Origin of the sequence: Mycobacterium sp. E3247 (assembly GCF_001667785.1) — a bacterium.
Classification (GTDB): Bacteria; Actinomycetota; Actinomycetes; order Mycobacteriales; family Mycobacteriaceae; genus Mycobacterium.
In genome coordinates this window covers 1-49,101 of sequence record NZ_LZJG01000324.1, presented here as the reverse complement: position 1 = coordinate 49,101, position 49,101 = coordinate 1, and the positions used below count along the sequence as shown (strand labels likewise).

The 49,101-nt window shown below is 68.4% G+C and carries 43 protein-coding genes and 2 pseudogenes; 18 read left to right on the top strand and 27 right to left on the bottom strand.

Annotation, left to right across the window (positions count from 1 at the left end; all coding sequences use genetic code 11):
• On the bottom strand, positions 1-311 hold a 311-nt coding region (gene nadA, locus A9X04_RS18145), incomplete at its 3' end, for a quinolinate synthase NadA (RefSeq protein ID WP_197509213.1).
• A gap of 46 nt (positions 312-357) precedes the next feature.
• Here nadA and A9X04_RS18140 point away from each other — a divergent pair.
• Together A9X04_RS18140 and A9X04_RS18135 are read left to right on the top strand one after the other, a co-directional pair.
• Positions 358-1,077, top strand: coding sequence for an NUDIX domain-containing protein (locus A9X04_RS18140; protein ID WP_067923340.1), 720 nt, complete (start codon positions 358-360; stop codon positions 1,075-1,077).
• Between the two features lie 182 nt (positions 1,078-1,259).
• Complete coding sequence (locus tag A9X04_RS18135) at positions 1,260-2,600, top strand: lipase family protein (protein WP_067923337.1); 1,341 nt, start codon at positions 1,260-1,262, stop codon at positions 2,598-2,600.
• Here A9X04_RS18135 and A9X04_RS18130 read toward each other — a convergent pair.
• The 3 genes from A9X04_RS18130 to bioB are packed head-to-tail and all read right to left on the bottom strand — an operon-like array spanning position 2,595 to position 4,524.
• A complete protein-coding gene (locus A9X04_RS18130) occupies positions 2,595-3,251 on the bottom strand; it encodes a DUF2567 domain-containing protein (protein WP_067923334.1) in 657 nt (218 codons plus the stop codon). The two genes, A9X04_RS18135 and A9X04_RS18130, sit on opposite strands and share 6 nt — an antisense overlap.
• Positions 3,248-3,475: a hypothetical protein gene (locus A9X04_RS18125; RefSeq protein WP_067923353.1), complete on the bottom strand. Its 228-nt coding sequence runs from the start codon at positions 3,473-3,475 to the stop codon at positions 3,248-3,250. Before A9X04_RS18125 ends, A9X04_RS18130 begins: the two co-directional genes overlap by 4 nt.
• Before the next feature lie 14 nt (positions 3,476-3,489).
• A complete protein-coding gene (bioB, locus tag A9X04_RS18120; RefSeq protein WP_067923331.1) occupies positions 3,490-4,524 on the bottom strand; it encodes a biotin synthase BioB in 1,035 nt (344 codons plus the stop codon).
• 129 nt (positions 4,525-4,653) lie between these two features.
• Here bioB and A9X04_RS18115 point away from each other — a divergent pair, with 129 nt between their 5' ends.
• The 4 genes and pseudogenes from A9X04_RS18115 to A9X04_RS18095 all read left to right on the top strand — a co-directional run bounded on the left by A9X04_RS18115 (position 4,654) and on the right by A9X04_RS18095 (position 8,540).
• Positions 4,654-4,842 (top strand): hypothetical protein, encoded by a 189-nt coding sequence (locus A9X04_RS18115; RefSeq protein WP_067923329.1) that lies wholly within the window; start codon positions 4,654-4,656, stop codon positions 4,840-4,842.
• 124 nt (positions 4,843-4,966) lie between these two features.
• Positions 4,967-6,810: pseudogene (locus A9X04_RS18110) on the top strand (hypothetical protein).
• A 3-nt stretch (positions 6,811-6,813) separates the two neighbouring features.
• Positions 6,814-7,179 (top strand): hypothetical protein, encoded by a 366-nt coding sequence (locus A9X04_RS18100; RefSeq protein ID WP_067923324.1) that lies wholly within the window; start codon positions 6,814-6,816, stop codon positions 7,177-7,179.
• Positions 7,176-8,540, top strand: coding sequence for a hypothetical protein (locus A9X04_RS18095; RefSeq protein WP_067923321.1), 1,365 nt, complete (start codon positions 7,176-7,178; stop codon positions 8,538-8,540). The genes A9X04_RS18100 and A9X04_RS18095 overlap by 4 nt, the downstream gene beginning before the upstream one ends.
• On the opposite strand, the gene A9X04_RS18090 is transcribed toward A9X04_RS18095, so the two are convergent.
• From A9X04_RS18090 to A9X04_RS18075, 4 genes are all read right to left on the bottom strand, one after another.
• Positions 8,537-9,046: a 2'-5' RNA ligase family protein gene (locus tag A9X04_RS18090; protein ID WP_067923318.1), complete on the bottom strand. Its 510-nt coding sequence runs from the start codon at positions 9,044-9,046 to the stop codon at positions 8,537-8,539. The genes A9X04_RS18095 and A9X04_RS18090 overlap by 4 nt on opposite strands.
• Complete coding sequence (bioD, locus tag A9X04_RS18085) at positions 9,046-9,726, bottom strand: dethiobiotin synthase (protein ID WP_067923315.1); 681 nt, start codon at positions 9,724-9,726, stop codon at positions 9,046-9,048. Before bioD ends, A9X04_RS18090 begins: the two co-directional genes overlap by 1 nt.
• Complete coding sequence (locus A9X04_RS18080; protein WP_067923312.1) at positions 9,723-10,871, bottom strand: 8-amino-7-oxononanoate synthase; 1,149 nt, start codon at positions 10,869-10,871, stop codon at positions 9,723-9,725. Before A9X04_RS18080 ends, bioD begins: the two co-directional genes overlap by 4 nt.
• A gap of 61 nt (positions 10,872-10,932) precedes the next feature.
• Complete coding sequence (locus A9X04_RS18075; protein ID WP_067923309.1) at positions 10,933-12,237, bottom strand: adenosylmethionine--8-amino-7-oxononanoate transaminase; 1,305 nt, start codon at positions 12,235-12,237, stop codon at positions 10,933-10,935.
• Between the two features lie 62 nt (positions 12,238-12,299).
• On the opposite strand from A9X04_RS18075, the gene A9X04_RS18070 reads away from it, so the two are divergent.
• From A9X04_RS18070 to A9X04_RS30515, 7 genes and pseudogenes are all read left to right on the top strand, one after another.
• The gene (locus A9X04_RS18070) at positions 12,300-12,752 is read left to right on the top strand and encodes a hypothetical protein (RefSeq protein ID WP_067923306.1); all 453 of its coding nucleotides are present in this window, start codon (positions 12,300-12,302) and stop codon (positions 12,750-12,752) included.
• A 329-nt stretch (positions 12,753-13,081) separates the two neighbouring features.
• A pseudogene (gene ripD, locus A9X04_RS18065) lies at positions 13,082-13,753 on the top strand (NlpC/P60 family peptidoglycan-binding protein RipD); the annotation flags it as partial.
• Between the two features lie 343 nt (positions 13,754-14,096).
• Positions 14,097-16,253, top strand: a complete 2,157-nt coding sequence (locus A9X04_RS18060; RefSeq protein WP_067923300.1) for an acyltransferase family protein — start codon at positions 14,097-14,099, stop codon at positions 16,251-16,253.
• A gap of 38 nt (positions 16,254-16,291) precedes the next feature.
• Positions 16,292-18,490 carry a glycogen debranching protein GlgX gene (glgX, locus tag A9X04_RS18055; protein WP_067923351.1) on the top strand — a complete coding sequence of 733 codons (2,199 nt, stop codon included), beginning with the start codon at positions 16,292-16,294 and terminating at the stop codon, positions 18,488-18,490.
• Between the two features lie 3 nt (positions 18,491-18,493).
• Positions 18,494-20,794 (top strand): malto-oligosyltrehalose synthase, encoded by a 2,301-nt coding sequence (gene treY / locus A9X04_RS18050; protein WP_067923297.1) that lies wholly within the window; start codon positions 18,494-18,496, stop codon positions 20,792-20,794.
• Positions 20,787-22,529, top strand: coding sequence for a malto-oligosyltrehalose trehalohydrolase (gene treZ, locus A9X04_RS18045; RefSeq protein WP_067923294.1), 1,743 nt, complete (start codon positions 20,787-20,789; stop codon positions 22,527-22,529). The genes treY and treZ overlap by 8 nt, the downstream gene beginning before the upstream one ends.
• 58 nt (positions 22,530-22,587) lie before the next feature.
• On the top strand, positions 22,588-22,737 hold the full coding sequence (locus tag A9X04_RS30515) for a hypothetical protein (RefSeq protein ID WP_156764405.1): 150 nt from the start codon (positions 22,588-22,590) through the stop codon (positions 22,735-22,737).
• 5 nt (positions 22,738-22,742) lie between these two features.
• Here the strand turns inward: A9X04_RS30515 and A9X04_RS18040 are convergent, their stop codons facing one another.
• On the bottom strand, positions 22,743-24,071 hold the full coding sequence (locus A9X04_RS18040; RefSeq protein ID WP_067923292.1) for an aminotransferase class I/II-fold pyridoxal phosphate-dependent enzyme: 1,329 nt from the start codon (positions 24,069-24,071) through the stop codon (positions 22,743-22,745).
• Positions 24,072-24,106: 35 nt separating this feature from the next.
• Between A9X04_RS18040 and A9X04_RS18035 the strand changes: the two genes are divergently transcribed.
• Positions 24,107-24,796 carry a pyridoxamine 5'-phosphate oxidase family protein gene (locus A9X04_RS18035; RefSeq protein ID WP_067923289.1) on the top strand — a complete coding sequence of 230 codons (690 nt, stop codon included), beginning with the start codon at positions 24,107-24,109 and terminating at the stop codon, positions 24,794-24,796.
• 29 nt (positions 24,797-24,825) lie between these two features.
• Here the strand turns inward: A9X04_RS18035 and ilvA are convergent, their stop codons facing one another.
• Genes ilvA through A9X04_RS18020 form a run of 3 tightly spaced genes read right to left on the bottom strand, consistent with a single transcriptional unit; the run spans position 24,826 to position 27,168 of the window.
• Positions 24,826-26,109: a threonine ammonia-lyase gene (gene ilvA, locus A9X04_RS18030; protein WP_067923287.1), complete on the bottom strand. Its 1,284-nt coding sequence runs from the start codon at positions 26,107-26,109 to the stop codon at positions 24,826-24,828.
• A gap of 38 nt (positions 26,110-26,147) precedes the next feature.
• Entirely contained in the window at positions 26,148-26,585 is a 438-nt protein-coding gene (locus A9X04_RS18025) for a nitroreductase family deazaflavin-dependent oxidoreductase (protein WP_067923284.1), read from the bottom strand.
• Between the two features lie 10 nt (positions 26,586-26,595).
• A complete protein-coding gene (locus A9X04_RS18020; protein ID WP_067923281.1) occupies positions 26,596-27,168 on the bottom strand; it encodes a TetR/AcrR family transcriptional regulator in 573 nt (190 codons plus the stop codon).
• 95 nt (positions 27,169-27,263) lie between these two features.
• Here A9X04_RS18020 and A9X04_RS18015 point away from each other — a divergent pair, with 95 nt between their 5' ends.
• Both A9X04_RS18015 and A9X04_RS18010 read left to right on the top strand, forming a co-directional pair.
• Positions 27,264-27,671 (top strand): hypothetical protein, encoded by a 408-nt coding sequence (locus A9X04_RS18015; protein WP_067923279.1) that lies wholly within the window; start codon positions 27,264-27,266, stop codon positions 27,669-27,671.
• Positions 27,668-29,113, top strand: coding sequence for an FAD-dependent oxidoreductase (locus A9X04_RS18010; protein ID WP_067923274.1), 1,446 nt, complete (start codon positions 27,668-27,670; stop codon positions 29,111-29,113). The genes A9X04_RS18015 and A9X04_RS18010 overlap by 4 nt, the downstream gene beginning before the upstream one ends.
• A gap of 3 nt (positions 29,114-29,116) precedes the next feature.
• On the opposite strand, the gene A9X04_RS18005 is transcribed toward A9X04_RS18010, so the two are convergent.
• The 8 genes from A9X04_RS18005 to A9X04_RS17970 all read right to left on the bottom strand — a co-directional run bounded on the left by A9X04_RS18005 (position 29,117) and on the right by A9X04_RS17970 (position 36,808).
• Complete coding sequence (locus A9X04_RS18005) at positions 29,117-29,902, bottom strand: DUF6065 family protein (RefSeq protein ID WP_067923271.1); 786 nt, start codon at positions 29,900-29,902, stop codon at positions 29,117-29,119.
• Between the two features lie 255 nt (positions 29,903-30,157).
• The gene (locus A9X04_RS18000) at positions 30,158-30,721 is read right to left on the bottom strand and encodes an arsinothricin resistance N-acetyltransferase ArsN1 family B (RefSeq protein ID WP_067923348.1); all 564 of its coding nucleotides are present in this window, start codon (positions 30,719-30,721) and stop codon (positions 30,158-30,160) included.
• A gap of 79 nt (positions 30,722-30,800) precedes the next feature.
• Positions 30,801-31,319 (bottom strand): phenolic acid decarboxylase, encoded by a 519-nt coding sequence (locus A9X04_RS17995; protein ID WP_067923345.1) that lies wholly within the window; start codon positions 31,317-31,319, stop codon positions 30,801-30,803.
• A gap of 49 nt (positions 31,320-31,368) precedes the next feature.
• Entirely contained in the window at positions 31,369-32,112 is a 744-nt protein-coding gene (locus A9X04_RS17990) for an MBL fold metallo-hydrolase (RefSeq protein ID WP_067923268.1), read from the bottom strand.
• Between the two features lie 65 nt (positions 32,113-32,177).
• Positions 32,178-34,070 carry a lysophospholipid acyltransferase gene (locus A9X04_RS17985; RefSeq protein ID WP_067923265.1) on the bottom strand — a complete coding sequence of 631 codons (1,893 nt, stop codon included), beginning with the start codon at positions 34,068-34,070 and terminating at the stop codon, positions 32,178-32,180.
• On the bottom strand, positions 34,067-35,893 hold the full coding sequence (gene fadD11, locus A9X04_RS17980; RefSeq protein ID WP_067923262.1) for a fatty acid--CoA ligase FadD11: 1,827 nt from the start codon (positions 35,891-35,893) through the stop codon (positions 34,067-34,069). The genes A9X04_RS17985 and fadD11 overlap by 4 nt, the downstream gene beginning before the upstream one ends.
• Before the next feature lie 40 nt (positions 35,894-35,933).
• Positions 35,934-36,413, bottom strand: a complete 480-nt coding sequence (locus A9X04_RS17975) for a VOC family protein (RefSeq protein ID WP_067923259.1) — start codon at positions 36,411-36,413, stop codon at positions 35,934-35,936.
• A gap of 14 nt (positions 36,414-36,427) precedes the next feature.
• Complete coding sequence (locus tag A9X04_RS17970; RefSeq protein WP_067923256.1) at positions 36,428-36,808, bottom strand: helix-turn-helix domain-containing protein; 381 nt, start codon at positions 36,806-36,808, stop codon at positions 36,428-36,430.
• Positions 36,809-36,862: 54 nt separating this feature from the next.
• Between A9X04_RS17970 and A9X04_RS17965 the strand changes: the two genes are divergently transcribed.
• Positions 36,863-37,309 (top strand): PPOX class F420-dependent oxidoreductase, encoded by a 447-nt coding sequence (locus A9X04_RS17965; RefSeq protein ID WP_067923253.1) that lies wholly within the window; start codon positions 36,863-36,865, stop codon positions 37,307-37,309.
• Positions 37,310-37,855: 546 nt separating this feature from the next.
• On the opposite strand, the gene A9X04_RS17960 is transcribed toward A9X04_RS17965, so the two are convergent.
• From A9X04_RS17960 to A9X04_RS17945, 4 genes are all read right to left on the bottom strand, one after another.
• Positions 37,856-39,631: an ABC transporter ATP-binding protein gene (locus tag A9X04_RS17960; protein WP_082975079.1), complete on the bottom strand. Its 1,776-nt coding sequence runs from the start codon at positions 39,629-39,631 to the stop codon at positions 37,856-37,858.
• Positions 39,632-39,761: 130 nt separating this feature from the next.
• Complete coding sequence (locus tag A9X04_RS17955) at positions 39,762-40,943, bottom strand: DUF418 domain-containing protein (protein WP_156764404.1); 1,182 nt, start codon at positions 40,941-40,943, stop codon at positions 39,762-39,764.
• A gap of 75 nt (positions 40,944-41,018) precedes the next feature.
• A complete protein-coding gene (locus A9X04_RS17950) occupies positions 41,019-42,134 on the bottom strand; it encodes a sensor histidine kinase (RefSeq protein WP_067923342.1) in 1,116 nt (371 codons plus the stop codon).
• Complete coding sequence (locus A9X04_RS17945) at positions 42,134-42,805, bottom strand: response regulator transcription factor (protein WP_067923244.1); 672 nt, start codon at positions 42,803-42,805, stop codon at positions 42,134-42,136. The genes A9X04_RS17950 and A9X04_RS17945 overlap by 1 nt, the downstream gene beginning before the upstream one ends.
• A 531-nt stretch (positions 42,806-43,336) precedes the next feature.
• On the opposite strand from A9X04_RS17945, the gene A9X04_RS17940 reads away from it, so the two are divergent.
• Positions 43,337-43,549: a hypothetical protein gene (locus A9X04_RS17940; RefSeq protein WP_067923241.1), complete on the top strand. Its 213-nt coding sequence runs from the start codon at positions 43,337-43,339 to the stop codon at positions 43,547-43,549.
• Between the two features lie 38 nt (positions 43,550-43,587).
• Here A9X04_RS17940 and A9X04_RS17935 read toward each other — a convergent pair whose 3' ends face one another.
• The 3 genes from A9X04_RS17935 to A9X04_RS17925 all read right to left on the bottom strand — a co-directional run bounded on the left by A9X04_RS17935 (position 43,588) and on the right by A9X04_RS17925 (position 49,005).
• Positions 43,588-44,721, bottom strand: coding sequence for a sensor histidine kinase (locus A9X04_RS17935; protein WP_067923238.1), 1,134 nt, complete (start codon positions 44,719-44,721; stop codon positions 43,588-43,590).
• 250 nt (positions 44,722-44,971) lie between these two features.
• Positions 44,972-48,505, bottom strand: a complete 3,534-nt coding sequence (gene dnaE / locus A9X04_RS17930) for a DNA polymerase III subunit alpha (RefSeq protein WP_067923235.1) — start codon at positions 48,503-48,505, stop codon at positions 44,972-44,974.
• Positions 48,506-48,573: 68 nt separating this feature from the next.
• On the bottom strand, positions 48,574-49,005 hold the full coding sequence (locus tag A9X04_RS17925; protein WP_067917932.1) for an SRPBCC family protein: 432 nt from the start codon (positions 49,003-49,005) through the stop codon (positions 48,574-48,576).
• Positions 49,006-49,101: the final 96 nt, after the last annotated feature.

Here is a 49,101-nt window from a genome sequence, read left to right as displayed (position 1 = left end):
GTCTTGTCGGGGCTGAGGATCTTGGCGGTCTCGGCCATGAAGTGCACCCCGCAGAACACGATGGTGTCCTCGGGCGCCTCCGCGGCGATCCGCGACAGGGCCAGCGAATCCCCCACGTGGTCGGCGACGTCTTGAATCGCGGGCAGCTGGTAGTTGTGCGCCAGCACGGTGGCGCCGCGCAGCTTCGCCAGGCGGCGGATCTCCGCGGCCCACTGCGCGTCGCCCTCCACACCGGTGTAACCGGTGGGCGTGTTGGTGACGTCGGCCATCATGTCTTCGGCGAGCGTGTCCATGCGATTCATAACCGTCACGGCGGCTCCTTTCAGCCCAGGAGGTTTTCGACTTATAATCGAAAACATGGCCCATACTAGCACTGAACACGAGGTGCTTGCGGTGGTGTTTCAGGTTCGCCAGGTAACGGGCGGCCCGCGAATACAGAAACCGCAGCTTAACGTGCTGTTATGGCAGCGCGCCAGGGACCCGCAGCGCGGTGCCTGGTCGCTGCCGGGTGGACGGCTGCGCAACGACGAGGACATGACCAGCTCGGTCCGCCGGCAGCTGGCCGAGAAGGTGGACCTCAAGGAGCTGGCGCACCTGGAACAGCTGGCGGTGTTCTCCGATCCGAACCGGGTGCCGGGCGCCCGGGTGATCGCCTCGACCTTCCTGGGCTTGGTGCCCTCCCCCGCCACCCCCGAGCTGCCGCCGGACACGCGGTGGCACCCGGTGAGCTGCCTGCCCGAGATGGCGTTCGACCACGGCCCGATGGTCACCCACGCCCACGCCCGGCTGGTCGCCAAGCTGTCCTACACCAACCTCGGGTTTGCTTTGGCGCCAAAGGAATTCGCGTTGTCCACGCTGCGCGACATCTACGGCGCCGCGCTGGGCTACCAGGTCGACGCGACGAACCTGCAGCGCGTGCTGGTCCGCCGCGGCGTGATCAGCCAGACCGGCACCATCGCGCAGTCCGGTCGCAGCGGAGGCCGGCCGGCGGCCCTGTACCACTTCACCGACTCCCGGCTGCGGGTCACCGACGAATTCGCCGCGCTGCGGCCCCCCGGGCAGCCGGGCCAGGTCTGACGGCCCGCGGCGCCCGACCCGGCAAGTTTGCGGAAAGCCCGGTCGGGGGACACAGGTGAATCGGCAACCGTGGCGCGCCTGACTGCCTTTCCCGGCGAGAAGTCGCCCACGATGCGGCGATTGCGTTTTGGTTACCTGCCGTTCATGGGCGAGAATGCCGGGTGGCCTAGAAGGGAGCCTCAATGGCTGAGCTCGGCAATCTGGCAGGCACACGCGGGGCGGAGTGGATCGCCCGGCCCCCACACGAGGAATTGCAGCGCAAAGTACGCCCGCTGCTGCCCTCGGACGACCCGTTCTACCAGCCGCCACTGGGGTTCCAACACGCCGAGCCCGGGACGGTGCTGCGCTCGCGCGACGTGGAGCTGGCGTTTTTGGGCCTGATTCCACAGCCGGTCAAGGCGGTGCAGCTGCTCTACCGGACGATGGACATGAACGGCGAGCCCGAGGCGACCGTGACGACGGTGATCGTCCCGGCCGAGCTCGCCCCGGAACGGCCCTGCCCGCTGCTGTCCTACCAGTGCGCGATCGACGCCGTGTCGTCGCGCTGCTTCCCGTCCTACGCGCTGCGGCGCAGGGCGAAGGCCCTGGGGGCCATCGGTCAGTTCGAGTACTTCCTGATCGCCGCCGCCGTCGCCGAGGGCTGGGCCGTCTCGGTGCCCGACCACGAGGGCCTGCACGGCCTCTGGGGTGCGCCGTACGAGCCCGGCTATCGCGTGTTGGACGGCATCCGGGCGGCGCTGGGTTCGGACCGCCTCGGGTTGTCCCCGTCGGCGCCGATCGGGTTGTGGGGTTACTCCGGCGGCGGCCTGGCCAGTGCCTGGGCCGCCGAAGTGTGCGCCGAGTACGCGCCCGAGCTCGACGTCGTCGGGGCAGTGCTGGGATCACCAGTCGGCGACCTGGGCAACACCTTCCGCAGGCTCAACGGCAGCTTCCTGTCGGGCCTGCCCGCGCTGGTGGTGGCCGCGCTCGCCCACATCTACCCCGAGCTGGACCGGGTGATCAAAGAGCACAGCAACGAGGAGGGGCGCGCCCTGCTCGAATCGCTCGAGAAGATGACCACCGTGGAGGCGGTCATCCGGATGGCCGGCAAGAACATGGGTGACTACCTCGACGAGCCGCTCGATGCCATCCTCTCGACGCCCGAGGTCACCCACGTGTTCGAGAACATCAAGCTGGGTGCGGCCGTCCCGACGCCGCCCGTGCTGATCGTGCAGGCGGTCCACGACTACCTCATCGACGTCAAGGACATCGACGTGCTCGCCGACGCCTATTCGGCAGGCGGCGCCCAGGTCACCTACCATCGCGACGCGTTCAACGAGCACATGCTGTTACACCCGCTGTCGGCTCCGATGACGCTGCGCTGGCTCACGGACCGGTTCGACCGCCGGCCGCTGACCGAGCATCTGATCCGGACCACCTGGCCGACGATGTTCCACCCGATGACCTACGTCGGGATGGCGCGCCTGGCCAAGATCGCCGCCAAGGTCATCTTCGGCCGGAGGATTCACCGCCGTCCGCTATGACAGGGGCGTGTCCGGTGCGCCCCCGGCTCCCACCGGCAGCGCGTCGCCAGACCGGCCGCCCGGAGGATAGGCGCCCAGGTCGTCGCGGGCGTCGGCGGCCGCAAACACCGCATAGAGCAGCGCGGCGATAGCGGCCGGCCACAGCAGGGTCAGCGCCACCCGCAGCGGATGGCCCGCGAAGAACACCGGCGGCGCCTGGATGACATACGCCACCGACGGGGCTTTCGACAGCGGCACCGCGTCGAAGTCCAGTGCGCCGTAGCGGAGCCGCACCAACGCCGCCCCGGTCGCCGTCGCGGCCGCGGCGACGGTCACCATGCCGATCGCGAGTGCGACCACCATTCCCGGTCCGCGCCGAACACGCCACTGCCACGCCAGCACCGGGGCCACCACGGCGAGCACGGTCAGCAGACCGAGCATCAGGCACGGCGCGTCGAAGAAGTGCTCCGACTCGGTGCCCAGATAGTCGTGGACCCGTTCACCCGCGCGGGTGAGCGCCACCACGGCGTGGATGGGCGGCGCGATCCACGCCCACAGCCCGCCGATCAGCACACCGAGCGCCAGGGAGCCCAGAGCGGCGACGGCGATCGCGCGAGTCCGGGACGTGGCCGGGGCGGTCGCGGGGGGCGCGGTTTCCGCGGGCTGGGTCACCGGTGGGCCTCCAGGTCGACGGAGTCGACCTGACCGTGCCGCGAGCACCGCGCCCGCCAGCCGTCGGGGCGAACCTGCACGACCATCCGGCGCCCGCATTCCGCGCAGAACCGGGGCGGCTCCAGGCCCAACTGCGCCGCTGTCGGCACTGCGGTGCCCCCCAATTCCCCGGTGTAGACGTTGTAGACGCCGGCACTGACCGGAGCACCAAGATCCCCAACCACAGTCGCCACGTCTCTTACAGGGTGGCGTTGAGCGCCTTGATGGGCATCTGCAGGTCGTCCAGCAGTTCCAGATCGGCTTCGGCCGGACGACCGAGCGTGGTCAGGTAGTTGCCGACGATCACCGCGTTGATGCCGCCCAGGATGCCCTTCTTGGCGCCCAGGTCACCCAGGGTGATTTCGCGGCCCCCGGCGAACCGCAGCATCGCGCGCGGCAACGCCAGGCGGAAAGCGGCCACCGACTTCAGCGCCTCGGCCACCGGCAGCACCTCGAGGTCGCCGAACGGCGTGCCGGGCCGCGGGTTGAGGAAGTTCAACGGCACCTCGTCGGGCCCCAGCTCGGCCAGTTCGGCGGCGAACTCCGCGCGCTGCTCGAGCGTCTCGCCCATGCCCAGGATGCCGCCGCAGCACACCTCCATCCCGGCGTCGCGCACCATCGACAGGGTCTGCCAGCGCTCTTCCCAGGTGTGGGTGGTCACGACGTTGGTGAAGAACGAGCGGGCCGTCTCCAGGTTGTGGTTGTACCGGTGCACGCCCATCGCCGAGAGCTGCTCGACCTGCTCGGCGGTCAGCATTCCCAGTGAGCAGGCGATGTTGATCTCGACCTCGTTGCGGATCGCCTCGATGCCGGCCGCGACCTGGGTCATCAGCCGCTCGTCGGGGCCGCGCACGGCGGCCACGATGCAGAACTCGGTGGCACCCGACTTGGCGGTCTGCTTGGCGGCCTCGACCAGGCTGGGAATGTCCAGCCGGGCGCTGCGCACCGGGGAGGCGAACAACCCCGACTGCGAGCAGAAATGACAGTCCTCCGGGCAGCCGCCCGTCTTCAGGCTGATGATGCCCTCGACCTCGACCTCGGGGCCGCACCAGCGCATGCGCACCTCATGGGCCAGCGCCAGCAGGTCGTCGAGCCGGTCGTCGGGCAGCTGCAGCACCTGCAGCACCTGCTCCCGGCTCAGTCCCTCACCGCGCTCGAGCACCTGGTCGCGGGCAACCGCCAGGATGTCTGCGCCGTGGGCGCCGGTCGCCGGTCGAGTGGCCGCTTGAGTCACCAGTACTCCCCTGCATCGTCGTTGGCCGAGCATGCGGCCACCCCTGCCATGTGGTGGCAGCGCGAATAAAAGTGTTCAAAGTAGGGTAACGGCCGCAGACGACAGCGTCCGCCGGGGTATCTCACCACCATGACCGATCCGCACGCCGTGTACGTCGCCCACCACATGCTCCTGCTGGCGATTCCGGCATTCCTGCCGGCGGTGGTGGTCGTGGCCGTGATCTTGTATGTCGCCTTGAAGGACCGTCGCGCCGGCGACGGCGACGCAGCGCCGGACGGCTCCGAAGCCCGCCACGGCGCCGACGAAAAACGTGATTGACGACACGCCCGCTGGGGCATTCCGCGAACAGACACTGGATCGCTAACTTACTCCGAAGTAAGTTAGCGATCGGCTGGACCGGACGCGAGTGTGGGAGGGCACAACGATGACGTCGACGGGGCTGATGCTGCTCGCCGAGCCACCGGCGCGGGGCGCGGGACTGAATCAGGTGATCGGCCTGTCGGTCGCGGCGGCGGTGATCGCCGCGGTCATGCTGTGGGTCGGTCATGCCCACCGCACCCATCGGATCGAGTGGTTGACCCGGGTCGCCGACAAGCTGGGCGAGAAGTTCCACCGGCCCAATTGGGTGGCACTTCCGGTCCTCATCTTCACGACGTTCATCATCTGTGCCCTGTTCGGGTTCATCTGGGACGTCAGCTGGCACATCGGCAACGGGCGCGACCCCGGCCCCTTGGCCAACCCCGCGCACTACTTCATCATCATCGGCCTGTTCGGAATCTTCGTCGCCGGCATGGTCTCGGTCGTGCTGCCGTTCGACAAGCCGGGCCCCGCGGCGGTGCGCATCACGCGCAACTGGTACGCGCCCGTCGGCGGCCTTCTGATGGCGGGCTGCGGGATGTACGCGATGATCGGGTTCCCCCTCGACGACATCTGGCACCGGATCTTCGGACAAGACGTAACTCTCTGGGGCCCAACGCATTTGATGATGATCGGCGGGGCGTGTTTCTCGCTCTTCTCGGTGCTGATGCTGGAGCGTGAAGGCGAGGCCCACGAAGCCGATGAGGTAACCCACGGCGCCTTCATCACCTTCTTGCGCTATCTGTCCTTCGGCGGGCTGTTCATCGGCCTGTCCGTCTACCAGATCGAGTTCGACTTCGGGGTCCCGCAGTTCCGGCTGGTGTTTCAGCCGATGCTTATCGCCGCGGCGTCCGCGCTGGCGGCCGTCGCCGCCCGCATGACGATGGGACGCGGCGCCGCGATCATCGCGGCGGTGTTCGCCATCGCGCTGCGGGGCGCGGTTGCGGTGCTGGTCGGCCCCATCCTGGGCGCCCCGATCAACTGGTTCCCGCTGTACTTGGGTCCCGCCCTCGTCGTCGAGCTGGTGGCGCTGACCCCGTTGATCAAGCGTCCGGTGGCCTTCGGCGCGGTCTGCGGCCTCGCGGTCGCCACGGTGGGGCTGTGGCTGGAGTCGCTATGGATCGGGGCTGTGTACCACTACCCGTGGCCGACGAGCATGTGGGGCGAGGCGCTGGCGATGTCGGTGCCCGTCGCGGCGTTGACCGGGGTATGCGGCGCGCTATTCGGCTTGGTCCTCACCGGCCGGCGCCTGCCGAGCCGCGGGGTCGGCATCTCGGTGGTGGCCGCGGCGGTGTTGGTGATCGGCGTCGCGGTGGCCAACGGCTTGCACATCCTCGTGCCGGGCACGGTGTGCTTCTCCTCCTCGGGCCGCCTGGGCAGGTTTTCGTAGTTGTTGATCCGGCCGGCGCCCCAGGTGAGGGCGCTGATCACCATCAGGGTCAGGAACAGCACGACGATCCCACCGGCGGTGAACAACCAGGCCGGCGCGCTCTGGTCGCGTTCGCGCTGCAGGATAGTGGCCTCATGATCGACAAGCTCGCCAAGGTCGGGCCGGGGCACTATCGGTCCACCCAGCCGGTCCCGGTGTGGGGAGACTGGAAGACGCTGTTGCGGGTGCAGGACGGCCGCACGATGACGGCCGTCCCGATCTACGAGCCGGCCGACGACGCGATCCCGGCGCCCGAGGTCCCGGCGCTGGCGTCCAGCACCCGGCCCTTCGTGCTGGAGGCCACTATCCTGCAGCGCGAACGCGACCAGAGCGCGCCGGCCTGGTTGTTCACCGCCGGTGGGATCGTCGTGCTGTTCCTGACCCTGATGGTGATCAGCGCCCTCACCTGGGGCGCCGGCCGGATCAACAACTACGAAAACCTGCCCAGGCGGCCCGAGGAGGAGAAGCACACCGTGCCCGGCACCCCCCAGGCGGCGTGATCGATGGCGATTCGTAGCGCCCTCACGGCGGCGTGGGCGGCGGCACTGGTGTGGGCCTTGGTCGCCTGCGGCGCAAAAGGGCCGGCCCAGCCGCCGCCGGCCGGCCTGGACGTCTACATCACCATCGCCAACAGCCAGGTGACCCCGACCAACGCCGCCCTGCAGGCCAGGGTCAAACAGCCGATCACCCTGCACGTCACCAGCGACGCCGCAGACGAGCTGCACGTGCACTCGACGCCCGACCACAAGTTCCCGGTGGCGGTCGCGGCCAACCAGACGTTCCAGTTCAGCGTCGACGTGCCCGGCAACGTCGAGGTGGAACTGCACCATCTGAACCGCACGATCGCGACCATCCAAGTCCAGCCGTGAGCTCCCGTGGCGCGACGGTGGTGCTCGCGCACGGTCTCGGCGGATCCGGCGACCTGCCGGTGCCGTACCTGTACGCGATGGTCGGCGCGGCGTGGGCGCTGACGTTCACCTTCGCGCTCGTGGCGTTCGCCTGGCGGCGGCCGCGGTTCGACCCGGGCAAGCCGGGCCGCCCGCTGCCGGCGGTGGTGACCGCCGTGGTCGACGCGCGGGCGACGCGGTGGACGGCGGCCGCGCTGGGGCTGATCTTCGGGGCGTGGGCGGTGGCGGCCGGGGTGTGGGGCCCGCGGTCGGAGACCAACGCCCTGCTCGGGGTGTTCTACGTGCTGCTGTGGGTCGGGCTGGTGGCGCTGTCGCTGCTGTTCGGCCCGGTCTGGCGGGTCCTTTCGCCGATGCGGACCGTGTACCTGTTGCTGCGGCGCGCCACGTCCGAGCGCCTGCACCGTGCGCGGTGGTCCTACCCCGAACGCTGGGGCTACCGCCCGGCCGCGCTCGGCCTGTTCGCGTTCGTCTGGATGGAACTCGCCAGCCCCGACCCGGCGTCGCTGCCGGCGGTGCGGGCGTGGCTGGGCGCCTATGCCGCGGCCATGCTGGTGGGCGCCTGGCTGTGCGGCCAGCGCTGGCTCGCCCGGGCCGACCCGTTCGGCGTGTACAGCATGGCGGTGTCCCGCCTGTCACCGTTTCGCCGCAACCCGCGAAGCGGGAAAATCGTCGTCGGCAACCCGCTCGATCATCTGCCGTCGTTGCGCGTGCGGCCCGGCGTGGTCGTGCTGCTCGCGGTGCTGCTCGGGTCGACGGCGTTCGACAGTTTCTCGTCGTCGCCGACGTGGCGCGGCTTCGCCGACGGCCTTTCTCGCGGCATGGGCCTGACCCCGACGCTGTCGTCGTCGGTGCTCCGAACCGCCGGGCTGATCGTCTTCATTTCCGTTGTGGCGGTGACGTTTTCGCTCGCCGCTCGCGCGACGGGCGGCGTGGACTCGCAGCAACGCCGTGCGCTGCCGGGCCAGATGGCGCATTCCCTGATCCCGATCGTGGTGGGTTACATCTTCGCCCACTACCTGACCTATCTGGTCGAGCGCGGGCAGCAGGCCGTGTTCGCGCTGGCCGACCCGTTCGGCCGCGGCTGGAATGTGCTCGGGCTGGCGCACCAGCAGGTGGCCTACGTGCTGTCCACCCACCCGCCGGTGCTGGCCGTGATCAAGGTGGCCTGCGTGGTGACCGGCCACATCGTCGCGGTGATCGCGGCGCACGACAAGGCGCTGCGGCTGCTGCCGAGCGGCCACCAGCTCACCGGCCAGCTGACGATGATGCTGGTCATGGTCGGCTACACCTTCACCGGCCTGTATCTACTGTTCGGCGGCTAGCCGATCAGGTAGTCCACCTTCTTCTCGCCGTTCCAGTGCCGCAGGCCGGCGAAGCTGCCCTCGACCAGCGGCGGGCGCCCCGCGATGCGTAGCGCCCGGCCCAGCGCCGGTCCCCCGACGTGGCGGGCCAGCGTGACGTGGGGCGTCCACTGGCCCGGCAGGCTGGTGGGCGCCGGCGCGGGTGCCAGGTGCTCGCCGCACAACCGGTGCACGTCCGCGTGGAACGCCAGCAACTCGACCGTGGGCACGATGAGCCGGGCCAGGATCGCGTTGGACCGCCCGAGCAGCAGTGACGCGCCGACCGCGCAGCCCAGCGGCAGCCGCTGGGTGATCGGCCGCAGGGCGGCGTCGGCCTCCCCGGCGATGCGGTCGGCCACCGCGAGCGTGACGTGCGGCCGCCCGGCGGGCGCCTGGCTCGGAATCCCGGCGCCGGACAGCGCCTCCCAGAGCCCACGGATCGTCGCCTCGGTCTCGCCGTCGAAGAGCAGCTCGATGGAATGGACCATCAGCGGACCAGCGCGGTGACCCAGTCGCGGTCGAACGCCGCCGCGCTCATGTCCGCGAACGCCGCGGCGTCCATCGCTCCCGCCCCTGCGGGCAGCGCCGCCCGCACCGGCGCCAGCCGGTCCAGGGCCGAGCGATTCGAGGTCTCCGCCGGTCCGGGCCTTGCCGGCCAGCTGCCGATCACCAGGCCGGCGCACGAAACATGTTGCGCGGCAAGCGCTTCCAAAGTGAGGGCGGTGTGGTTGAGAGTCCCCAGTTCCGCGGTGACCGCGACCAGCGCCGCGGCGGCCAGCTCGACCGCCAGATCGCGCAGGGTGACGCCCGCGTCGGCGAGTTCGACCAGCAACCCGCCCGCTCCCTCGACCAGGGTCAGCCGGCCGGGGCGGTCCAGGCCGGCGATCAGCCGCAGCAGCTGACGGCCGGTGGGCAGCGTCGCGCCGGCCTGCTCGGCCGCGGCGGCCGGCGCCAGGGGTTGCGGGTAGCGGGCCAGGCCGGCGACCTCCGTCACGCCGGACAGCCGGACGACCTCGGCGAGGTCGTCGTCCCCGGCGTCGGTGCCGGTCTGGACCGGCTTGCACACCGCCACGTCCATGCCCGCCTGGCGCGCGTGGCAGGCCAGCGCCGCGGTGACGACGGTCTTGCCGACGCCGGTGCCCGTGCCGGTGACGACCAGGACGGTCAAGGGCGCGTCACGGCGAGCACCTCGGTGAGCACCCGCCGGGCGAGGTCGAGTTCGGCCGCGTCCAGCGACGCGCGCGCGGTCAGCCGCAGCCGGGAGGTCCCGGCGGGCACGGTCGGGGGCCGGAAGCAGCCCACCTTCACGCCGGCGTCCAGGCAGGCGGTCGCGGCGGCCAGGGCCACCTCCGGGTCGCCGAGGATCACCGACACCACCGCCGACTGCGGGACACCGGGGACGTCGCAGGCCCCGGCCAGGATGCGGGCGTGCCGCAACACCGCCCCGGACCGCCAGGGTTCGGCCCGCAGCACGCTCAGCGCGGCCCGTGCGGCGCCCACCGCCGCCGGCGCCAGGCCGGTGTCGAAGATGAACGTCCGCGCCGCGTCGATCAGGTGCGCGCGCACCGCCGCGGGGCCGAGCACCACGCCGCCCTGACTGCCCAGCGCCTTGGACAGGGTCGTGGTCATCACCACGTCGGGGGCGCCCGCGAGCCCGAGCTCGTGCAGCAGCCCGCGCCCGTCACCGCGCACGCCCAGGCCGTGGGCCTCGTCGACGATCAGCAGCGCGCGGTGGCGACGACAGACCTCGTGCAGCTCCCGCAGCGGCGCCAGCGCGCCGTCGGCACTGAACACCGACTCGGTGATGACGACGGCGCGTTCCTCCGCGCGCGAGGCGAGGGCCTCCTCCACTGCGGCGACGTCGCGGTGCGGGGTCACGGTCACGCGGGCCCGCGACAGCCGGCAGGCGTCGACCAGGGAGGCGTGCGACAGGGCGTCGGACACCAACAGGGCGCCCCGGCCGGACAGGCCGACGACGGCACCCAGGTTGGCGGCGTATCCCGACGAGAACAGCAGGCCCGCCGATGCGCCGACGTATTCGGCCAGTTCGGACTCGAATTGCTGGTGCAGTTCGGTGTCGCCGGTGACCAGCCGCGAGCCGGTTGCCCCGGCGCCCCACATGCGCAGCGCTGCGACGCCGCCCTCGATCACGTCGGGATGCTGTGACAGTCCGAGGTAGTCGTTGGAGGCCAGATCGAGCTCGGTGGCGACGGCCGGGCGGGGCCGCAACGAGCGACGCAGCCCGGCCTCGCGGCGTTGCTTCTCCACGGCCTCCAGCCACGACAGCGGTGACGTCTCGATCGGTGCCTTCATCGGGGATCAGCCTAGTGGCGACCGCGAGCGCGGCGATGCCGGGCGCTGCGGGTCGACACTGCTAGCGGACGAGCTGGGCGACCTGCACCATCGCCGAGGTGATCTGGGCGATCTCGTCGGGCGTGCAAATGTAGGGCGGCATCGCGTAGATCAGGTTGCGGAAGGGGCGCAGCCAGACGCCGTTGTCCAGCGCCGCCGGGGTGGCGACGGCCAGGTCGACCGGGCGGGCGCACTCGATGACGCCGATCGCGCCGCACACCCGCACGTCGGTCACGCCGGTCAGCGCGCGGGCGGGTTCGAGGCCGGCCGCCAGCCCGGCGGACAGGCCGGCGACCCGCCCACGCCAGTCCTGGCCGAGCAGCAGCTCGACGCTGGCCACTGAGACCGCACAGGCCAGCGGGTTGGCCATGAAGGTCGGGCCGTGCATCAGCGCGCCGGCCTCGCCGGCGCTGATGGTGCGCGCGATCTCGGTGCTGCACAGCGTGGCCGCCAGGGTGACATATCCACCGGTCAACGCCTTGCCGACGCACATGATGTCCGGGCTCACCCCGGCGTGGTCGGCCGCGAAGAGCGCTCCGGTGCGGCCGAAGCCGGTCGCGATCTCGTCGAAGATCAACAGCACGCCGTGCCGTCGGCACAGCTCACGCAGGTCGCGCAGATAGCGGGGATCGTGGAAACGCATCCCGCCCGCGCCCTGCACCACGGGCTCGACGATGACCGCCGCCAGTTCGCCGGCATGCCGCGCGAGTTGCTGCTCGAACGCCGCGCTGTAGGCCGGGTCGTAGTCGCGCGGCACCTGCGGGGCGAACACCTGGCGGGCCAGGATGTCGGTCCACAGCGAGTGCATCCCGCCGTCGGGGTCGCAGACGCTCATGGGCGTGAAGGTGTCCCCGTGGTAGCCGCCCCGCCAGGTCATCAGCCGGTACTTGCCGGGCCGGCCGCGGGCGCGCCAGTACTGCAGCGCCATCTTGACCGCGACCTCGACCGACACCGATCCGGAGTCGCTGAAGAAGACGGTGTCCAGCCCCGGCGGGGTGATCTCCACCAGCAATTGCGCCAGCCGCGCGGCCGGCTCGTGGGTGAGCCCGCCGAACATGACGTGGTTCATCACGCCCAGCTGCGCGGTCAGCGCGGCGTCCAGCTCGGGGTGGCCGTGCCCGTGGATCGCAGTCCACCAGGAGCTCATCGCGTCCAGCGCCTCGATCGGCCTGCCGTCACGGATCAGGGTCAGCCAGGCGCCCCGGGCGGCGACCGCCACCACCGGCGCGACGGCTTCGCTGCCGATGGTGCTGTACGGGTGCCACACGTGCGCAGCGTCGATCGCGCTGATCTGCTCGGGCGTCAGCCCGGCCCTCGCCGCAGGCATAGTGATCGAGGGTAAAGCAGCCGAGTCGCACAAACTCCGCCCATCGTGGAGCATGGGACCCGATGGCTACGCCGCACCCGCCCGGTAAACCCGCCACGGGCCCCTATCCGACCAAGGACCCCAATTCCCCCCTGGTCGACTACGACGACGAAGCGCCACGGGTCATCCGGCTGCGGCTGGCCGCATGGGATGTGACCTGCACCGTCGTGTTGCTGGCCGTGCTCATCCTGCTGGCCACCGCGACGACGTGGCCGACCCGCCTGTTCGGCTTCCTCGAGCACGTGTGCGCCGACGAGACCTGCGGACCGGTGCCCTTCGGGATCGACTACTACATCCGCCCGGTGGTGTGGGGCGGAATCGGTGCGGCGATCGCCGCCGCCGTAGTCGGCCCTCTGGTGTCCATGCTGAAGGGCTGGTACATGTCCTTCTGGCCCGTGCTGGCCCTCACCCTGATCATGGTCAGCTCCGTCGCCGGCTCCCTGCTGACCATGTTCAGCGAACGCTACTGGGTGTAGGCGCCCCGCCGCCGCGGTTCGGCCGTCGGGCGCTCCGGGCGCCACGCTGAGACCCAAATCACAACTGTGCATACGGGATTCGCCCGCCCAGTCACCTTCCGGTCACGGTACGACAAAAAATCCCGCCGGAGGCTGGCGGCTAACAAGCGTTGTTGTCAGAGTGGTTGCAGTGACTGGTGTGAAAACAGGGGCTTCCCCCGCTGTTCACATCCGCAAAGGTCATGCAGCGGCGTCGGCCCCAATGTGGAGGCTCTCGCCCAAGTCATGCAACGGCGGCGGACGCGTGAAGTCACCGCGCTGAGGCCAGCGAGCCCTGAGAGGCCAAGGACATGAAACGCATCTACGCCTTCGCGATCGGTCTGGCGATCGTCGCGGCCCCGGTGGCCGCCGCCCCCGTCGTCGCGTCCGCCGACCCGGGCGCCCGGTCGATGGACTACCAGCAGGCCACCGACGTGGTGATCGCGCGCGGGCTGTCGCAGCGCGGCGTGCCGTTCTCGTGGGCCGGTGGTGGCATCAACGGCCCCACCCGCGGCACCGGGACGGGCATCAACACCGTCGGATTCGACGCCTCGGGCCTGATGCAGTACGCCTACGCCGGCGCCGGCATCAAGCTGCCGCGTTCGTCCGGGGCGATGTACAAGGTCGGCCAGAAGGTGCTGCCGCAGCAGGCGCACAAGGGCGACCTGATCTTCTACGGCCCCGAGGGCACCCAGAGCGTGGCGATGTACCTGGGCAACAACCAGATGCTCGAGGTGGGCGACGTCGTGCAGGTTTCGCCGGTGCGCGCCAACGGCATGGCCCCGTACCTGGTCCGGGTCCTGGGTGTCCCGTCGACGCCGGCCCAGCAACTGCCGCAGCAGCTGCCCGCGCAGCAAGCGCCGACGCAGCAGACCCCGTTGCAGCAGCCACCGGTCCAGCAACTGCCGACACAGCAGGCCCCGGTGCAGCAGGCGCCGACCCAGCAACTGCCGGCCCAGCAGGCCCCGCTGCAGCAGCCGCCGGTCCAGCAACTGCCGACCCAGCAGGCGCCGGTGCAGCAGGCGCCGCTGCAGCAACAGTCCGCGCAGGCCCCGCTGCAGCCGGCCCCGATGCAGCAACACCCGGTGCCACAGGCACCGGCGCAGCAGGCACCGCTGCAGCAGACCCCGATGCAGCAACTGCCGACCCAGCAAGCGTCGCCGCAACAGGCCCCGGTGCAGCTGCTGCCGCCCCAGCAATCTCCGTTCCTGCCCCCGGCGGCCGGCACCACCCGGTAATTCCCCGCGCTTCCCGGGGCGTTTTCAACACCGCCACCTGCTCCTGACCGGGAGCGGGTGGCGGTTTTCGGTAAATTGGCGGTCGATCATGTCGACCCTGTCCCTGCCTCCCCGACCGGTCGCGACCGCGAAACCGGTCACTTCGGGAGCGCGTAAGACGGGGTTCTATCGCTACGACCTCGACGGGTTGCGCGGCATCGCGATCGCGCTGGTCGCCGTGTTCCACGTCTGGTTCGGCCGGGTCTCCGGCGGCGTCGACGTGTTCCTGGCGCTGTCGGGATTCTTCTTCGGCGGCAAGATCATTCGCGCGGCGCTGAACCCGGCCGCCACCCTGTCGCCGGTGGCGGAGGTGATCCGGCTTGTGCGCCGCCTGGTCCCGGCTCTCGTCGTGGTGCTGGCCGGGTGCGCGGTGCTGACCATTCTGGTGCAGCCGGAAACCCGCTGGGAGACCTTCGCCGACCAGAGCCTCGCCAGCCTCGGCTACTACCAGAATTGGGAGCTGGCCAGCACCGCGTCGGACTACCTGCGCGCGGGCGAAGCCGTCAGCCCCCTGCAACACGTCTGGTCCATGTCGGTGCAGGGCCAGTTCTACGTCGCCTTCCTGCTGTTGGTCGCCGGGTGCGCGTACCTCTTCCGCCGTCGGCTGGGCGCCCGCCTGCGCACCCTGTTCCTGGTGCTGCTGACGGCGCTGACGGTCGCGTCGTTCGTCTACGCGATCGTCGCGCACCAGAGCGACCAGGCCGCCGCCTACTACAACAGCTTCGCGCGCGCCTGGGAGCTGTTGGTGGGGGCGCTCGTCGGTGCGCTGGTGCCGTCCATCCGCTGGCCGATGTGGTTGCGCACGCTGTTGGCCACCGCCGCGCTGGCCGCGATCGCGTCGTGCGGGGCCCTGATCGACGGCGTGCAGGAATTCCCCGGCCCGTGGGCGCTGGTGCCCGTCGGGGCCACCACGCTGATGATCCTCGCGGGGGCCGGCCTGCAGGGCGATCCCGCAGCCAAGGACCGGCTGCCGCTGCCGAACCGGCTGCTGGCCACCGGGCCGCTGGTCGCATTGGGCGCGATAGCGTATTCGCTCTATCTGTGGCACTGGCCGCTGCTGATCTTCTGGCTGTCCTTCACCGGGCACCGGCACGCCAACTTCGTCGAAGGCACGGCGGTGCTGCTGGTCTCGGGGCTGCTGGCATACCTGACCACCCGGCTCGTCGAGGATCCGCTGCGCTACCGCACCGCCGGGAGGGCACCGGCGCCCGCGCCCGCCTGGCTGGCCCACCTGCCCAGGCCCACGATGGCGCTGGGAACGGCGATCGTGCTGCTGGGCGTCACGCTGACGGCGACGTCGTTCACGTGGCGCCAGCACGTCACCGTCCTGCGGGCCGCGGGCAAGGAGCTCAGCGTGCTCAACCCGCAGGACTATCCGGGGGCCCGCGCCCTGACCGAGCACGTGCGGGTACCGGCGTTGCCGATGCGGCCCAGCGTGCTGGAGGTCAAGGACGACCTGCCGGCCTCCACCCGCGACGGTTGCATCAGCGACTTCGTCAACCCCGCGGTGGTGGTGTGCACCTACGGCGACGCGACCGCGGACCGCACGATCGCGCTGGCGGGTGGGTCCCACGCCGAGCACTGGCTGCCCGCGCTGAGCCTGCTCGGCCGGATGCACCACTTCAAGGTGACGACATATCTCAAGATGGGCTGCCCGCTGTCCACCGAGGAAGTCCCGTTGATCATGGGCAACAACCTCGCCTACCCGCAGTGCCGGGAGTGGGTGGAACAGGCGATGGACAAGGTGATCGCCGATCGCCCCGACTACGTGTTCACCACGACCACCAGGCCGTGGAACATCAAGCCCGGTGACGTGATGCCGGCGACGTACATCGGAATCTGGCAGCGGTTCTCCGACAACAACATTCCGATCCTCGGCATGCGCGACACCCCCTGGTTGGTCAAAAACGGCCAGCCGTTCGATCCGGCGGATTGCCTGGCCAAGAAGGGCGGCAACCCCCAGTCGTGCGCGATCAAGCGATCCGACGTGTTGTCCGACCGCAACCAGACCCTCGACTTCGTCACACAGTTCCCCCTGCTGAAGGTGCTCGACATGTCCGACGCCATCTGCCGCGCCGACGTGTGCCGCCCGGTCGAGGGCAACGTGCTGATCTACCACGGCGCGCACCACCTCACCCCCACCTACGTGCGGACCATGGCGGGTGAATTGGGCCGCCAGATCGCCGCCAACACCGGTTGGTGGTGAACGCGCCCGGCGCCGCTGACCGCGACTAAGGTCGAGTGGTGCCGACCGACAATCACGCTTCAGCAGCAGGCGTATCTGGTAATCAGCAGCCGAAACTGGCCACCGTATGGCCGGGGAACCCCTATCCGCTCGGCGCCTCGTATGACGGGGCGGGGACCAACTTCTCGGTGTTCTCCGAGATCGCCGAGAGGGTCGAGTTGTGCCTGATCGACGACGCCGGGGTGGAGTCGCGCATCCCGCTCGACGAGGTCGACGGCTTTGTCTGGCATGCCTATCTGCCGAACATCACCCCGGGCCAGCGCTACGGCTTCCGGGTGTACGGGTCCTTCGATCCGGCCGCCGGCCACCGCTGCGACCCGAGCAAGCTTCTGCTCGACCCGTACGGCAAGGCGTTCCACGGCGAGTTCACCTTCGGCCAGGCGCTGTTCTCCTACGACATGAAGGCCGTCCACCCCGACGGCGATGACGCCGACCCCGGGACTCCCCCGATGGTCGACTCGCTGGGCCACACCATGACCAGCGTGGTGAGCAACCCCTTCTTCGACTGGGGCTCGGATCGTTCGCCGCTCACCCCCTACCACGAAACGGTGATCTACGAGGCCCACGTGAAGGGCATGACCCAGACCCACCCGGGCATCCCCGCCGAACTTCGCGGCACCTTTGCCGGCATGGCTCACCCGGTGGTCATCGACTACCTCAAGTCGCTGAACGTCACCGCGCTGGAGCTGATGCCGGTGCACCAGTTCATGCACGACTCGCGGCTGCTGGACCTCGGCTTGCGAAACTACTGGGGTTACAACACTTTCGGGTTCTTCGCGCCGCACAATCAATACGCGGCCAACCGCAACGCGAGCGTCGCCGAGTTCAAGTCCATGGTGCGTGCGCTGCACGAAGCCGGCATCGAGGTCATCCTCGACGTGGTATACAACCACACCGCCGAGGGCAATCACCTCGGCCCGACGATCAACTTCCGCGGCATCGACAATGCCGCCTACTACCGGCTCGTCGACGAGGATCTGCGCCTGTACAAGGACTACACGGGCACGGGCAACAGCCTCAACGCCCGCCACCCGCACGTCCTGCAGCTGATCATGGACTCGCTGCGCTATTGGGTGACCGAGATGCACGTCGACGGGTTCCGCTTCGATCTGGCCGCCACGCTCGCGCGGGAGCTGCACGACGTCGACCGATTGAGCGCGTTCTTCGATCTGGTGCAGCAGGATCCGATTGTCAGCCAGGTCAAGTTGATCGCCGAGCCGTGGGACGTCGGCGAGGGTGGCTACCAGGTCGGAAATTTCCCGGGTTTGTGGACGGAGTGGAACGGGAAGTATCGCGATACTGTGCGTGACTACTGGCGGGGCGAGCCCGCAACCTTGGGCGAGTTCGCGTCCCGGCTGACCGGGTCGTCGGACCTGTATGAGGCGACCGGCCGTCGCCCGAGCGCCAGCATCAACTTCGTCACCGCCCACGACGGGTTCACGCTCAACGACCTGGTTTCCTACAACGAAAAGCACAACCTGGCCAACGGCGAAGACAACCGGGACGGCGAAAGCCACAACCGCTCATGGAACTGCGGCGTCGAGGGACCGACCGACGACCCGGAGATCTTGGCGCTGCGCGCCCGCCAGATGCGTAACTTCTGGGCGACCCTGATGCTCAGTCAGGGCACGCCGATGATCGCGCACGGCGACGAGCTGGGCCGCACCCAGAACGGCAACAACAACGTGTACTGCCAGGACTCCGAATTGTCTTGGATGGATTGGTCGTTGGTGGACAAGAATTCGGACCTGCTGGCGTTCGCGCGCAAGGTGAGCAAGTTGCGCAAGAACCACCCGGTGTTCCGCCGCCGCCGGTTCTTCGAGGGTGAGCCGATCCGAAGCGGCGACGACGTGCGCGACATCGCCTGGCTGAATCCGAGCAGCCGCGAGATGACGCACGAGGACTGGGGTGCAAGCATTCACAAGTGTGTGGCGGTGTTCCTCAACGGCGAGGCGATCACCGCACCCAATGCACGCGGCGAACGGGTGGTCGACGACTCATTCCTGTTGTGCTTCAACGCCGGCGAGGAGCCGGTGCAGTTCGTACTGCCGAACAACGAATATGCGCAGGAGTGGACCGTGGAACTGGACACCAACGACCAGGTGGGCGTCAAAGACGATGGCCCCCAGGTGATGAACGCCGAGGAGCAGATCGTGGTGGGTTCACGTTCACTTCTGGTATTACGTAAGACCATGTGACGCATGGCCTTACCCATACTGTCGACCTACCGGTTGCAGCTGCGGGGTGAGGCCAGCGGGTTCGCGTTCACCTTCGCCGACGCGGAAAATCTGCTGGATTACCTGGACGAGCTCGGGGTGTCGCACCTCTACCTGTCCCCGATCATGACCGCGGCCACCGGGTCCAACCACGGCTACGACGTCACCGACCCGACGACGGTCTCCCCCGAACTCGGCGGCCGCGACGGGCTGGAACGGCTGTCGGCGGCGGCGCGCGAGCGCGGCATCGGCCTGATCGTCGACATCGTGCCCAACCACGTGGGGATCGACCAGCCCCAGCAGAACGCGTGGTGGTGGGATGTGCTGACGCACGGCCGGTCCTCGGACTATGCAACGTATTTCGACATCGACTGGGACCTCGACGCGGACGGCCGCATCGTGCTGCCGATCCTGGGTTCCGACGACGACGCCGCCGACTTGCACGTCGACGGTGACCTGCTGCGGCTGGGTGACCTGGCCCTGCCCATGGCGCCCGGCACCGCGGAGGGGATCGGACCCGAGGTGCACGATCGCCAGCACTACCGGCTGGTGGGCTGGCGCAACGGCGTGTGCGGCTACCGGCGTTTCTTCTCGATCACCTCGCTGGCCGGGCTGCGCCAGGAGGACCGCGCGGTGTTCGACGCGACCCACGCCGAGGTCGCCCGCTGGGCGGCCGAGGGACTCGTCGACGGCGTGCGCATCGATCACCCCGACGGGCTGTCCGACCCCTGCGGCTACTTGGCGTGGTTGCGCGAATCGGTTGGCCCGCAAACGTGGATCGTGATCGAAAAGATCCTCGCGGTCGACGAGGCGCTCGAGCCCACCCTGCCCGTCGGCGGCACCACCGGCTACGACGTGCTGCGTGAGGTCGGCGGCGTGTTCGTCGACCCGAGCGGCGCGCCCGCGCTCACCGAGCTCGTCGAGTCGGCGGGCCTGGACTACGGCGCGGCGCCGCAGATGTTGGCCGAACTGAAGATCCACGCGGCCACCGACACGCTGGCCAGCGAACTGCGCCGGCTGTGCCGCGCCGTCGTGGCGGCGGCCGGCGGCGATCACCCACAGCTGCCCGACGCGGTAGCCGCGCTGCTCACCCATATCGGCGTCTACCGCTGCGACTATCCGGGGCTGTCGGCGATCATGCCGACCGCGCTCGCCGAAACCCAGGCGCGTGCACCGGAATTGGGGCCCGCCCTGCAGGTGCTCGCCGCGGCGCTGGCCTCCGGCGGCGAGCCGGCCACGCGGCTGCAGCAGCTGTGCGGCGCGGTCACCGCCAAGGCAAGCGAGGACTGCTACTTCTACCGCGATGCCCGGCTGGTGTCGCTCAACGAGGTGGGCGGCGAACCGCACCGGTTCGGCGTCGGCGCGGCGGAGTTCCATCACAGCGCCGCCGCCCGCGCCCGCCTGTGGCCGCAGACGATGACGACGCTGACCACGCACGACACCAAGCGCGGCGAGGACGTGCGAGCCCGCATCGGGGTGCTGTCGCAGGTTCCCTCGCTCTGGACCGAGTTCGTCGCCCGCTGGGAGGTCGACGCGCCCTCACCCGACCGGGCCACCGGACAGTTCCTGTGGCAGAACATCTTCGGCGTGTGGCCGGTCAGCGGCGAGGTCACCGCAGAGCTGCGCCAGCGGCTGCACGCCTACGCCGAGAAGGCCATCCGCGAAGCGGCCTGGCGCACCTCGTGGAATGACCCGGACGCCGAGTTTGAGGACGCCGTGCACCGGTGGCTGGATGAGGTGTTCGACGGCCCGGTGGCGGGCCAACTGACCGAACTGGTCGTCCAGCTCAACCCGCACGCCGCCAGCGACGCACTGGGCCAGAAGCTGCTGGCCCTGACGGTGCCCGGGATACCGGACGTCTACCAGGGCACGGAACTGTGGGACGACAGCCTCGTGGACCCGGACAACCGCAGGCCGGTCGACTACGCGGCCCGGCGCGACGCGTTGAAGGCGTTGGAGCACCCCAAGATTCGGGTGGTCACGACGGCGCTCCGGGTGCGTCGCGCCCACCCGGAAACCTTCCTGCACGGCCACTACGTGCCCGTCCTGGCCGACGGCGACGCCGGCGACCACGTGCTCGCCTTCCGCCGAGGCGACGACATCGTGGTCGCGGTGACCCGCTGGACCGTGCGGCTGGCCGAAACCGGCTGGGGCAACACGGTGCTGCCGCTGCCCGACGGGACCTGGAAGGACGCCCTGACCGGTGCCGTCGCGGACGGCCCGACCTCGGCAGCGCAGCTGTTCGCCGACCTGCCCGTCGTACTGCTGGAGCGTCACCATGACTGAATTCCGCGTCTGGGCACCCAAACCGGAGTCGGTCCGGCTCGACGTCGAGGGCCGGGTGCACCCGATGACGCGCGCCGACGACGGCTGGTGGCACACGACCGTCGACGCGGCGCCGGATGCCCGCTACGGGTTCGTGCTCGACGACGATCCCACCGTGCTGCCCGACCCGCGCTCACCCCGCCAGCCCGACGGCGTGCACGCGCGCTCGCAGCTGTGGGACCCGGCCGGCGCGGCGTGGACCGACGACGACTGGCAGGGCCGGCCGGTCGAGGGCGCGGTGATCTACGAACTGCACCTGGGCACCTTCACCGAGGCCGGCACCTTCGACTCCGCGATCGAGAAGCTGGACTACCTGGTGGACCTGGGCGTCGACTTCGTCGAGCTGATGCCGGTGAATTCCTTTGCCGGAACGCATGGCTGGGGATACGACGGGGTGCTGTGGTACAGCGTGCACGAACCCTACGGCGGCCCCGACGGCCTCGTCCGGTTCGTCGACGCCTGCCACGCGCGGGGTCTGGGCGTGCTGATCGACGCGGTGTTCAACCACCTCGGCCCGTCGGGCAACTACCTGCCGAAGTTCGGGCCCTACCTGTCGTCGGCCAGCAACCCCTGGGGCGAGGGCATCAACATCGCCGACGCCGACTCCGACGAGGTACGCCGCTACATCATCGGGTGCGCGTTGCGCTGGATGCGCGACTTCCACGCCGACGGGCTGCGGCTGGACGCCGTGCATGCCCTGGTGGACACCACGGCCATCCACATCCTCGAGGAGCTCGCGACCGAAACCGATTGGCTGTCGCAGCAGTTGGGCCGTCCGCTGTCGCTGATCGCCGAGAGCGACCTCAACGACCCGCGGCTGATCACCGCGCGCGACCGTGGGGGGTACGGCCTGACCGCGCAATGGGCGGACGACATCCATCACGCCATCCACACCGCGGTGTCGGGTGAGCGGCAGGGTTACTACGCGGATTTCGGGTCGCTGGCCACGCTGGGACAAACGCTGCGCCACGGATACTTTCACGCGGCCACGTATTCGTCGTTCCGGCGCCGCCGCCACGGCCGGCCGCTGGACACCACGGAAAAGTCGGGCATCCCCGGCACCCGGCTGGTCGCGTACACCTGCACGCATGACCAGGTCGGCAACCGGGCGCTCGGGGACCGGCCGTCACAGAACCTGACCGGCGGGCAGCTGGCGATCAAGGCCGCGCTTGCGCTCGGGACGCCCTTCACCGCAATGCTTTTCATGGGTGAGGAGTATGCGGCGTCGACGCCGTTCCAGTTCTTCAGCTCGCATCCCGAGCCGGAGCTGGCCAAGGCCACCGCCGAAGGGCGCAAGGCCGAGTTCGCCGAACACGGCTGGGATGCCGACGAGATCCCCGACCCGCAGGACCCGCAGACGTTCCGGCGCTCGAAACTCAAGTGGGACGAGGTCGACTCGGGCGAGCACGGCCGCGTGCACCGGCTCTACCGCGAGCTGATCGCCTTGCGGCACAGCGACCCCGACCTGGCCGACCCGTGGCTGGAGCACCTCACGGTCGACTACGACGAGGACCAGCGCTGGATCAGCGTGTCGCGCGGGCGGTTGCGCATCGTGTGCAACCTCGGGCCCGAGGCGGTGAAGGTGCCCGTCGCCGGTGACGTGGTCCTGGCCTGGGGCGATCCCTCGGTCGACGCCGACCACACGGTGCTGGAAGGCCAGTCCTTCGCCATCCTGGCGGTGCGCGCCCAGACGTAAAGGCGCGGCTGTGGATAACGGTGAGCGGCCGCGCCGGGCGACCGTCGATGATTCGCCCATGAATCGATCCGCATTCGGCCGGTGTATCGGCCTGCTGAGGAAGAAGAACACGACGCCGGCTCCGCCGGTCGCGCTCGACGAGATGCCGCCGGAGCGCAGCGTGGTCCTGTTGTGGACGGGCCCCGGTCTGGGAAACGGTCGCACCTAAGGCGTTTAGACGCTGGGGCGGCCCGCGCCGTGCACCGCCGCGGCGATCGCGTCCGCCAGCGGGGCGATCTCGTCGGCCGTCAGGTCCGCGACGGTGACGCGGATCCCCGGCGGGGTGCCGATCCGAAACCGCGTGCCAGGGGCAGCCGCCCAGCCCGCGCCGAGCAACCGGGTGATCGCGACGGTCTCGTCGGGCACGGGGACCCAGACGTTGAGTCCGGAGCGCGCGTGCGCCACGACGTCGCGCTCGGCGAGGGCGGCGGACAGTCGCCGGCGGGTTTCGCCGTACTGGCGCTCGGCCTTCGCGACGAGTCGCGTGGCCGCCTGATCCGACCACAGGCGGACGGCCAGGTCCTGCAGCAGGTGACTCACCCAGCCCGGGCCGAGCCGCAGGCGGCCGTGCACCCGTTCGACGGTGCGGCGGTCGCCCGCGAGCACGGCCACGCGCAGGTCGGGTCCGTAGGCCTTGGACGCGGACCGCACGAACGCCCAGTGCCGGGTCGTGCCGGCCAGCGTGCGCAGCGGGGCGCCGGAGATGCCCGCGCAGTGATCGTCCTCGACGAGCAGCAGATCGTCGGCCCGCTGCGCCAACAGTCGCCGCAGCGCCTCGGCGCGGTCGGCGGATAGTGCCGCCCCCGTGGGGTTTTGGGCGCGATTGGTGATGACGATCCCGCGCACCCCGCGGGCCAGCGCCCGCGCCAGGTCGGCCGGCAGCGGCCCGTCGTCGTCAACCCGGACCGGCTCGGCCGAATGTCCGAGGGCGGCAAGCAGATCAAGCAGATTGGCCCAGCCCGGGTCCTCGACGGCGACGCGGTCGCCGGGACGCAGATGCGCGGTCAGGACGCGCTCGATGCCGTCGAGGGCGCCGCTGGTCACCGCGAGGTGCTCGGCCGGAACGCCATCGGCGGAGAGCGCCGCCCGGGTGAACTCGGCCAACGCCGCCGATATCGCCGGCTCGCCGTACAGAACCGGGCGGCCCGCAACGGGTCCGGCCAGGGTGGCCCCCGCGAGGGGCAGCAGGGCGGGGTCCGGATTCCCGGTCGACAGGTCGCGCACCCCGGCGGGGACGTCGAGCGCCAGCAGTGACCGCGGCGTGGTCGCCGGACGGTGCCGCACCCGGGTACCTCGCCGGCCCGCGGTCTCGACGGCCCCGCGCTGACGCAGCAGGCGGTAGGCCGCGGCGGCGGTGTTGGCGTTCACGCCGAGGCGGGCGGCCAGCTCACGGACGGGCGGCAGCGCATCCCCAGGCGCCAGGGAACCCGCCGAAATCGCCTCTTCGATGCTGGCGGCTATGGAGTCCGCACCCGTCCCGGTTATGCTGCTTTGTACTGACACGCTACCAATTATGTACTAGTACGAAAGCAAAGGCCATGCAGACCGGATACCAGCCGACGCCGCGAACCACACCCACGCGCTACCGCGAGCGCATGCACTACGACCGCGAGACGGTCCACCAGATCCTCGACGCGTCGCTGATCTGCCACCTGGGCTACCTCAGCGCCGGCCGGCCGGTGGTGCTGCCGACGACGCATGCCCGCCTCGGCGAGACGCTCTACCTGCACGGCTCCACCGGCGGCGGCCCCCTGCTCGCGGCCCGCGCCGCGCCGGATGGCCTGCCCGTGTGCGTCACCGTCACCCTGGTCGACGGGCTGGTGCTCGCGCGCTCCGCCATGCACCATTCGGTGAACTTCCGCTCGGTGGTCGTGCTGGGCGACGCGCGCGCGGTCGACGACGAGGCGGAGAAACGGCGGGCTCTCGCCGGCCTGCTCGACCACCTCGCGCCCGGGCGCGCCGCCGACTGCCGGGGCCCGAACCCGCGCGAACTGGCCGCCACCGGCGTTCTCGCGCTCGACCTCGTGGAGGTATCGGCCAAGGTGCGCACCGGAGGGCCGGTGGACGACCCGGAGGATTGCGCGCTGCCGCACTGGGCGGGGGTGGTGCCGCTGAGCGTGACGGCCGGGCCGCCGGTGCCGGCCGGGGACCTGGATCCCGCCACGCCGGTGCCGGCATACCTCCCCCGACTGCGCGAGCGTCCGTGTCTGCACGGCGACACGCCGTAAAGCGCGTACGAATGCGGACGCTCGCTGGGCTAGAACAGCAGGTAGCGGTAGGCGGGCGAGCCGGGCTCGAGGCGTTCGACGTGCAGCTCGGTGGCCCGCATCCGCGCCAGTAGGCCGTCCAGATCGGCCGAGGACGCCAGCTGGATCCCCACCAGCGCCTCACCGGTCTCGCGGTTGTTGCGCTTGATGTACTCGAACAAGGTGATGTCGTCGTCGGGTCCCAAGACCTCGTCGAGGAACCGGCGCAGCGCCCCGGGCTCCTGCGGAAAGTCCACCAGGAAGTAGTGCTTGAGGCCGAGGTGGACCAGCGAGCGTTCCAGCACCTCCCCGTAGCGCGACACGTCGTTGTTGCCGCCCGAGATGAGGCACACCACCGTCGAGCCGGGCTCGATGTCGGCGTCCAGCAGTCCCGCGACCGACAGCGCGCCGGCGGGCTCGGCGATGATGCCCTCGTTCTGGTAGAGGTCCAGCATCGCGGTGCACACCGCTCCCTCGTCGATCGTGGTGATCGACACCATGTCACCGGCGGCCGCCAGCGCGGCGTAGGTCAGCGTGCCCGCGCGCCGCACCGCGGCACCGTCGACGAACTGGTCGACGTGGTCCAGCGTCACCGGCTTGCCGGCGGCCAGCGCGGCCATCATGGCCGCGGCCCCGGCCGGTTCGACGCCCAGCACCGAGGTGTTCGTCGTCCGCTCGGCCAGGTAGGTGGTGATGCCGGCGATGCAGCCACCGCCGCCCACGGGGACCACCACCAGGTCGGGCTCGTTATCCAGCTGTTCCAGCACCTCGACGGCGATGGTCCCCTGACCGGCGATGGTGCGCAGATCGTCGTACGGCGGCACCAGTGTGGCGCCGGTGCGCTCGACGTCGGCCAGCGCGGCGTCCGCGGCCAGGTCATAGGTCGTTCCGCCCACGATCAGTTCGATGAATTCCCCGCCGTGGTAGCGGATGCGGTCCCGCTTCTGCTGCGGGGTCTTGGCGGGCACATAGACGCGGCCGTGCACGCCGAGCGTCCGGCACGCGTAGGCGAAGCCCTGCGCGTGGTTGCCCGCCGACGAACACACCACGCCCGCGGCCAGCTCCTCATCGGACAGCTGCACCAGCAGGTTGTAGGCCCCGCGCAGCTTGTAGGAGCGCACCACCTGCAGGTCTTCCCGCTTGAGGTAGACGTTCGCACCGGTGATCGCCGACAGCCGATCACTCAATTGCAGCGGGGTCGGCGTGACCACCGCGGCGATCCGCTTGGCCGCGCCGTCGATGTCAGCCGCACACAGCGGCGCGACGCTCGGGCTATGGCTCAATTCGGCGGACACTGATCAATGGTGCCATGCCAGCCGATCAAGTCCGGAATTCAGCCGACCGGGGTCAGCACGAAGACCGGGATCTGGCGGTCCGTCTTCTTCTGGTACTCGGCGTAATCGGGCCAGGCCTCGACGGCGCGCTCCCACCAGACCGCCTTCTCGTCTCCGAACACCTCACGGGCGTCGTACTCACGGGTGACGGCGCCGTCCTGCAGCTCGACCCGTGGGTTCTTGACGACGTTGTGGTACCAAACGGGGTGCTTCGGGGCCCCGCCGAGGGAGGCCACGATCGCGTACTCGCCGCCGTGCTCGACCCGCATCAGGGGCGTCTTGCGCAGCTTGCCCGTCTTGGCGCCGATCGTGGTCAGCACGATGATGGGCTTCCCCTTCATGTCCGTGGCTTCGGTCCCGCCCGACTGCTCGTACTTCTCGGCCTGCTCGCGGGCCCAGTCCCATGGACTCGGCGCGTATTCCCCTGAAAGTGGCATGCCACCAACTCTATGCGGCGGGCCCCACGGGCGCCGGGCCCGTCAGGTAGCGCGCGAGCACCGGGCGCACCCATTCCGTCAGCGTCGCGTCGTCCATGTCGGCCAGCGCCGGCACGCCGACGACGTAGCGCGCCATCGCGATCCCGAGCACCTGGGAGCCCACCAGCGCGGCCCGCTCGACGGCGCGGTCGGGGGTGACCGTGGCCAGCGCCGGGGCGACCTGCTCGACGAACACCGCCAGCAGGGTGTCGGCGGCCGTGCGGTTGGTCGCGGCCGCGCGCAGCAGCGGCAGGAAGGAGCCGTGCGGATCCCAGACCTGGACGAACAGCGGCACCAGCACGTCCGCGAGGTCTTCGGGGGCGACACCCGACAGGTCGGGAAAGCGGACCTCCAGCCGCGACACGGCGGCGAACAGGTCCGCCTTGCTGCCGAAGTAGTGCATGACGAGCGCGGGGTCGACGGCGGCCTCCGCCGCGATCGAGCGGATGGTGGTCCGCTCGAAGCCCTGCGTGGAGAACTGTGCGCGCGCCGCGCGCAGGATCGTGGCGCGCGTGATCTTCCCGTCGCGGGCTTTCGCGGACATGACCGAAAGTGTATTCAACAACTGTTGACACGGCCAGGGGCCAGGCCTACCGTCGAGTTCAACAATTGTTGAACTCGACTTGCGAGGAGGGCCCCATGACCGTGACCGTCATCCAGATCGGGCTGGACCCGGACGTGATCGACTATTCGTCGCCGGACTTCGCGCAATTCGGGGGGCTGTCGAGGGACACGCTGCGGGCGGCCAACCACGACAACGTCGCCGCGCTGCGTGCCGCCGGCTACGACGTCGACAACTGCCTGATCGGTTTCGGCGCGGCCGGCGCCGAGAAGGTCCGGCGGCGGCTTGAGGCCAAGCGCTACGACGCGGTGTTGATCGGGGCCGGGATTCGCCTGGTCGCCGGCAACACCCTGCTGTTCGAGTCGGTCGTCAACGCCGCGCACGCGACCCAGCCAGGCTGCCGCTTCGTCTTCAACCGCGCGGCGCAGTCCACGCCCGCCGACATCCGCCGCTGGTACCCGCAGCCGGAAGGAGCGGCGCGATGACCGCCCACGACGTCGACGTTCTGGTGGTGGGGGCGGGCCCCACGGGCCTGACGGCCGCGGGCGATTTGGCGCGTGCCGGGCGGTCGGTCACGGTGCTGGAACGCTGGCCGACGGAGAACCCGTCGAGCCGGGCGTTCGCCACCATGGCGCGCACATTGGAATTGCTCGACGCCCGCGGCCTGGCCGACGACCTGCTGGCGGTCGGACATCGCGCGCCGCGCGTACGGCTGTTCGCCGGCGCGCAGATCGACCTCACCCATCTCGAATCGCCCTACTCGTTCGTGTTGGTCACTCCGCAGACCAACGTCGATGCGGCGCTGCGCCGCTACGCGCTGGCTCAGGGCGCGCACATCCGGCGCGGCATCGAGTTGATCGCGCTCGAGCAGGACGCCGACGGCGTGGCGGTCACCGCCCGCCCCAAGGACGACGACGATCCCGCGCACCGGCTGACGTGTCGGTCGCGGTACGTGATCGGTGCCGACGGCGCGCACAGCACGGTCCGAACTTTGGTGGGCGCCGGATTCCCCGGCAAGACGGTGCTGACGTCGATCGTGTTGGCCGACGTCAAGCTGGCGGACGGGCCCACCGGCGGGGGCCTCACGGTCGCGGCCCCCGGTGACGTCCTGGCCTTCCTGGCCCCCTACGACCGCCACGACGGGGAGGGCACGTGGTACCGAGCCATGGTGTGGGACCGCGCCCATCAGGTGCCCGACGGCGAGCCGGTCGAGGACGCCGAGATCGTCGACGTCCTCGCGCGGGGCATGGGCACCGACTACAGGGTTCTCGAGGTCAGCTGGAAGTCCCGATTCCATTGCGACGAAAGGCAAGTCGAGCAGTACCGGCACGGGCGGGTGTTCTTGGCCGGCGACGCCGCGCACGTGCACTCCCCGATGGGGGGTCAAGGCATGAACACCGGCATTCAGGACGCCGTCAACCTGGCCTGGAAGATCGACGCGGTGCTCGGCGGGGCCGACGAGCGGCTACTGGACAGCTACCACGACGAACGCCACCCGATCGGTAGGCGGGTCCTGATGCAGTCCGGGCTGGTCGCCCGCGCCGCCACGCTGCATCCGCGGCCGACACGATGGATGCGGAACCTATTGGCGCCCAGACTGCTTCGGATTCCGGCGGTGCGGGATGTGGTGGCGGGCAGTTTCGCGCGCACGACGCTGCGCTATGGCCGCCGCGGGCTGGTCGGCACCCGCGCCACGCAGATCCCGCTCGTACGGGGACGGTTGACCGAATTGCAGCGGGGCGGGGGCTTCGTCCTCGTGCGCGAACACGGGGCCCCGCCGGTGGAGGCTCCCGGGCTGCTGCAGGCCGAGCGGGCTGATCGCGGGCCGGCGGTGCTGGTGCGCCCTGACGCATACATCGCGTGGGCCGGACCATCCGCACATGCGCCGACGCGAATCGCCGAGCCGGCCGCGACGCGCTCGGCGTGAGCCCTATTGCTGCGTCTCGCGGTCTGACGCAACGAACGGGCGCAGGTGGATGCGCGTCTGGTGATCGGAGGCTCCGGGCTCGCCGTCGGAATGCTTGCCCCGCGTGTAGTCGCCTTGCCACGGCACCTTCTCACCCAGGGCGGTGTTGGTCGCGGCCTGCGCCTGCCCCAGCTCGTTACGGGAACGCAGGAAGAACTCGTGCTTGCGGCGCACTTCCTCGTCGGAGGCGATCGGCCTGATTTCCGGGGCGAATTCCTCGAGCTCGCCCCGCCGCTGCGGGACGATCATGCAGATCGGCTCGTCGACCTCGAACCGCACCGGCATCATCTTCCGGGTGATCTGCCAGCTCATGCTGAAACTCGACGTGGCCCAGTCGGTTTCCACGATGCCCTCCAGCGGGGACACGGCGTCCTTCGGGTGGTTCGCGGGACCGCGGACCAACAGGTTGTAACCGGGCGGGGTGCGAAACAGCATCGGCAGATGCCAGGTCACGATGCCGTGACCGAAGTGGCTGACGGGCAGGAATTGGCCGGCGTCGCGCCGGTCGGGAGCGATGATCACCCCCATGCTGTCGTCGCCACCCATCCAGGTGGCGGTGAATGCACACGGGTTGCGCACCTCCCAGCCACTTTGGTTCGCGATGAGCATCGGCAAGCACCGGTTCGGCCAACCGTTGCGCATCTGCGACATCCAGGGCCGGCTGATGGGGGCCGGAATTATCGGCGGCGCGTCGGCTCCGGTGGTGAACGCGATCAGCGGACGGGTCTTTCCCCCGCACGGATCATTCATCGCGGGCTCTCGCCACGAAATCGGGATGGGTCGACGCCGGTTGCCACGGCGGCGCGTATGGCCTGCCCCACAGCGACACAGCATAAGTCATACCTTCGGGTCCCCGGCCCGATGCCCTTCCTCATGAACAGACGGTGAACTCAGCGCGTCCGACGTTGAGCCAGTGTTGCGACCGAACCTTGACGGTACCTGTGAGCGGCGCGGCCGGGTGACGGCGCCTCCGCGGGGCGCGAGCGCTATCCGCGGGGCGCAGTTCTACGCGGTGCGACCCGCCAGCAGACCCTCAACTGTGCGGGCAGGCAGCTGCGACCATGGCCGCGGGTCGTGCGGCCGCGCAGACCGGTCGGCCAATGGGCGGTGCCACCAACCGATGTCCCACCACTGACCGTTCTTGAAACCGACACCACCGAACACGCCGACAGGGGTGAACCCCATCGACTCGTGGAGGCCGACGCTTGCCGGATTGGGCAGCACAATAGCGGCGTAGGCGTTGCTATATCCCTGTGCCGCAAGCAGATTGAACAATGAGGTGTAGATGCGGCGACCATGCCCCTGCCGGTGGAGTGACCTGTCCAGGTAGAGCGACACGTCCACAGACCAGCGGTAGGCGGCCCGCTCGCCGTGCGGGCCCGCGTAGGCGAAACCCCTCACAACGCCTGCATCGGTGACGACCAACCAGGGCAGCTGGGCCAGCGTGGTGATTAATCGGGATCGCATCTCGTCGACGGTCGGCGGCACGGTTTCGAAGGAGATCACGGTGTCGCGCACATATGGCGCATAGATGTCGGCGATTGCGGCTGCGTCGTCGGGCGTCGCCATTCGGATCATGAGAACAACAGTTCTGGGTCGGCATCGTCGTCGGGCCGGCGGTCACCGCTCATGGTGGCGCGTTCCACGATCAACCTCTGCGGTCGGCCCAGCCCGGCGGAAGCTCCCCCGGGGCCACGTCGATCACCGATTCGTCGTCGGTACCGACAGGCTCGAACAGCGTGATGTAGGCGAATTCGGGGACGACATAGATCGGGTAGGTCGGCCCCGCGTCGCGGTAGGCGTGCATCTCCTCGAGATGATCGTTCTGGAAACACACCGTGCGCTCGCCGTGCTGCCGAATCCATTGCGGAAAGAAGATCACGCCGTGGATGCGCCGCTTGCCGGGCATGACGTTGACGGCCACCGACGTCCCCGTGGGTTCGGTCCACGAGATTTTGTAGCTGTCGTCGTCCAGCTGCACCAGGTCCACCTCTTGGCCCTTGACCCAGCGGCCACCGACATGACCGGAATGAATCCGGTAGTCGATGGTGCGGTCGTTCTTCACATACATCTCGTAACGCCAGCCGTTGGCGTAGGTGTAGATGAACCGATGTCCCACGATCCCCGACAAGTCCTGCGGCGGAATGGGATTGTCGACGGTGGTCATGGTGATATTCCGTTCGGTGGCCGATTGGTTGGGCGGGTCGGGCACGACGTTACCGGCGTTGTCCCTCCCACACCGTGGTCGTGGCGTGCACCACCCGGCCGTGTCCGGGCAGCAGGTGGGCGACGGGAAGCTTCTCCAGACGTTCACGGGTGCGCGCGGCGACGGCGTCGTCGACCGTTTCCGGCGTGTGCCATGCCCGCCCGCCCGCGCTGAGAACGGCGTCACCCGCTATGAGGCTGCGGCTCAGCGGGTTCCAGAACGCGATGCTGTCGTCCGTGTGGCCCGCGGTGGCCAGGATCAGCCAGTCGGGGGCACCGGGCAACGGTTCAGCGTCGGCGAGCGCACGGACCGGTGGTGGACCGGACCAACGCATCCCGGCGGTCCCATAGCCGGCGGAGCGGGCGCCCGAAAGCAGCCCGACCACGCCGATCCGGTCCAGCGGCTGGTCGATCAGCGTGGGCCAGATGCGGGCGACGCGAGCCGCGCTGGGGGTCCGCGGGCGCTCGCCCGCCAGATACTTCATCGTCACCGCGGGCAGATGAATCGGTGCCCCATACTTCGCCGCGAGACGGGCGGCGCCGGCGACGTGATCACTATGGCCGTGAGTGGCGACGATCGCGTGGACATCTCCGCCGAGCCGGTCCAGAACGGGTGCCAGATCGGCTGCCGCAGAGGGCAATCCGGCATCGACGATGATCGCGCTTCCCTGGTTGTGGATCACATAGCAGTTGAAGACCCACCGCGAAATCCGGGTGATACCGAGTTCGGGCATCGCATCGATTACCAGGCCCACCCATCGACCCTATGTCGGTGATGCACTTGGTTGTGCCGTCGTCGTCGGATTTTGTGGGGAAGCCGTTACCGCGCCCCGGCCAGCGCAGCGATGGCGTTGACCCGCCGCACGGCGGTGGCGATCTCGTCGGCGAACTCGCGGCGTCGCCGCGCGATATCGAGGTCCTCGAAGCCGTCCACCAGTTCGCGGTGCCGGGCCAGCCGCAGCGCGGTCTTGAACAACTCCATCGACCTGGACTCGGCGCTGGCCATCCTGCGCTGCAGCTCCCACTGCTTGCCGACCTCAAGGCATTCGGTGAGAAACGCGTCCTCGTCGAATGATTCGTCGTCGTAGGCGGCCAACCGGTCGGCGACGATGTGGTAAGCGTCCAGGAACGGCCGCAACACCAGGTGCGCCAGCAGCAGGTCGGCCTTCTCCAGCAGGCCACGTACGACGGCCGCGCTGGCCGGCTTGCTGGTGTCCTCCACCCGCCCGATCAAGCGCACCTCGTCGGCGAGCTCTTTTTCGAACTGCGCCCGCCCCGAGAACAGGAACTCGAACTTCAGCAACTCGCGCAGGCCCAGCGCCTCGTCACGCACGGTCGCCGGCAAAACCAAGCCGTCGACGGAGTTTTCGGCGTCTTCCGTGGCGGCCAGCAGGGCCGTCTCGGCGATGGCGCGGTCGACCACGATGTGGATGGCGGTGTTGCGGTAGAACGCGGCGACCAGGTGCTGGTCGGCCCCGATCCCCCAGACCGGTTCGGTGCCGGCGTCGTAGACGCTGACCACACCGGAGGCGACGAGCTGGTGCAGCGTCCAGCGGATGGTCGAGCGATTCGTCAGGTCGGCGGCACCGGCCACGCACCAGTTGCGCGCCGCGATGTAGCTGGCCAGCGGCCGCACAGTGGCCAGCACCTCGCTGATGGACAACGAACGGTCGGCACCCAGCAGCGCGAGGCTCACCACCGCGGTGGGCGTGACGGGGGTGGCGCGGTTGATCCGGTGCTCGACGTCCAGCGCGATGCGCTCGATCTCGGTGCCCGTTCCGGTCTCCTCCGCGCGCAGCTCTTCCAGGCGCTTGCGCAGCGGCAGCGGTTCGCCGAAGTCCAGGTAGGCGCGGCCCAGCCGCTCCCCCTGCTGGCGCGCCAGCCGAACCAGGAAACGGAAGTCCTCGGGCCGCTTCGTCGCACCGTAGGCCTCGGTGGTCATCGCCTCGACCTCGTGCAGCTGGTCGTAGACGATCGACGTGGGCACCAAATACACTTCTGGGCCGTCGATTTCGTCGACGGCGTCGCTGATGTAGCGCAGTATCCCGTACACCGGCGGACGCAGCTTGCCGGTCCGGGTGCGGCCCCCCTCGATCGACCAGGTGAGGTTGGCGTGGTTTTGCACCAGCTGCGCGGCGTAGGCGCGCAACACGTACCGGTAGACGGGGATGTCCTTGGTCTGACGCCGGATGAAGATCGTGCCGGTGCGCTTGGCCCACGCCCCCATCGGGAAGAAGTTCAGATTGGCTCCGCCGAACGTGAGCGCCGGCGAGAGCCGGTTGGCCTGAATCACCTCCGGCAACAGCAGGCCGTCCAGATAGGAGCGATGCGAAAAGGCAAACGCCAGTGTCGCTTTGCGGTCCAGCTTGCGCAGCTGCGCTATCTGATCCTCGTCGACCAGCACGTCGTAGGCCCGCATCAGCCAGCAACTGAAGCTGCGCCAGGCCTTCACGGCCCGCTCGTCCAGCGACGGGGCCATCTCCCTCAGGTAGCACGCGGCCTCGGCCCGCACGCCCGGCAAGTCCCGCCCGAGCTCGTCGGCCAGTCCGCTCAGCCGCTCGTCGTACCAGGGCGCGGCGAGCAGCTGGACAACCTCCGCCGGGTCGGTGGTCAGCGGTGTCGTCGATTCCTCGACGATGCCCGTGCGCTGCAGCAGCTTTCGCACCCCCACCTTGCCGAACTCACGGGCCGTCGCCCCCGGTCCCCGGCTCATGCCGGTTGCACCGTCGCGGTCGCCGAAGGCTCGTGCACGTCCGGGTGCAACTCGGGTGCGTAGAGCTCCTCGATCTCGCTGGCGTACTTCGTCATGATCGGCTTGCGCTTGAGTTTCATGGTCAACGTGATCTCGTCTCCGCCCGGCTCCCAGAGCGACGGCAACACCCGGAAGCGCTTGATCTGTTCCACCCGCGACAATTTGGCGTTGCCCTCGGCCACACCCGCGGCGACCCGGGCGATGACCTCCGGATGCGCCGCCAGGGCGGCCGGCGAGGTGTCGGCCAGTCCCAGCTGGGCCGCGTAGGGGCCGACCGATTCGGCGTCGAAGACCATCAGCGCGGCGTTGTACGGCCGCCCGTCACCGATCGTGATCATCACGCCGACCATCGGACAGGCGGCCAGGACGGTGTTCTCAATGTTGGCCGGCGACATGTTCTTTCCGGCGGCGTTGATGATCAACTCCTTCTTGCGGTCGATGATCCTCAGATAGCCCTCGTCGTCGACCTCGATGATGTCTCCGGTGTGCAGCCACCCGTCGGCGTCGATGGCGTCGGCGGTCTTGGCGGGCTCCCTGCGGTAGCCCTTCATCACGAGCGGGCCGCGGACCAGGAATTCGCCGTCCTCGGCAACCCTCCCCTCCATCCCGGGAAGCAGCTTGCCGACGGTGCCCAGGCGCGCGTCGCGAGGGTGGCTCACCGAGGCGACGCAGCTCAGTTCCGACATCCCCCAGACTTCGGCGAGCGGAACGCCGATGCCGAGGAAGAACGCCAGCGTCTCCCTGGGGATCGGGGCGGCGCCCGACACCGCCCACCGCAGTTCGCCGAAGCCGAGCCGGTCGCGCAACTTCGACAGGACCAGCTCGTCGGCCCGGGCCCATTCGGCGGCCAGCTCGGCGGGCATCGGGTCACCGGCCAGGAGGGTGGCGGCGCGCTTGCCGGCCACCGACATCGCCCACTGCAGGGCCTGGCGCTTGACCTCGTCCGCCTCGTTGCCGACGGCGAATTCGATTCCCGCCTTGAGCTTTTCCCACACGCGCGGGACGCCACCCCATACCGTCGGCCGGACGTCGGGCAGCGCGGCGGCGATGGCGCGGACATCGGAGACGACCGTGACCTGGGTGCCGAACACTTCCAGCCCGTACAGCCCCATCACCCGGTCGGCGATGTGTGCCGTCGGCAGGTAGGACGTGACCCGGTCACCGTATTGGGAGGGCAGGACGCTGTCGAGGGCGAACGCCTCGAACAGCAGATGGTCGTGGGTCATCTCCACGCCCTTGGGATTTCCGGTGGTGCCCGAGGTGTAGATGAGCGTGACGACATCGTCCGGCTGCACGGCCCGCCAGGTCGCCTCGAAGTCGAAATCCGGCGGCGCAGCGGCACACACGTCGTCGACCGACTTGGTGCCGGGCGGCGAACCGTCGACGCAGACGATGTGCTCGACGGGCGCGCCGCTGGCGCGGATGCGGTCGGCGTACTGCTCCTCGCAGATCGCGACCTTGGTGCCGGCGTTGTCGAACAGGTAGGTCAACTGCTCTGCGGGCAGCGTGTTGTACACCGAAAACGAAGTGGCGCCGAGGTGTTGGGCGGCGATCTCGAACGGATAGAACTCGATCCGGTTGGCCATCATCAGCGACACCGTGTCGCCCCGGCCGACCCCCAGGCCGGCCAGTCCCGCGGTGACCTTCCGCACCTGCGCCGCAAGCTCGCTCCACGTCATGGTCTGCGTGTTGCCGGGAGTCCGAAGCGCGACGGCATCCGGCTCGATCGACGCGGTGCGCTGGAAGGCCTCGCACAAGGTGACCGGGCGCTCGGCAGTCGTCATGTGTGTGAGCGTACGTGCGTCGGTTGTGGCGCGGAACACATCACGCGGTATCGGGGCGCCAGAGCTGCAGCGTGCTCGAGATGCCGGCGGGCAGTTCCAGCAGTTCGATGGGGGTGCCGTCGGGGTCGTAGATGAAGAACATGCGCACGCCGCCGATATCGACGGGCGGTTCGGCCCGGACGTCGGGATGCTCGCGCCGGACGGCGTCGAAGGTGGCGTCGAGGTCGTCGACCCGGAACGAGACGTTGGTGTAGCCCAGGTGCGGCCCGCTCGGGCATTCGGGCACCTCACCCAAGGACAGCAGTTCGACCATGGCGGCACCGATCAGCCCGCCCACCATGCGACCCTGCTGCGCCGCGCCGCCGGTCACCGAATCCAGGCCGGCTCCGCCGAGTTCGACGTCGAAGACGACGTCCATGCCCAGCACCGCGGTGTAGAAGGCCAGGGAGGCCTCGATGTCGGAGACGCCGATGCACACGTGGGAGAAGTTCTGCACGGCGATGGTGGGCGGCCGGTTCATGGAGGCTCCTTCGCTCAGGCGGGCACGGCGGTGTGAATGCCGCACGTGCACGCGTCAATCGATGGACACGTGCAGCGCATACCCCACTCGATGACGGCGCGCGCCCGGGCCAGCGATTCCATCTGCGCGTCGATCTCGGCGAGCTTGGCCTCGGCCAGCGCGCGGCTGGCCGGACGACCCGGCGCGTCGTCGGCGAACAGCAGCTGGATCTCCTCCAGCGCGAAGCCGGCGGACTTGCAGAGCCGGATCACCTCGAGCCGGTCCAGCACCGAGTCGTCGTAGCGCCGCTGACCGCCCAACCGTCCGGGCGCCGGCACCAGCCCGATCTGTTCGTAGTACCGCAACGTGGTCGCCGCGACCCCGGCCCGGCGCGCCACCTCGCCGATCGTCAGCATCGGGCCTCCTTCGGCGCTTGACTTAGAGCCAACTCTAAGTCGTTGACTGGGGCGATGCACACACATTCACTCGACGGGCTGGGCGCGGCGCGCTATGCGCTGCTTCGATCGTTCCGCCGCGACGGTACCCCCGTCGACACCCCGATCTGGTTCGGGCGCGACGGCGACGCGCTGGTGTTCCGCACCAAGGTAGGGCCGAAGACGAGGCGGCTGACCGCGCACCCGGGCGTCGAACTCACCGCATGCGACCATCGCGGGCGAATTCGGCCGGGCGCTCCGGTGGTGGCGGGCCGCGCCACGCTTCTCTCCGGTGCCGCGGCCGAGCGGGCCAATAGCGTCCTGCGCGCCCGGTATGGCTGGCAGTGGAACATCGTGCCGCTGATCAAGGTGCCGGGTGTCACCAACGTCCACCAAGACCTGTGCGTGCGCGAGAAGCTGGCCCGCGCTCGCGACCGCGGCGTGTGGCCCGACAGCGTCATCGTCCGGGTGGAGGTGGCGTAGTGGCGCCGATGCCAACGGGCATCGGGCTTGGTTGCCGACAAGTCACCTCTTTGCGCGCCGTAGGTACGGGGGTGATGGAGACTAGGGTCGCGAGGTTGGCGGGGTCGTCGGCGCGCCGGCCGGTGGCGAACCCGGACTACCAGTACTGGGAGCGCCGGTACCAAACGGCGACGGGCCCCAGCCCGGCTCGGGGCCGGACCCATACGGCCCGTCGTGCCAGCCCGGGCCATCGTATGCGGCATCGGAGCCCCAGCAGTCGGAAGATTGGCCGCCTATGAGGTATCCCAGCGCGAAAATGGCGCTGGCAATGACCACACCGCCAACGGCGATTCCGACCCCCGCAGCGATCCGATAGATCCTCTGCGATGACTCAGCACGACCGACCATGCCGCTCTCAACTCTCGTCGTCGCGGATTGCTCTCGCTGCGTGGCTATTTCGTTCATAGACCCAATCGTCGTGGCTTGTGCCGAAAATGGCGATCCGCCAGGCGTCGATTCTTGCCATCCGAATGGATGCACAAGTAAGCCGAGCTGCCTCGGTTCCACCTACGGCGAACCATTCCTCCCGATACGCAGGGAATTGACGAGATCGCGGTAAAGATCATCGGTGGAGAGCAACTCAGGATGTTTACCCTGCGACCGAATTCGACCGTTGTGCATAACGACGATCGTGTCGGCGTCGGTAACCGTCGAAAGACGATGGGCCACAGTGATAACCGTCTGTTCGCGCGCCTGCTCACGAACGCATGACTGGATCGCGGCTTCGGTCAGCCCGTCGACGTGTGCGGTTGCCTCATCTAGCAGGAGTATCTCTGAGGGCCGGATGATCGCGCGCGCGAGAGCGATGCGCTGCCGTTGGCCCACCGATAGCGGTGAAGAGGTGAGGTCGGTGTCAAGTCCGTGCTCTAGAGCAGCGATGTCTTCGGCAAGTTGCACTTTCGCCAGCGCCTTCTGCAACTCGGATTCGGAGGCATCCTCATAGGTAAGCGTGAGGTTGTCACGGATGGTTCCCGGTATGACCGGGACCTCCTGCTCGACCAGGGCCATGCGTTGGCGGATCTCGGCATGGGTATACCGGGAGTACGGCTCGCCCAGCAATAGCACTTCGCCTGCCCGCGGCTCCAGGAAGCGCATGATCAACGACAAGACTGTCGTCTTTCCGGCGCCCGAGGGGCCCACAATCGCCAGCTGTCCGGTACGTGGGATGACGAGGTCGAGATCCTGCACAACGTATCGGTATCCACCGTAGTCCGCGGTAACACAACGAAATTCGATTAACGGCGGAGCGTCGACCCGACCCGTGCCGTCTCCGAGGGGCTGAGAGGTGGGGTCGGCCTCCGTGTCGAGTGCTTGGATTTCCAACATGCGACCCGCCGCAGCGATTCCCGATTGTAGTGTCGAAACATTGACCGACAGTTCGGTAACCGGATCCATCAGACCAAACGCGTACAACAGGAAGGCGATGAGACTGGAGAGTGTCATCGCGCCCGCGCTCACCCGCGATGCTCCCACAGCGACAACGACGATGATCGCGAGATCCACGCCGGCCCAAGCGATCGTCTCGGCGATCGCCTTCCTGCGTACGGCGCGGACAGCATGACGGCTAGCCTGCTTGGCGGCGCCGATCACGCGATCAGCCTGGCGGTCCTCTGCGCGGCTGGCTTTCACGCTGCGAATTGCTCGAAGCGTGCCCTCCAATATGCCGCCGGCGTGCGCGAGATGGCTCTGGGCCGTCTGCTGCTCGTCAGCGATGCCCGGCATCAGCAGCATGAAAAGCAATGCCACCAGGGAGATTGCGGTGAGCGTGGTCACCAGCAGCGCGGGATCGAGCACGCCCATCAGAATCAGGGTGCCAACCATCATCACGGTCCCGTTGATCAGGGCGACCACGCTCGTCGAAGCGGCGTCGCGAAGCAGCACGGAATCGGAGGTGACCCGGGCCACGAGCTCACCCGCCGGTCGGCTGATCAGAGTCGGCACGGTTACCCGAACAAGCCGATGCACCAGCGACTTTCGAGCGCCGAGCACGATGCGCTCGCCGACGGTGCCGAGCAGCACCATCTGGACGCACCGGATCGTTGCGCTGAGGGCTAACAACCCGGCAAGTGCCGCCACCGGACCCCTCAGTGATGCATGGCCACCGAGGGTGTCGAGAACCGATTTGGTGATCATCGGCGTCGCCAGTCCCGCAGTTGAAGCCAGCAGGCCGAGAAGGAGGCCGGCCAGCAGCGCGCCGCGATGGGGTCTGGTGAACGACCAGAGCAATCCCAATCGTGTCCGGCCGCAATTTGGACCGGCGGCTGCTACATGGTTTTTCGACATTGAAGAGGGCTCAGATCAGCAGAGGTTGCGACGACGCCGGTCCATGCTCAGCTCCAGGTGCACAGCACCGGGCTCCGACGTCCGACTGCCGATTTTGGCGGATCGCTCTTTTGCACGTCGCGTCGATGGATCACGAGACCCGCGCCGTTACGCGATGAATACATTCCTCAATCGGACCGCGCCGGCTGTATCGCATCCAAATCCAGGAGGCGACAACGGCAATGGCGGCGAACGTGCAAAAGCTCAGCACCGATTCGCCCGTCGGGGGTGGACTGGATCCGCCGTCGCGCGCTGCCATATCCATTGCCTCTATGGCGATGAGGTGGCCGACATACACGGTCAACGACATCGACCCCATAGCGACCAGGGGCGCGACAGCGCGCGGGATCCGATTCGCCACCGAGATGCAGCACGCCACCACGACGATCGCTATGCCCAGACCGCCGAGAATCTCGAATGGTGTGCCGGTGTGCCCCTCGGCGTTGAGCAACGAGGTCCACCGCACATCCGCCCCAGAGTTCCCGGTTGTCCCATGTGATTCGTCGAATGAGGCGACCGCGGCACCATTGACGGTCTTACCCAAAACCCATGCGCCGCCGTAAGCGAGCAGGGCGACCGAAGCACCGCCTGCAATCAGCTTCCGACGGACAGTCGATCGTTGTAGCTCGAGCCGGCCCAGCGCGATCCCGCCGATCACGAACGGCGTCCACGTCAGAACCGGGTAGCCGCCAGTGAGAAACAGATTCGTCAGACCGTCCCCCCCTATCCGACTTACGGGATCGAACCGCTCGGCCGCCTTCAAAGGTGTGATGACGGCCGGGTGGCGCAACATGATCGACACGATCGGGGTCAGAACCGCGAGGACTGCAGCGATTCCAAGGTTCGTGGCCGGTCGCAATCGCAAGAACGGCAACGCGATCAGGAAAAGGATGCCGTAATACGCCAGGATCACCGGTATCGCCGTGCCCCATATTGTCAGGCCCGTGCCGATTGCGAAGATGATGGCGGCACGCACCACAACCCGCCGCTTAAGCACAGCGGGCACAGTTTGACCAGCGGTGCGCGGGCCACCGGTGACCAATGCCAGAGACAAACCGGCCAAGGTGGCGAACAGTATCGAGGCTCGGCCCTGCGAGGCGTACGCCATCGGACCCGCCACGCCGCCCGCTCTAGGATCCGGCCCCACATGGACGGCAAACATTCCCAATACCGCTAGGCCCCGTGCCAGATCGACGCCGGTGATCCGGCCGGCAACGGATGGTTGAGACTCGTCATCACCGACGGCGGTAGGTTCGTCAACTAATCCAGTCACTGTGCAATCGTGCTGGATCCAACGGTATTGCGGCACCGGGCAACTGGCTATTCCGCGCGACCAACCGGCCAGACCTTAGACGTGGGTGGGCAGCCTGATCTGTAGTTGGTAGCCGCCGTCGCTGAGATGGGTTGCGTGCAGGGTGCCGCCAAGTAGTTCGGCGCGCTCACGCAAGCCGAGCAGCCCCTGCTGGGCGCTGGGCAGCTGGTCGGGAGGCCGGTGGGGCTTGCTGTTGGTCAGTGTCAACCCCACTCGTCGCCGGTCGATCGACAACTCGACGCAGGCGGTGGCGCCGGGAGCGTGCTTGGTGACGTTGGTCAGGCCTTCTTGCACGGCTCGGTAGATGACACGCTGTACCACCGCTGAAGGGGTGATGGCGGCGTTTGAACGTGTCCTGACTACCGCCGACACACCGGATCCGGCAACGAGGGTGGCCACATCATCGAGTCCCGGTTGCGGCGCCGGCGCGGCGGTGTTGCCGCCAGCCGCCCGCAGTACTCCCACCATTTCCCGGAGCTCGTCGAGGGTCTTCACGCACAGCGCGCGGATCGTCTCAGCTATTCGCACGGTGGCATCGTCGGGCGCGGTGACCTGCAGCGCACCCGACTGCACCGCGATCAGGCTGACTTGATGCGACACCACGTCATGCATCTCGCGGGCCAGATCCGCGCGTTCTCGCGCCAGCGCACGCTCAACGAGCAGCTCCTCTTCATGCCGGTGGGCGCGCTCAATCTCGGCCAGCTTGCTCGACAGCTCGGACCGGGCTCGCACGAGCAGGCCGAGCAACACCGGCGCGACTGCGAAAATGATGCCGTAGAGGGCGGACCACGCGGTGCCCAGACTCCAGTAGGACTCCTCCTCCCGCCACGGCGCGGAATAGCAGACGAACACGATCAGTGCGCACGCGATTAGCCCGCTTCGGGCCGGTCGTCGTTCCGCTACCGTGAACAAGCCCACCATCGCGGCCAGCACGCCATAACCGATCACCGTCGCGGGGACCGTCAGCGCGAAAACCACGTAGGGGGCGCGGGCGCGGAAACACAAGCCGACAATGCCGACAGCAGCCGCCAAAATCCAGCCCGGAGAATGGGTCTCGCTGGTGAGGATCGATACCGCGGCGTCAGCGGCCGCCAGTACGATCAAGATGCCGTTGATCGCATGCTGACGGGTCCCCGACGGGAGCGACGTCATCACGTCGGATCACGCTCCAAAATCCCTGCACGTTGGGCGATGATTGCGGCTTCCACTCGCGTCTTGACCGAGAGCTTGGCGAGAATCGAGCTGACTTGGTCCTTGACGGTGCCAACGCTGGAAAAAAGCTTAGAGGCGATCTCGCCGTTGGAGTAACCGCGCGCCACAAGTAGCAGCACGTCGACCTCGCGTGCACTCAAGCCACCAACTTTGCTTGCCGCGACACGATCGACGGGGTCCGCCAGGTAACCCGCGATCACCTTCGGGCTGACCTTGTCCGAGAGCACCAGCCCACCGGCGGCCAAGCTGCGCACCATCGCGGGAAGTTGGACGGGGTCGGTGTCTTTCAAGAGGAATCCGGCGGCACCCAGTCGCAGCGCGGAGGCGATGTATTCGTCGGCGTCGAAGGTCGTCAGCATCGCCACCACGGGTGACCAGTCGGCGGCCATGAGTTCGGCCAACACGGCCAAACCATCCTTTCCGGGCATCCGGATATCCAGCAACACCACATCCGGCTGGTGCTCGGCGATCAGCTCCACGGCATGGACACCGTCGGTGGTGGCGACCACGTCAACGTCCGGGGCCGCTGACAGGATCAGCTCGAAGCCCGACCGGATCAAGGCTTCGTCATCGACAATGACCACGCTGATCACGAGACGGGACCTCCTCATGCACCGACGGTCTCTGCGGTGAAGGTACTCGCAACCGCGGACGCAGTTCATCGGCCGACCCAACATCCAGCCAACTGGCTGCCAAAACTGGCCACCTGAGGTTGCGCCGTATCGACTCGACTGAGCGCGCCGCGACGTTTAGAGTCGAACCCCTCGCGCCAAGCACACGAGGACGGCGCGCCGAGCGCCGAATCCAGCTAGCCGGGTAAGCGCGTCCATCCACTCGGATGGCTAAAACCGACACCTGCCGGATTTCGGTTTCCGATCCGGGCCGTCAAGGTCGTATCGATGAGTCAAAGAACTGCGCAGCCGGGTCAATTCGGCGCGAGGGCCACTTTGAGTGAGTCTCGTCTCAGGTTCAGGCTTGCGGCGGGTCTGATCCTCGCCGTCGCGGCATTGACCGCCTCGGGCTGCACGGCGCCGTTGACTATCAAATGCAACTCACCCTTCACCTGCACAGGCTGAAACCGGTCACAGTCAAGGCTGGGGGGATCGTTTCTCAGACCACATTCTGCTGATCGGAAAGAAATATTGGACGTCAACAGCTTTCGGGGTGCCGAGCAATTCATCCAATTGTGGTGCCTCTACGAACGCGGATTTGCGGAGGGCATGGCTGCGGCGATCCGAGTGGTCGAGGAATTAATGTGCGGCGACGACACAACCGATCACCAACGGGAAGTGTTGCTTGTGCTCGCCGACTCGCTTCGGAAAGCCAAGAAGACGCGGATGTTCGGTGATTCGTGAAATGGACGCGGCTGTGAGCCTCTGTAGCCGCGTCATGGTCAAACATGTGTTGGTAGCGTCATCGACATTTGGTAGCCGCCGTCACTGAGCGGGCCTGCGCATAAGGTGCCTCCGAGCAGTTCGGCGCGTTCGCGCAGACCCGGCAGCCCCTGTTGCGCCCCGGGCAGTTGGTCAGGTGGGCGGTCGGGTTTGCTGTTAACGAGCAGCAGCCTCACGTGGCCGTGGTCGATCTGTAGCTCGACCGTGGCGGTGGCCCCTGGAGCATGCTTGGTGATGTTGGTCAGACCCTCTTGTACTGCGCGGTAAATGGTGTGCTGCACTACGGGCGACGGGATGATCGCGGTGTCGGGACGAGGTCTGATGACAGCTGGCACGCCGGAAGCGGCGACCAGGCTGTCAATATTTGCAAGCCCGGGTTGAGGTGTGACCTCGGCAGTTTGGCTTGCGGATGCGCGCAGTACTCCGACCATTTGGCGCAGTTCGTCGAGCGTCTGCACGCTGAGTGCCCGTATTGTCCGGGCTGCTTGTGCGGTGGCGTCGTCGTTCGCGGTGACCTGTAGGGCGCCGGACTGCACCGCGATCAGGCTCACTTGATGTGACACCACGTCGTGCATCTCCCGCGCGAGGTCGGCGCGTTCGCGTGCCAGCGCGCGCTCGATGAGCAACTGCTCCTCGTGCCGGCGTACGCGCTCAATCTCGTCCAGCTGACTCGACAGATCGGCTCGAGCCCGAATCAGCAAACCAAGCAAGATCGGTGCAACCGCGAAGACTACGGCGTATAGGGCAGCCCAGACGGTGCTCAGAACCGAATACGGGTTCGCCCACGGCTCGGTGAAGCAGACGAACGCGGTGCCCCCGCAGACGCCCAGCGCGCGGAGCGACGGCCGCCTTCGCGCCACCGTCAACAATGCCACCTGGGAAGCGAGCATGCCGGTGGTGACTGCCGCAGCCGGAATGGTTAACGCAAAAGCCAGATAGGGCGCGCGGTGACGGAAAAACAATCCGACTATCGCGACCCCGGCCAACAGCAAACTAAAGCGCGTTGACAATGCCAGGCCAGGGACATAAGCCTGGCTGTACAGGGTAGATACCGTGCCGTCGGTCGCCGCGAGCGCAATCAGCGCGCCATTGATGACACGCTGATGTCGAATCGACCAGAGACGGGCGATCATGCCGGATCGGGATTCGGCATTCCAGAACGCTTGGTGATGCGTTTCGTGATCGCCATGCGAGTGACCTTATCTGAGCGTACGATCCCGTCCGCGACACGTTCCGCACCATCGCGAGTACTTGCACAACATCGTTGTCTGGCAGCAGAAACCGAGTTGCGCGGCTATGTCAAAGTCATGTGCCCGCAAAGTACCAACTCAAAGCGCGATTCAATCAATGCTTGGGCATGAACCCTGACGCCCGAGCCGCGGCCTAGCTGCCCAGGCACCCCGGGCCGAGCAGCTCCTTGAGATCACCCATCAGCGCGGGCGACGGCGTCACCCGCAGCGAGGCGTCCAGCTCCAGGGTGGTGATCCGGTCCCCGCTGATCAGCCGCAGATGCACCTGCGCGGTGCCGGGGTGACGCGCCAGCACCTGCTTGAGCGCGCTGACCTTGTCGACGGTGCATTGCCGGGTGGGCAGGCTGACCGCGATCGGCCGGTTCGGCTGGGCGTTGGAAAAGTCCGGCACCACAAGGTCGTTGGCGATCAGGCTGATCCGGTCGTCGCGGACGGCGACCTTGGCGTTGATCAGCACCACCGCGTCGTCGGCGATGTCGGCGCCATACGTGGAATAGGCGTGCGGGAAGAACATCACCTCGATGCCACCGGTGAGGTCTTCCAGTTGCGCTGAGGCCCAGGGCATCCCGTTCTTGTTGACCCGCCGGTTGACCGACGCCAGGATGCCGCCCACCCGAACCTGGGTGTCGTTGGGGACGTCGCCGTCCAGGATGGCCGGGATCTGGGTGTCCACCTGGGCGGCCAGCAGGTGGGCCACGCCGTTGAGCGGATGCCCCGACACGTACAGGCCCAGCATTTCCCGCTCCAGGGCCAGCTTGTGCTTGTCCTCCCACTCGTCCTCGGGCACCTTGATGGTGAACACCGACTCGGTGCACCCGTCGTCGCCGCCGAACAGGTCGAATTGGCCCATCGCCTCGGCCTTTTTGGTGCCCAGCACCGAATCGACGGCGTCGGTGTGCACCAGGAAGAGACCCTTGCGGGCATGGCTCAGCGAGTCGAACGCGCCCGCCTTGATCAGCGACTCCGTCACCTTCTTGTTGCAGGCCGAGACGTCGATCTTGTTCAGGTAGTCCGAAAAGTCGGTGAACTTGCCCTTCTCGTTGCGGGTCTTGATCAGCGAACCGACCACGTTGGCGCCGACGTTGCGCACCGCACCCAGCCCGAACCGGATGTCCTGGCCGACCGACGCGAAGTTCACCAGGGACTCGTTGACGTCCGGCGGCAGCACGGTGATGCCCAGCTTGCGGCAGTCCGCCAGGTAGACCGCGGCCTTGTCCTTGTCGTCGCCCACCGAGGTCAACAGGCCGGCCATGTATTCGGCCGGGTAGTTGGCCTTCAGGTAGGCGGTCCAGTAGGACACCAGGCCGTAGCCGGCCGCGTGCGACTTGTTGAACGCATACCCGGCGAACGGAAGAATGGTGTCCCACAACGCCTTCACGGCTTTCTCCGAGAACCCGTTGGCGGTCATGCCCTCGTAGAAGCCCTTGTACTCGGCCTCGAGGACCTCGAGCTTCTTCTTGCCCATCGCCTTGCGCAGCGCGTCGGCCTTGCCCATCGTGTAGGAGGCGACCTTCTGGGCGATGAACATGATCTGCTCTTGGTAGACGATCAGACCGTAAGTCTCCGAGAGGATCTCGCGCAGCGGCTCCTCGAGCTCCGGGTGGATCGGCTTGATGGCCTGCCGGGCGTTCTTGCGGTCGGCGTAGTCGTTGTGGGCGTTCATGCCCATCGGGCCCGGGCGGTACAGCGCGAGCACGGCGACGATGTCGTTGAACTCGGTCGGCTGCATGCGGCGCAGCAGGTCGCGCATCGGCCCGCCGTCGAGCTGGAACACGCCCAGGGTGTCGCCGCGGCCCAGCAGCTCGTAGGTGGGCTTGTCGTCGAGCGGCACCGACTCCAGGTCGAGGTCAATTCCCCTGTTGGCCTTGATGTTTCCCAGCGCGTCGCCGATGATCGTCAGGTTGCGCAGGCCCAGGAAGTCCATCTTCAGCAGGCCGATGGCCTCGCACGACGGGTAGTCCCAGCCGGTGATGATGGCGCCGTCCTGCGGCCGCTTCCACAGCGGGATGGCCTCGGTGAGCGGCTCGCTGCTCATGATCACCGCGCAGGCGTGCACACCGGCGTTGCGGATCAGACCCTCCAGGCCGCGCGCGGTCTGGTAGATGGTGCGGACGTCCGGATCGGTCTCGATCAGGCCGCGGACCTCGGCGGCTTCCTTGTACCGCTCGTGCGCCGGGTCGGTGATGCCCGAGAGCGGGATGTCCTTGGCCATGATCGGCGGCGGCAGCGCCTTAGTGATCCGGTCGGCGATGGCGAAGCCGGGCTGACCGTAATGGATGCGCGCCGAATCCTTCAGCGCCGCTTTCGTTTTGATGGTGCCGAAGGTGATGACCTGGGCGACGCGGTCCTGGCCCCACTTGTCGGCGGCGTAGCGCACCATCTCACCGCGACGACGGTCGTCGAAGTCGATGTCGATGTCGGGTGCCGACGGGCGCTCGGGGTTGAGGAACCGCTCGAACAGCAGCCCGTGCGGGATCGGGTCGATGTTGGTGATACCCAGCGCGTAGGCCACCAGCGAGCCCGCCGCCGAACCGCGGCCGGGTCCCACCCGGATGTCGACCGACCGGGCGTAGTTGATCAGGTCGGCGACGATCAGGAAGTACGACGGGAAGCCCTTGTCGCAGATGACCTTGATCTCGTACTCGGCCCGGTCGATGTAGTCCTGGCCGACGCCCGCGGGGAATCGCCGCCGCAGCCCGGCCATCACCTCGTGGTGCAGCCAGGTCGCCTGGTCGTGCCCCTCGGGCACCGGGAAGACCGGCATCCGGTCCCGCGGCGCCCACACGTCGTCGTACGGCTGCACCCGTTCGGCGATCAGCAGCGTCGAGTCACAGGCGCCGGGCACCTCGGCGTCCCAGATCTGGCGCATCTCGGCGGCGGACTTGAGGTAGTAGCCGTCGCCGTCGAACTTGAACCGGTTCGGGTCCGACAGCGTCTTACCGGTCTGCACGCACAACAGCGCCTCGTGGTTGTGCGCGGCGTCGCGGGTGACGTAATGGCAGTCGTTGGTCGCCAACGGCGGGATGCCGAGCTTGCGTCCGATCTCGAGCAAGCCCTCGCGGACGCGCTGCTCGATGGACAGCCCGTGGTCCATCAGCTCGAGGAAGTAGTTGTCGGCGCCAAAGATCTCGCGCCACTTGGCGGCCGATTCCAGCGCCTCACGGTCGTGCCCCAGCCGCAGCCGGGTCTGCACCTCACCCGACGGGCAGCCCGTGGTGGCGATGATGCCCTGGGCGTGCTCGGCGATGAGCTCGGCGTCCATCCGCGACCACTTGCCGAGCTGGCCCTCGAAGGAGGCCAACGACGAGAGCTTGAACAGGTTGCGCAGTCCGGTGGCGTTCTCGGCGACCATCGTCAGGTGTGTGTAGGAACCACTACCCGAGACGTCGTCGGACTTCTGGCCCGGGTCACCCCACTGGATGCGGCGGGTGTCGAAGCGCGAGCCGGGCGCGATGTACGCCTCGACCCCGATGATCGGCTTGATCCCGGCCTTGGCCGCCGCGTTGTAGAACTCGCTGGCGCCGAACATGTTTCCGTGGTCGGTCATCCCGACCGCGGGCATCCCCAGCCGCTCCACCTCGGCCAGCATCGGCGTGATCTTCGCTGCCCCGTCCAGCATCGAGTACTCGGTGTGGTTATGCAGGTGCACGAAGGAGGAGTGGTTCATAGGGACGCCAGTCTATGACCGCGGACCGACACGAGTTCGGCGTGTCGCCGCGTGTGTCTCGCGCGGTTTTACCCGTACATCTCGACGAAGTTCTTCAGCGACTTCTGCACGTCGCCTTTGACGGCGCGCGCCGCCGCCGAACCGACCGGGCCGAACAGCGGACGCCCGCCCAGCTCGAGCCGCAGTCCGAGCGTCGACCCCTCGGCGGCGGCTCGCACGGTGAGCGTGACGGCGTACTTGGCGCCGCCCTTGCCCGAACCCGACAGCGCCACCTCGTGCGGCGGATCCCACGTGGTCACCGTCCAGGTCACCCGGTTACGGAACCCCTTCGCCCGGGCGACGCCCACCACCTGGACGCCCTCGCCGAGCTCGTCGGGCAGATCACTGCGCCAGCCCTCGTGCATCACCAGCCAGTCTCCCAGGTCCGACAAGTCGGAGACGTGGTCCCACATGTCCTGCGGGCTCATCGGTACGTCGGCGGTCAGGTCTACAGCGGCCATGCGCGGAGCCTAGCGCGGCCGCTTCGTCACACCCGCCCCGCGCCGTGCGCCCCCGCTCAGAGGGATGCGGCTCAGAGGGATGCGGCGTTGTGCCCG

Excerpts from the sequence above, each read along its gene's own strand:
- A9X04_RS18020 (WP_067923281.1), bottom strand. The coding sequence starts at position 27,168 with ATGTCCGCGAAAGCCCGCGACGGGAAGATCACGCGCGCCACGATCCTG.
- treY (WP_067923297.1), top strand. The coding sequence starts at position 18,494 with ATGGCCTTACCCATACTGTCGACCTACCGGTTGCAGCTGCGGGGTGAG.
- A9X04_RS17995 (WP_067923345.1), bottom strand. The coding sequence starts at position 31,319 with ATGACCACCGTCGACAATCCCATTCCGCCGCAGGACTTGTCGGGGATC.
- A9X04_RS18075 (WP_067923309.1), bottom strand. The coding sequence starts at position 12,237 with ATGCCTGCGGCGAGGGCCGGGCTGACGCCCGAGCAGATCAGCGCGATC.
- A9X04_RS18025 (WP_067923284.1), bottom strand. The coding sequence starts at position 26,585 with ATGCCACTTTCAGGGGAATACGCGCCGAGTCCATGGGACTGGGCCCGC.
- A9X04_RS18100 (WP_067923324.1), top strand. The coding sequence starts at position 6,814 with ATGGCGATTCGTAGCGCCCTCACGGCGGCGTGGGCGGCGGCACTGGTG.
- A9X04_RS18135 (WP_067923337.1), top strand. The coding sequence starts at position 1,260 with ATGGCTGAGCTCGGCAATCTGGCAGGCACACGCGGGGCGGAGTGGATC.
- A9X04_RS30515 (WP_156764405.1), top strand. The coding sequence starts at position 22,588 with ATGAATCGATCCGCATTCGGCCGGTGTATCGGCCTGCTGAGGAAGAAG.
- A9X04_RS17985 (WP_067923265.1), bottom strand. The coding sequence starts at position 34,070 with ATGAGCCGGGGACCGGGGGCGACGGCCCGTGAGTTCGGCAAGGTGGGG.
- A9X04_RS17965 (WP_067923253.1), top strand. The coding sequence starts at position 36,863 with ATGCACACACATTCACTCGACGGGCTGGGCGCGGCGCGCTATGCGCTG.
- A9X04_RS18090 (WP_067923318.1), bottom strand. The coding sequence starts at position 9,046 with ATGGTCCATTCCATCGAGCTGCTCTTCGACGGCGAGACCGAGGCGACG.
- A9X04_RS18035 (WP_067923289.1), top strand. The coding sequence starts at position 24,107 with ATGCAGACCGGATACCAGCCGACGCCGCGAACCACACCCACGCGCTAC.
- treZ (WP_067923294.1), top strand. The coding sequence starts at position 20,787 with ATGACTGAATTCCGCGTCTGGGCACCCAAACCGGAGTCGGTCCGGCTC.
- A9X04_RS18140 (WP_067923340.1), top strand. The coding sequence starts at position 358 with ATGGCCCATACTAGCACTGAACACGAGGTGCTTGCGGTGGTGTTTCAG.
- A9X04_RS18000 (WP_067923348.1), bottom strand. The coding sequence starts at position 30,721 with ATGGCGACGCCCGACGACGCAGCCGCAATCGCCGACATCTATGCGCCA.
- A9X04_RS17975 (WP_067923259.1), bottom strand. The coding sequence starts at position 36,413 with ATGAACCGGCCGCCCACCATCGCCGTGCAGAACTTCTCCCACGTGTGC.
- A9X04_RS18005 (WP_067923271.1), bottom strand. The coding sequence starts at position 29,902 with ATGAATGATCCGTGCGGGGGAAAGACCCGTCCGCTGATCGCGTTCACC.
- A9X04_RS18015 (WP_067923279.1), top strand. The coding sequence starts at position 27,264 with ATGACCGTGACCGTCATCCAGATCGGGCTGGACCCGGACGTGATCGAC.
- A9X04_RS18060 (WP_067923300.1), top strand. The coding sequence starts at position 14,097 with ATGTCGACCCTGTCCCTGCCTCCCCGACCGGTCGCGACCGCGAAACCG.
- A9X04_RS17960 (WP_082975079.1), bottom strand. The coding sequence starts at position 39,631 with ATGTCGAAAAACCATGTAGCAGCCGCCGGTCCAAATTGCGGCCGGACA.
- A9X04_RS18070 (WP_067923306.1), top strand. The coding sequence starts at position 12,300 with ATGGCTACGCCGCACCCGCCCGGTAAACCCGCCACGGGCCCCTATCCG.
- dnaE (WP_067923235.1), bottom strand. The coding sequence starts at position 48,505 with ATGAACCACTCCTCCTTCGTGCACCTGCATAACCACACCGAGTACTCG.
- A9X04_RS17970 (WP_067923256.1), bottom strand. The coding sequence starts at position 36,808 with ATGCTGACGATCGGCGAGGTGGCGCGCCGGGCCGGGGTCGCGGCGACC.
- A9X04_RS18010 (WP_067923274.1), top strand. The coding sequence starts at position 27,668 with ATGACCGCCCACGACGTCGACGTTCTGGTGGTGGGGGCGGGCCCCACG.
- fadD11 (WP_067923262.1), bottom strand. The coding sequence starts at position 35,893 with ATGACGACTGCCGAGCGCCCGGTCACCTTGTGCGAGGCCTTCCAGCGC.
- A9X04_RS17945 (WP_067923244.1), bottom strand. The coding sequence starts at position 42,805 with ATGAGGAGGTCCCGTCTCGTGATCAGCGTGGTCATTGTCGATGACGAA.
- A9X04_RS18080 (WP_067923312.1), bottom strand. The coding sequence starts at position 10,871 with ATGAAGGCACCGATCGAGACGTCACCGCTGTCGTGGCTGGAGGCCGTG.
- A9X04_RS18115 (WP_067923329.1), top strand. The coding sequence starts at position 4,654 with ATGACCGATCCGCACGCCGTGTACGTCGCCCACCACATGCTCCTGCTG.
- A9X04_RS17950 (WP_067923342.1), bottom strand. The coding sequence starts at position 42,134 with ATGACGTCGCTCCCGTCGGGGACCCGTCAGCATGCGATCAACGGCATC.
- A9X04_RS17925 (WP_067917932.1), bottom strand. The coding sequence starts at position 49,005 with ATGGCCGCTGTAGACCTGACCGCCGACGTACCGATGAGCCCGCAGGAC.
- A9X04_RS17935 (WP_067923238.1), bottom strand. The coding sequence starts at position 44,721 with ATGATCGCCCGTCTCTGGTCGATTCGACATCAGCGTGTCATCAATGGC.